The following is a 57,671-nucleotide window of genomic DNA, read 5'->3' on the forward strand; positions in this document are numbered from 1 at the left end:
CAAAAATCCCCGCTATTTTAATCTCACGCGTCGGAGGCAATCCCTGATAAGTATTAATATCCGGACGACCAATAAGCAAAATTTCGTTATGCCATTGGTAATTGGTATTCTTGAGTATCTTTTCTGGGGGTTGAATTTGATTGTAACCACCGGGAGCAATAATCTCTTTCTTTTTAGATCTGCCCGCGAAGATATTGTCAGCCAGCGCAAAACGGTCATAAACCATATTGTTATTTACACCCGCATGATTAGGGAACCAGACATCACCACTGAATGTCCCCAGGATATTTTGCACCGGCACATCGAGAATAAAGCCTGCTTCGAAAAACAATCCTGACTGCGATCTGACAGTGAGTCCGGCTCCCAGCCGGAAACCTTTCAGCACTGCATCCACATCAATGAATGAACTTGAAATAATATCCCAGGTTTTAAATACCTCCCGGGCGGGTTGAGTCATCAAAGGCGAGGCTCCATAGGCAGCCGAAACGGTATGAATAAGAAGTTGTCTTTTCTTATTACGCGCATCCCATTTTTTTAATGCCTTAACTTTATCTGCATCAGGGGACTTTAAGTGTGTTTTTCCGAACATAATGTAACTCCATTACATGATTAATATTCAACAAGTGCTGGCGTGCAGTCAGAATCTCTCAATGCACTCAACTCGCAGCTCTGTTTGTTAAAGCTTTAGTAAAAGACCACAAGAAAAATTTTATAGCCCATAACGAAAGCCTCTCTTGATTACCTGATTAAATGATTACGTGCTCTGTCCTTTCAAAAAAACGGTATTATCGCTTCAACCGACAATGTCCCAATTTTTCATGATGTTATTCCTGAGATTCAAATAAATATTATTAATATTCCCTGACCAGTTTGCTCCCCGGAAATTTGCGTTCTGAAAGGACGACTGCGAAAAACGATTGAGCCACTGGGGATTTAATTTTCCATCACCAGATTTGAGCGAAGCCCCACCTTTATCCATTCGATTTACCGCGCCTACAACCGTCGGATGAAATCCCATTTTTAGATAAAATCCCTGACTGTCGTCCACCGGCACCAGTGAGGCTTGTTCAATCTTCAATTCGAGCCCATATTTTATCGCAGCGAATACTAAAATCTGTCCTAACCCAACAAATTGGTTAGGATTTTCCTTGGTGGGGGTATTGGTATTACCATCGACGTATATTGCTGATATATACAAAAAATCTTTTTTTCCTGATTCACATTGCACAGAACAACGACCCGCAGCAACATCCTGATATGTTTGCGTAAGCAACGAAAAATTCATGGCATTATGGTCATAATCCGGCGGTGATTCCACATCCTCTGACAACGTCATTATTAATGGTTTTTTACCTTGCGGATACTTTTCTATAAAATGCATATTTTTCCGTACCTCTCCTGAACGATTAGCCTGATGAATTACTTTCGAATATTTGACTACAGATGTACTATTAATGAAAAAAATTAATTGTTTTTTAGAGTCTTCATAGACAGCGATGATTAAGCAATAACCGAGACTTTAAATTTTTTACCTTTCGCTAATTCAACGTGATACTGGCAGCATTTAAGGCATCTATTCTCTGTGAGATTTGTTTTATCAGGGCGGGGTTAACCTGACGGTTATTCTCCCTGTCCTGTTGAATCGTCCACAATAATGTTTCCGCGCTGGTTCCGTTACGTTGCAGATCCTGGCGTATCTGATATACCGCTGTTTTCAATTCCGACACAGTCATATATTGGCTGTGTTTTTTTTCGGCATTCAGTAAGCGTGCTTCAAGCTCATCAAGATGTTTATTAGCAAGAACGAAACCATCCAGCGCCGGGATATCTCCCGCCTTCTCATCCATTGTGCGCTGCCATTGCGCACTGTATTCATTGCCCGGATAAGCTTTTTCCAGATGGTCAGATAATATTTTTCCTTGCCGCAGCAGCACATCGGAAGGTTGTGCGCTCAGCCAGCCCAGCAAGGGCGCAGCATGGGTTAACACCGCCGTTTTCTGTGCTCGCAATTCGGGTTCCTGCGCCATACGCCAGACCTCATCCAGCTGACCTTCACTGTGTTGCAGTGCCAGTAACGGAGCACTCAGTTTTTCACCGAAACTCAGCGACTGCGCAGAAAACCAGATACCGGCCGCGACAGCACATATCGCGATACCCGCCGCCATCCCGCCCAACGCCCACAAAAGCGGATGCCGACATGGCGCAGACTCCAGACAGATTTCTGCAGGTTCTGCATCCGGCAGTATTTCGGTCACCAGCGTTTTTTTCTCGCTGATGACTTCAGGCGCTGGCTCCGGAACAGGCTGCAAGGCTTTCACTGGTTTTGGCTGCAACGGATAGGGTACCGACCGGCAGCGAACCTGAAGAAAATAATGCAGATTGTTCAGAGAATCATGGCTTCGTGATTGCAGGTTTTTAGACTGTCCGCACAGCACGCCAATACTTTTTTCAACCAGACGCATTTCGCCACTGTTTTCCGGGCCATATTCCAGCGTATAGATATGCGTCGCCACATTTGCATTGAACCAGTCCATCAGTTGCTGACGTTGCTGAACCGCCGCGACAGGTGGCCAGCAACGCTGGCTATTGTGAGCAAATGCTGTGGACAGCAGATCAAGTGCCAGCGCCAGCCCTTTCCAGCTTTTAAGCCGCAGGTTGATCAGGCAAAACCACATGCCACTTTGCAGGTCATAGCCATATTCATGGAACAGCTGAAAACACTTTTCCTCCAGCGCATTCCAGTCCAGCCTCGCAGGAATGGTGCCGGTCAGCGGACTGAGCTCGCTGCTCAGCAGCAAAAACGACTTGCTGAGGCGCGGATCATGCCCGTTGATTTTTAGCGCCCGAAGATTCACCCGGTTTTTCATGGTCATTCTTTCCCTGTCGTTCAGGCGGGTTGTTTCGCCGCAGAGCGTTTCACTGCTGGCTGTTTGGTCAGTGTGAGCTGATCTTTACTGACACTAATTTGCAGGCGGATATCAGCTTTACTTTCAACTGCCAGCAGACGGTCAGTCAGCAATGGCAGCAATTCCCGGTTCAGTACGGCATCAATTTCGCGCGCCCCGCTTTGTTCCACCTGACAACGGCTGGCCATAAACTCCACCACTTTCTCGCTGTAAGTCAGCGCTGAGTTGCCTTCACCCGCGGCGATAAAGCGTTTGCAGACTTTATCGAGTTTGAGGCGGATGATTTTTGCCAGCGTTTCGCCCGCAACCGGCAGATACGGGATCAGTTGCAAACGGCCCATCAGCGCAGGACGGAAGAATTTGTCGAATTCAGGGCGCAATAACCGGGTCAGCGCATTTTGATCGGTACTTCCGGCTGCGCAGGCGGTCATCACCAGATCGCTTGCCAGGTTGCTGGTCAGAATAATGAGCGTATTACGGAAGTTAATCAGCTGACCTTCGGCGTCTTCCATCACGCCTTTGTCGAACACCTGGTAGAACATTTCCATCACATCAGGGTGCGCTTTCTCGACTTCATCAAGCAGCACTACGCTGTAAGGGCGACGGCGCACCGCCTCCGTCAGCACGCCACCCTGTCCATAGCCAACATACCCCGGCGGCGATCCTTTCAGTCCGGACACCGAATGCGCTTCCTGATATTCAGACATATTGATGGTAATCAGACTTTGTTCACCGCCGAAAAGCAGTTCGGACAAGGCCAGCGCCGTTTCTGTTTTACCGACGCCAGAAGGCCCGGCCAGCATAAAGACGCCGGTTGGCTTAACCGGATCAGCAAGATTGGCGCGGCCGATGCGGATTTGTTGTGCAATTGTCGCTAATGCATGGGATTGCCCGATCACCCGGCTTTCCAGCCGCGCGACCAGATCACTGAGTTGTTGCTGCTCTTTTTCCATCATTCTGCCCAGCGGAATACCTGTCCACCCGGCGATCACATCTGCGACACAGACCGCATCGACACAGTCATAAACCAAAGCATGATCTTTATGCATCTCCGCCAGCTGGGTACGCAGTGCAGCGGTCTGCGCCACGTCCTCACACGCGGTGATCTGCACCACCAAATCTTGCTGTTGCCGCCAGACGGGCAGCAGCTTCTCTAAGCTCAGGGTAAGTTCGCTTTCACGCTGATCCAGCCATTTCAACCTTGTGGCGTTATCTCCTTCTTCGAGCAAGCTTTCCCGTTCGGTATGAATGTTGCTGAGCAGCGCGTTGAGATCTTCGATTTCCTTAGGCTCATGGCATTGCGAGATCGCCACACGGGCGCAGGCGGTATCCAGCAGGCTGATCGATTTGTCCGGCAGCTGACGGCCTGATATATAGCGGCTGGACAAGCGAACGGCGGCCACCAGCGCACTTTCGAGGATCTGCACACCGTGATGCTGGCTCAGCGCCGGTTTCAGCGAGCGCAGCATGGCGGTGGCAGTTTCTTCATCCGGTTCCGCCACTTTAATGACCTGAAAACGACGTGCCAGTGCGGCGTCTTTTTCAAAATACTTTTTGTATTCCGCCCAGGTAGTGGCTGCCACCACGCGCATTTCTCTCCGCGCCAGAGCAGGTTTAAGCAGGTTTGCGGCATCGTTTTGCCCTGCCTGACCACCTGCACCAATCAGCGTGTGAGCTTCATCAATAAACAGGATCACCGGAGACGGATATTCTTTGATTTCACGTAACAGCGTTTGCAGACGATTTTCAAATTCGCCTTTGACGCTGGCACCGGCCTGTAACAGCCCCATATCCAGCGATAAAATTTCCATATTCTTCAAGGCTTCCGGCACGCTGCCTTGCGTAATACGCTGAGCCAGTCCTTCGACCAGCGCCGTTTTCCCTACTCCCGGCTCACCGGTCAGCACCGGATTGTTCTGACGGCGACGCAACAGCACATCAATCAGCTGACGAATTTCCTGTTCGCGTCCGAGTGCCGGATCAAGCGTCGCGTTGCGCGCCTGTTCGGTCAGATTACGGGTGAATTTCATCACCGCAGAATCCGCGTTATGATCCACCGGCGCGGCTGCGCTGACACTGGCATTGTGCACACAAGCGTCACGCAGTAACTGATCGGCGCGATCCGCCTGACACACCAATGCCTGCTGTAGCGCGGGGCAAAGGTGCGTCTGAATGTCTTTTTCATTGGCAATCAGACTGCCGAGAAACGCCTGTACCGGAAGCTGCATTTGTTGCCAGCAGGTGCTGGCATGAAGCCAGGATTTTTCAAGATGCTCCACCAGTAATTCCGATAACACCGGACTGCGCGTATTGCCGCTGCGCTGCTGATTCAGGCTGGTTTTCAGTGCATCGACCAGCGCATCGCCGCGCAACCCAGCATTCAGGCAGAGTTGCTCAATCATAGCTGGCTGGCGAGTCACCACCGCCAGCAGTAAGTGCTCGATTTCCACTTCATGGTGTGTCCGGCTGACCGCCAGACTTATCGCCGCATCGAGGCATTCACGAGCCCCGACATTCATTTTTTCTACAATTTTCTTCAGGTAGCTACCCATAAGTCATCCTGTTTAGTTTTCTCAACCGGGTCTTAAGCAGACACTCAGTGACAATCGGTGATACGAACCGGTAACTGCGAGAACCCACTGTTCAGCGCCGCTGGTCGTTGTTTTTCCGCTTTTTTGCTACGGGCATCCTGTTGCGCATCCGCATTGTCATTCAGTGCCTGACGCAACTCCTGCCACTGCTGCCAGGTTTCCTGGATCCGGTTTTGCGCGCCAGCCTGATAGCGCACCATCACTTCTTTAATGCCCAGTGAAGCCAGCTGCGCGGCGTCATCCGGGAAGTCATCGGCTTTAAAGCTGTGCTGACCATTGGCAAAATCTTCCAGGAAATCCGGCCAGGCGGCATCGCCAAAATATTCATAAGTCAGGTCAAAGCCCGGGAAATTAATCACCAGAGATGCGCGGCTACAGTGCCCTGCCCGCCAGCGGAATGGCGCCTGTTCGCTGAAGTTCATGCTGTTAAGTTTCCACTGCTGTTCATCGCAAAACAGCGTCAGCCGGGTGCCGGTTGGCATCAGACGCGCGCCGCCCGGAATGGTGGCAGGCTGACTTTTCAACGTCAGCTCCAGCGTTTTTGTCTCCAGTGCGGCCATTTGTGCTTCGAGCTGAGTTTGTTCTTCTTTCAGAGCGGCCAGTGCATCGTCGCTGCGGGTATTCTCACGCTCCGGCATCGCCAGTACGTCATCGGGGCGCAGCACGTGATTGACCATCCGCAGGAACTCCGGTGTCAGACCCGGCGTTTGTCCGCTGAATTCACCCGCTTTCGGCCCGCTGTCATCAACCACCAGCACGCTTTTAGCTGGTCCGCGAATAAAGTCAGACAGATATTGCCAGGCCAGATCTTGCTGATCCTGATACTCAAGACGACTGGCGTTATTTTCCATCGGCCACAGCACACGGCTCTGCCATTGCTGTTGCAGCCAGCAGCCGGAACGTTGCATGGCATGCGCCACCAGCCAGCGGGAGTCGTTTTGATACAGTGCCCACACCGCGTCAGTTGCGAAATCAGGGCGTTCCGTCGAGAGGCTTTTACGCAACACGTTAAAGCGGCTTTCAAGCAGTTGCAGAGGATTACTGTCGCCCTTCTCACCGGTCTGGAACAATCCACGGGTCAGCCGGTCACTATTTTTCGGCGTGGCAAAAACATCCGCGACTGCCGCGTGCAGACCGGCCTCCCAGGCATTCCAGTTCTTCACGTTGAGTTCGGAAATTGCAGGCGTCTGCGTTTTGCTATCGAGTTTCAACAGTGCCACTATTTTCTGTTGCATGGATTGCTGCAGTCTGCTGAAGCGAGGCATCAGCGCGCCGGGTAACGGCATAGTTTGCAACTGATGCAGGCGGCGCAACTCGCGCAGCCAAAACTGCGCTTGCGTTACGCTGATATCTTCCAGTTGCTCATTCGCATACGCGGCAAATTTCATCGACGGACTGTGCCCCTGATCAAGAGCGATCAGCGTGGCTTGCCACTGCTCATCAGCCAGCACGGGGGCAGGTTGCTGGTTCATGGCCAGCATCATCTTCATCCATTGTGTCTGGCGCAGGATTGGCCAGCGTTGCTCAAATGCGGCCAGTTCCGGCATCGGGGTATTGCTGCCCGCCAGGCGAATTTCATCCAGCCAGTGCTGAATTTCAGCGGTGCCCTGCAACGTCCACAGACCGCTGAGGTAAGTTTTATCAGCAGAAGCAGGCAGGAAATCGGTCAGATTTACCGGCGTCAGATCTTCAGACGGTGCCACTAACCACTCAGTTTGCGGATCACTGTTCACCAGACAGCCCAGCAATTCACGCAGCACGGTGAGTTGTTCTTCGCCACCGGGCTGTTGCAACAAGGCTCGCTGCAACACCGCATCTTGCGACTGTGGCAAGGCAAGCGTCGCCCCGGTCAGGCTGAGTTCAGCGGGAACAGGCTCCTGCTTCATCAGTTCACTTAACGGCTGCTTTTCCCACATGGCCTGTTTAGTGATCAGCGTACGTGCCAGCGTCAGGATCATGGTTCTTTTTTGCGGCGCATCGGCCTGTTCAAATTGTTCCCGATACTGGTTAGCAATCTGGCGGATGTTAATGTTATCGCGTGGCGTTGCCGCCATGATACTGGCCTCAAGTTGCGCATGACGCTGGTTGAGCACCGGCACAAAAGGCAGGTAACGCACAGGTGTCTTGCTCCAGCCTTCGATGCTTTCCAGTTGCTGAACCTGTGCCGTTACATCGGCTTTTTCGGGTAAGACACCTGTCAGATTGTGGACAAAATAGCCGCTCACCAGCACATATAAGACCGCAAGTGCGCTGAAAGTCAGCATCCCCCATTGCTGCAGATAACGCCGGCCAAACCCGACGGGCACGACTTCACGCTGACGGCTTAATATCGGTAAAATCCGCGTCATCAGATCATGGACAAAGACAGCCTGACGCGTGGCACTGTTTTTACTGACCGGCTCCGTAGCGGTAAACCAGATCCCGCCTAACTCTGCCGGTTGAAAGTACGCATCCGGTTCGCACAAAGCCGCCAGATAGCGTTGCAGCGCGGGTTGTAACTGCGGCAACTGTTCCGGAAAGTTCATCAGCGGCAGCGTCTCGCCGTCAGGTTCGCCACCGGAAAGCTGGCTGACCCGTACTTTATCCAGTCCGTCTTTCACGCAGGTAAAAAGGGGATCCAGCAGCGCCGGATCTTTACCATCTACGACCGGAGAATGGCGCCAGTAATAACCTAAAGGCTGCTGACGCTGGGCTGGCGAGAGTTTGTTAGCCCAGTGACTGAACCCGGCTACGCGGTCGCAGCAGGTAATGAACAGGTACACCGGCAGACGGCGTCTGACTTTATTGACCAGCGGTTCGATTTGCGTGCGGATATGTCGCGCATGCAGATGCAATGCAGCTTCATCTTTTTCGAGCAGTTCGGTGACAGAAACGTACACCACTATTCCTGCCGGGGCAGGCAAACGACCGCACCAGTTCACCAGCCGCAGCCAGCCACGTTCAAAGGCGGGCGTTTTACTCAGAAAATGGCTGGAAAGATCAAGAAAGCCTGCTGAACGGAAAAACCACCAGCGCAGGGTGCGCGTCGGCACCACCAGCGAACTTTCCGGTTCATTAGAAAACAGAGGTAATCCGGCGCCCGCCATCAGGGTTGTTTTACCGCTTCGTCCGCCCGTCAGAATAAACCAGGGAATAGGCTGTTTACGTCTTCTGATGCGTTTAATTACCGCCGCACCCGTTTTCCAGTGCTCGGATAATACATATTCCAGCCGGGTCAGTTTAAATTTTGCTTTAAGGGCTGCAATATATTTCGCTTGTGTAATCCCTGAAGAAAACCCCCAAATGAAGCGGGCAATTAAAATTGTCAGGATCACAACAAACCACATCATAAATGCATAAATAATTTCTTGCCCTAGAACTGATGAGATCACCAGACAGACAATAAATAACACGCACAGAAACAAAGCCCACGCGACAAAGGAAGTTAATTTTTTTAACATAATATTATCCGATAAACATCCCTAAGCCAGCGAACATAACCAACACATAAATAACCAGGGGCAATGAGAGTAATAACCACTTTCGTTGACGGAATTTTTTTATCACAGCACTGTTTTTTTCAATACCTCCGCTGTCCTGCTCTACCAGCAAGGCATCATTTGGCCACTGACGCCAGGCTTCGGGCAGGCACTGACGTTCATCATCGATACGTTGCTGCAACAATGAAGCGTCCTGATGAGTATATTTACCGTGAAAACCCATCAGCAGACAGAATAAATACACCATTCTCAACGGGACATTGTCTTTATCAATTGCATCAAGTCTGACAAAAAACTCCTCACCGCCGACAGAAATATCAAAATAATATTTTTGCAGCAACTGACTACGCCAGTCTTTTACCCAGGCCGCCTGTGAACGTAATACCCGCTCATCAATCCAAAGCACGACAGCGAAATAGGCCTCTTCACATTCCTGAGGTTCATGATGGCGTTCAGACTCATTTAATGCCTGCTGTAATAACGTCATGCATTTTTCGCGAAACCCGGCGTAATCCGCATAAACCTGTGGATTAATAAAGAACGCGGTGACATGCCGGAAAAGCGGCAAATAACAATTCAGTAAAGTCATCATGACGGCACCACAAAAATAATCTGTACCTGAAGATCGTCAGGCATATCCGGCCAGTAAAAAGCAATGCTGTTGTGCTGACTGGCTTTACGCCACAAATCGCTGTCTTGCTCAACCATGAAATAATGCGAGTCGCTGCGGTTAGGCACACCACGTGGCGGTTGAGGACAACGCGTCACAGGGATCCCCGGCAAGGCATGCTGGATCAGCGGTTCAATTACTTTTGGCGACGCCAGTTTGATGCCACCCGGATTTTTGACCTGACGATTTTCCATCGGCATGCTGGCTGAACGTAAAAGCAACAACACCATTTCGGCATCTTTACTTTGTGTAGTGTCGAAATCGCCGATGAACACACCCTGCTGATCGTTCTCTAGAGTGATGTAAGTATTGTCTTCGAGAACCAGACTGTTAAGCAGAGTAATCAATGTCTTACGCGCACTGTCAAAACAGCTCAGCAGATCATTATGGTTATAGGCCTGTAGCGGATTTTCACCATCACGCCATTCACCCAGGAAAGAACAACTGTCGTTGAAGGAGGAGAGTTCACCGATCAGCTGGCACAATACGTTATATACCTGCCACGGATGGATCTGACGGGCCTGACAAAAGCTTTTCAGCTGGGGTAGCACGCGGTTCAGCGAACGCATAGCCAACAGTTGAGTCACCTGATCACCACGGTCTGCGTCACTGACCAGACGTTCAGAGCGCTTATATTCTTCAAGTTTTCGGGCACGGGCACTCAGTTCAAAATAGAGTGTTTCGATCAGTTTACCGAGGCTGCCCGATCCAAAGAGCGTCACCGCAGGCGCCGAAAATGCCGGATCAATAATCACGCTTTCGTTTTCATAACGCAGCCGGGTGAGCGGAATACACTCACAGTCAACGGCATCGGCTTTTTCGACATCGGTCAGCAATCTTACGTTGTAACAAAGGCGCGCCACCGTCGCGTCGGGGGCGTGGTCATAGACATCTTTCATCACCCGCTCTTCGCTGGTATTTATCCAGCGGGTGACCGCACGGTCATGCTCTTTTTCCAGCGTCGTGACATTACTGTGTAAAGGATCGAACCGGCGCAGCGCCAGCCAGAGTGTCAGTGGCTGATCACGCTGTTTCCACATATCGCGGAAATTGCGCTTTTCTACCAGGCTGTTACCCGGTTGCGACAGCAACGTGCCGCCGGGTAAAATACAACGGATCTGCTCGACGCTGATGACGTAATCGCTTAGCGCTGCCTCATTTATTGTCAGCTCAATCAGCCCGTAATTATAGGGTTGGGCAAGACGCAGATGTTCAGCCAGACTCCATTCGTAATGCAGGTCAAGTGACTGAAAATGCTGAGGCTGAAGATAAAGCCCTGAGTGCCAGTAAATTTGTTGTTGTTCCGGATACATTAACGTTTTTCTCCGTCAGTGGCGGGAACATCTGCGCTGACGATACTTTCACTGCCCAGCGTGACAGACAGGGTAAGCGGTGTTAAATGCGCCTGCCAGACCGGTTCCCACCAGCCGGTGCTGGTGGCTTCAACCGGCACCGCTGTGCTGACCATGTGTTTTTTTACCGGGAAGGGGTAATAACCCGCCACCAGCGCCACATTACGGGTATCCCTTGCACGATCGACATGCACGATATTTGTCTGGCCTGGCATCATGACGTAACGGTCTACCTGCAGAACTTCACCTTCACTGCCCGCACCGGCGAACAAACTTTTCAGCGTGGCAGGATTACCCAGCACTTTCTCCAGCGCCGGTTTGTCTTTCGCCTGCAACAGCAACACCGTGCAACTGTTAGGCATCTCATTGACAGTGTTCAGTCCCGGTTCAGCCCGCAGTTGCAGGGTAATTGCACCGTTTGCAAAAGGCGCAGGTGCCTCATCCATGGCTTGCTCACGTCCCTGGTCATTGTCTGAAACGCAACCTGCAAGAAGCATTGCGGCCAGCATCAGCCCCGCCCGTTTTTTACCCGTCATTCTCTTCCGTGCCCTTTCAGTACATTGTTGATATCGCGCATGCTGCTGTCATCCTGCAACATTTCCTCCAGCCACTCGGTCAGGGTCATTCCTGCCCAGCGCGCGGCCCGTTCCATCAAGAAAGGCACCGGGCTGGACGGCTCGGTCTGGCGAAAGAAATGGGCAATGGTCAGCATTTGGCTGATCGCCAGATCGCGCGACATGGTCTGTTTATGGGGCGTGTTCATCAGTGAATTAACGTCGCTTTCCTGTTCATCGTCATAAGGCGTTAATACGTTAAGTGTCATCACGTCGTCATAGGCGGGTGCCGCACGATCAAACAGGCGCTTCACGAATTCCTGCATTTCAACCGTCGCACTGCGCGTCTGCCCCATTGCCACCGAATCTGCCTGTAGATTGAGCTGACCGTAGGCCGTTTCCAGCGCGTCCAGTGTGGCGACCATCTGATTCAACATGTCGCTTTTCGCAGCGACTTTCTGCGGATCCAGTGCAGCGGCCCAGCGGTTAAAGGTTTCCATCGAGAAGTCGTCATCACTGCCCGGCACTGCGGCGCTGTCAGGCTTCATGGTGACGCGATGTTCATACGCGAGAACTTTCCGCCAGTGATCGAGCGTGCTTTCCGCCTGACCAAATAAAGGATGGCATTGCAGCAATTGCGCAAGCTGACGATCCAAACGATTGATCATGCCGTGGCGGATAATCGCACCATCGTCATCCAGTGCCGGCCACCCGTTCTGCCAGTAGCGTTGAATAAAGGGTGTAAGAAAACCGATCCCGGCGAGCAAACCATTGAGCCCATGCACCTGGCTCAGGCCTTCCGTCAGCCAGCATGCGACCTGGAAATCCTTACTGTTCTCCTGCAATACCTTTGTGCTCAACCGGACGACTTTGCCCCAGTCAGCCTTGCGCAATTCAGTCGCCCATTCGCCCTGTGGCAAATAGTCAGGATCGCTTTCCCTCGCCTGGCGGATATCGTCAAAGATCTGCTCATATTCCATATCACGGCCGGCAGGCTGGTCGGCATCGAGAGGCGCCAGCAGGGGCTCAAAGTTCATTATCATGTCTATACGCTCTAAGAAATCAGGACGGTCGGACAACCCGCAACGATGGTTCCGCCATGCGCGGTGCTGTCGCCCATACGCGCTGCAGGTTTTCCGCCGATAAGCACTTTGCTGCTGCCCATCACCACCGAATCTGGTGGCCCGACGCAGACTGCCATCGATCCCATTGTGGCGGCAGGCATCCCGCCGATCAGAACAGTTGGCGTCCCCGGCGTTGTTACCGGCCCGCCAACGTGCGGAATGGGCGGCAAACCCGGCGTAACCATCGGGCACACATGCATATCGCCGACTCGGGCAGCGGGTTGGGCCATCAGTTAACGCTCCGTAAAGCCAGCCATTCAGCCAGCAAGATTTGCGCGCCGGTGTGCGGCGGGGTATCTGTTGCTATCGCCACACTGAGTAATTTCAACGCGCAGAGCAGCATCAGCCGTGACAAATGGGGTTCGGGATAGACTGCTTCGAACTCTGCGGCCGTCATACTGCCCTGCATCCAGAACAGTGATAAACCGAGGGCACCGGGCGGAGTATCAAACCCCAGCACTTCAGCCTGCTGGAAAATGCTAAAACGCAGTGCGTCATCGGGTGCGCTTAGCCACTGGCTGATGTCGCTGGTGCAGTGTTTTACCGCTGTGTCCTGCGACCCGGCGCGCTTTAGCACCTGCTGCAATGTCCAGGCCATCAGTTTTTCTTGTGGCTCTTCCGCCGCCAGGCAGGCCAATGCATCTTCCCATTGCCCTGCCTGCATCAGACGCACGGCATTTTCAGCGGTACTTTGCAGCGGGTTGTGCGTTGCGAGTGCCTCTGGCGAGAGTAATTTTTCTTTCATGTGATGTTTTTCCTCAGCCAATCATCGTCACGCCGCCCTTGATCTGGGTCATACCACTACCCTGAACAGTGACCATTGCGCCTTTAAGTTCTGCCGTCCCCTTGCCCTCGATTTTGATCGTGGTTCCGCTGAGCGTAATACCGGAAGGAGAAATAGAGATTTTGCTGCTGCCAACTTTGAATTCGATCGTCTGGGTGGATTCAATGACGCAGGCTTTATCCGCTTTAACGGAACTCCCACCCCCACTGATTTTTAACTGATGATCGCCACCGCTCAGGCTTTCCTGCAGGTTGCCTTTTATGTCCAGGCTGTAATCGCCCTGTTTAAGCGTCAGGGATTGGTTGCCCTTTGTTATTTCGGTGGTGCGGTTTTCACCGATGGTTTCCGTGACATTTTTAGAAATGTCGGAAATCACATCGTTTTTTACCGTCAGCAACAGATCGCGTTGCGAGGTGATGATCAGCCGTTCTGCGCCTTTTTTATCGTCAAATCGCAACGCATGCCCTTCTTCAACACTTGCGTTAAGCGAGCTGCGTGACACGAATCCGGCGTGATTTTTTTCCTCCGGCAAGCTCAGCGGTGGTTTGTTTTGACCGTTAAACACCGTACCGGTCACCAGTGGATAATCCGGGTTGCCCTGCACGAAACTGACCGTGACTTCGCTGTTGACGCGAGGCAGGAATACGGCACCAAAGCGCCCGCCAGCCCAGGGTTGTGAAACCCTTACCCAGCAGGAACTGCCGTCGTCGTGTTTGTTTTCCCCGTCCCACGGAAACTGAATTTTGATGCGACCGTATTCGTCTGTATGGATTTCTTCTGATTTGGGACCGACGACGACTGCCGTGAGGATACCTGCGATTTCAGGCTGTTTCGTAAGACACGCGGGACGCCAGGCGAGGCTGTCTTTCAGCACGGTGAGTTCGCAACTGAAATCAGGACCACTCTGGTCAATGCTGCTGGAAGCCCGCATGTGTACAGACTTAATACGGTAATCGCCCGGGCATGAAGGGTGAGCGCTCAGATGGAATTTATCGCCACAGCCTAGCCACCAGATACTGGCTTCTGCGTAGAACTGCTGGTTGTCTGACTCAAGCTGTTCCATTTTCAGCCGGGCACCTGATTGCAGTAATTCACGTTTTTCATGGCCATCAGTGTCAACATAGCTGACACCCGGCACTGCATATTCAGCCACCACAGCCTGAGATCCACCTTCAACACTGGCCGCCTGGACCATGTTAAAACCCTTCAGCAATACGGACGATGCCGCCAGAGAAGAGCACGCCACCCAACTCAGGATCCCGACGCCATCACCCCGCCCTGCCTGAGGCATAAAGGATAATTCTGCCGTTTTGCCGGTCTGGTGGCTGGAAGGATGATCGGCCAGCACCAATGTGTGTTGTCCGGCGTCGTGCTGGAAGTAGTAATAAATACCTTCCTGCTCAAGTAAGCGACTGATGAAATCAAAATCGGATTCACGATACTGGATGCAATATTCACGGGGCGTATATGTTCCGCGCAAGCGTAAATCAATGTGGTTGATATTCTGCTGACGAAGCAGCTTGCACACTAAATCCGGCACGGTAATATTTTGAAAAACCGCCAGATTACGCCCCAGACGCAACAGCGCCATACGCGGCTCCAGCGTGCCAGTGAAAGTGCTGAGGCCATCGGCATTGTTGTCTTCTTTGATGTTCGTCAGCACGCCGTGAACGTAGCGTTTTTGATTGCCACGACCCATCTCGCAGGCAATTTCATGCCCCAGAAAACGGCCCATCTGCCCGGTAATTAACGATGTACGAAACTGAATCTGATAGCGGAAGGTGTCAGAAAACTGCTCATCACCTTCGATATGCATCAACGTTAGTTGATCCGCAGCGTTCCCAACAAAGCGGATAAACCGGTTGTCTTGCCCCAGTAAGTTTGACATGTTCTATTTTCCTTCCCGGCAGACGGGTAAACGAATTTTATGCAGCTCAGCCGCCGGAGAAGCACCAAGGCAAATATCCAGCCCGAGTTGCCCGTTCCCCAATGGCGTAACGACGTTTGATTTATTCTCAATAAGCAGGTCGATGTCGAAATCCAGTCCCTCACCGACATATTCGCGAATATGCGACCATAACTTTTGGTAATGCTTTCCCTTTGGTAAATACTGACCCGCGTTATGCATCGGCACGGGTCCCAGAGTGACCGTAAAATGTGCCTGCCGGTCCCAGTAGACACCGCCCAACATCGGGGCGACCGCCAGCGGTTGAGCCGGATTCCCCAGACAGCAACAAAGCGCAGGTTCCATCGCTTGCCATCCGCCGGTAAAAGGCGTGACTTTCACGCCGACCGAGAACCGGTGCTTAAGCCAGGTTTCAAAATTGAGCATGGAGCGGACTGAATGCGAAAAAAGGTCGGCAAATTGCTCCTGCTGTAATGAAGGCGAGCTGTTTGTCACGCCAGATAACGCACGCAGCGCCGAACTTAGCGGCCGTGTTACGCAGAATTCTGCCATCGCGTAGTAGTGATATTTCTGCCACGCGAGATAGCGCAGGCTATGTAACCGGTGATTAAAAATATCGAGGAAAGCCTTGGCGGTCACATCCCCGTGCCGGTAGTAACGCTCAATCATCCATTCGGTATACACCGTCGGCAATGCGCCCAGTGTTCCCGTCAGCCCGTGTCCTGACACTTCAACCTGCCAGCGCTGCTCTTCGAGCGGTATCACTGCGGTAATTTCACCTCTCGGCGCATCCAGCGAGAGCGGCGAAACGAAATAAAGCTGTTCTTCGAGCACCTGCTTGCTGTCAGTCCCCTGCCCACGTGTCAGCCTGCGCAACATGGTGCGCACCTGCTGGAAAAAGTTATGTGGGCTGAGAATTTTATTCAGATCCATAACAGTCGTCCCGCGCGAACGGGCCAGGTGCATGCTGTTTCATCGCGGCCATCGATGCAGGTCACTACGCGGGTAAAGCTGTTGACTGGGGAATACAGCGCCAGGAAGCAGTCGATAAAACGGCACAACAAAAAATACTCAACCTCTTCGGCAGCCTCACCGGCAAAAGTCATACGAATTTCAATGCCGCGCGCCATTGAACGGGGATCCTGTGGATTCAGGCGGGCGACAACGGGGCTGGCACTGACGCTTTTAATCAGATTAATCAGACGGCTAATGCCCGGGTTATCCGTAAAGTTGTACAACGCCAGCGACTCTTTAAGAACGCGTGCGCCTTCCGGCCCACTGATCAGCATATGATTGAGCGAAAGCTGAGAAATAAGACGCCAGCGAGTAGCCTGTTTCACTGGCGGTCTGACCGGCAACGTCGGGCGTGTCAGCGCGATAATTTTCATGCCCGCAATCGGCAGTTCTGATTCAAAATCGCCGTCAGGATCGCCATTACGCATAGCGGCGGGCACATCCCGGTTGGTACAGGACAGACTCAGACTGACAATATCGCAGCCCGGCACCAGCGGTTTTTCTCCCCGGTCAGAAAAAGCGATAAACAACGTGGACGCCACGCCCTCATTGAGCAGGGTTTCACGACGCATACATTGCCAGAAAAGCCCGGACTCACCGTCGCTGGCCGAATGATCCAGCCCAAACAGCGGATAGATGGGACGGGAGCGTGTTTCATTGCCCTGCTTACGCATCGCACTGACGCTGTCCACAGACCAGACTTCCATCGCATCCTGATAACGGATGTCCGGGATCACCGGATATTCAGCGGTTTCATGGTCAGGCGAAATCGGCTCAGCACGGTGCGCGAACAGGTTAATGGCAGGGGTGCAATTGAGCAGGAACAGATTTTCATCCACCGTACCGGCTATCTTTTCTAGCTGGCGCGCCATCGCGCAGCGATTAAATTTCACCACCAGTGACAATTCTGTCTGTCCGCCAGCGACCATTGCCGCGGGCAGCGGCATATCAATAAAATGAAACTTTTGCGGGAAGAAAAAATAGTCCTGCAACAAACTGTGCGTCGGCGAAACCCGTGAATCCCCGGACAACAACCCTTCATCCTCGCCAAAGCCCACGGCATGTATCGCCTGCGGCGACAAGGTATGACAGTGGTCTTGCGCAAAAAGAGACAGACTCTCCACTTCACTGCACAGCAAGGTATATAAGATGTTAACGATGGTGCTGGTACCACGCAGATGGATCCTCAGCGTCTCCGCCGTCAGCGTAGCGCCAGGCCAGACTGACAGCTGCATTTTCAGACTCCAGCTCATGTCATCATCATCAAGATGCAGACTGGCTTTGTGAAGACTGACCGGCTGAAGTGTCACCGGATAGGTGGTGCGAAAACGACAAATCTGCCCGTTGACCGGACGGGAATATAACGCGGTACCGGCGTCGATAGGGTTACTGGCCGTCAGCGCACTCACCTTACTATCCGGCAACATTTGCACGATGCACACCGAAGGAAAAGGACGCAGAAACTGCGGTGCCAGAACCGTCAGTAATGCATCAGTGACTTCCGGCATATCCTCATCAAGTCGCTGCTGAATTTGGGCAGTCACCAGGGCAAAAGACTCGATCATTCGCTCAATATGCGGATCTTCTGATGTTCCTTCTGACATGCCTAAACGTCTGGCGACCTTGGGAAAATGGCGTGCGAAGGCCTTTCCCTGCGTTTTCAGGTAAGCGAGTTCATTCTGATAATAAGAAATTAATTTTTTCGCTAACATAATTAATACCTGTCATTCACGCAGAGAAAATTGACTGATAACATCGTCCCATATAAGCCGGTAGCGAACTTCACCAGCAGAAGTCTCAGCGTCAATGATGAATGAACACAAACTTCCTTGCTCATTTCCTGGCGTAACGCGGATATTTTTCAACCTCGGTTCAAATCGTTGCAATGCAATTTCAATACGGGACTGCATAATGGCATTACGTTCAAGGCGAGGTGTATCGCTGGCAAATACATCACTCACACCATAATTAAGAATGGATTCATTAATTAATGGCGTTTTATCAATTCGATAACTTCTGGGGCGTGAAGACAAAAGCAGCAATATCTCTTCAATTAACATGCTGCTTTTGTCTTCGGCCACATCAGGACAATTTTGGTCTTTCGGATTATCATCAGATAATTGCTGTAATAAACTTTTCATTAAAACACCGTGAAACAGTGCATGTCGAAACATGCACTGATGATTTGAAAAATTACAGCTTGGTATTCTCAACCAAATTCCAGCCCACAGGACCTTGTTTGCTGGTTTTACCGTCTGGCTCAACCATATTGGTTTCGAATGTCATCTGACCAAAGACGAAGCTCAGATTTTCACTCGGCACTTCACCTTCAGAGTAAGCAGCAAAGTTGTAGCTGGTCAGCACACAGTTTTTGTAGGTCAGTTTCAACGCCTGAACCATTTTTTCGCCCTGGAACAATGCTTTAACAATGGAGATTTGTTTAAGATTGGTGCCCTGAGCAACCATGTTAGCCAGTTGCGTTGAAGTGGTGTCCATTACTTTTGAGAATGAAATCGCATCAAAATTCACGCCATCGCTGTTTACCTGACCGCTGGCATTATCGATTTTTGCAGAGCAATACACACCGAAGTTCATATTCTCAACAGCAATCCAACCCTCAAAACCTTTATTACTTACGGTGCCTTTAACGCCTTCAATTTGCATAAAAAGGGATTCAGTAGCCATGGTATTTCCTTATAGTGTTGATTAAATATTTATGCACCGGTTGATGCAGGGAGTTCCGCTACCAGACGCAGCGACATGCTGAGACCTTCAAGCTGGAAATGCGGTTTCAAATACGCAACGGCGCGATAACTGCCTGGTGAACCTGGGACATCAACAACTTCCACAACTGCCTCACGCAATGGATGACTGGCTTTAATTGTTGGCCCTACATTGTCGGAACCCACCACATATTGGTTGATCCAATTCTGCAGGAAATGCTGGCATTCAGATTTGGACATAAAACTGCCCACTTTATCGCGCACGATGGATTTTAAATAATGAGCAAAGCGCGACGTTGTCATAATATATTGCAACTGACTGGACAATTTAGCATTCGCATTAGCCAGTTCAGAATCATATTTGCGCGGTTTATTTGTTGATTGCACAGCGAAGAACGCCGCATAATCCGTGCCTTTGCAATAAACCAACGGAATAAAGCCCAGATCGGCTAATTCTTTTTCGCGACGATCGGAAATCGCTACTTCAGTCGGGCATTGCATGACTTTTTCGCCAGTTTGCGAAATATAGTTATAGGTCGGCAAGGATTTGACCAGACCACCGCCTTCGACACCGCGGATCGCAGCGCACCAGCCATGTTCTTCGAAAGCTTCGACCATACGGCCCGCTAATTCATACGCGGCATTCACCCATAGGTAGCTTGCACCATCATTGTTTTCTGCAATTTTTTCTTCGAAATTGAAGGCCTCTACAGACACGGTTTTAGCGCCATAAGGCAGGCGCCCGATAACACGCGGCAGTGTTAAGCCAACATAACGGGAGTCGTCGCTCTGGCGGAATGATTTCCAGCGGGCATAATCAGAGGTATCAAATAACTTGCCCAGATCACGCGGACGCGGCATCTCAGAATACGAGCCCATACCGAACATGCCTGGATTCGCGGCACTCAGGAAAGGTGCATGTGCTGCGGCAGCGACATGAGAAATCTGTTCCAGCAATTGCAGGTCTTCCGGCATGGAATCAAATTCGAAATCACCGACAAAAGCAGAATAAGGATCGCCCCCAAAGGTGCCGTATTCGCTTTCATAAATGCTTTTAAATAAGGAAGACTGATCAAAATCAGAGGCTGATTTAAAATCACGCAGCAGTTCTTTCTTCGTGCAGTTAAAAACGCGCACTTTGGTATTTTCTGTCACGCTGCTTTGCACAAGCTTGTGCAGACCGCGCCAGGAGGATTCCATACGCTGAAATTCCGGCGCCTGGATAATTTTGCTGACCTGGGAAGATAACAATTCATCAATGGCGGCAATGCGGGCTTCAATGCTTCCCACCAGATCATTAGACACAATGACCGCACCGGATGCCACTTCAGACAGGAAGTTATCCAGCTGCGTTTTTACTTTATGCCGATCAGATTCCCGGCGAATAGCCTGAGTATTATCGATGATCTGATCAAGATAATCATTTGATTGCTCAGCCGGCGCTGAGGTATTCATGACCTGAATATCACTCATTCAGCATCTCCTTTTGCAGGTTCTGCGTCTTTATTCAGGCTCTCAAGCAATTCAACCAACTGTTCTTTCAGGCGATCATTGCTGGCTGTGCGGTTACGCAAATCGCTCAATTGTTCACGTAATTCAAGCAGTTTGCGCAGAGGCTCAACTTGCATAGCCACATTCTCAGGCGAGAAATCATCCATACAGTTAAATTCCAGCGAAACGGCCATCTGACCTTCTTTTTCCGGTAATGTGCTTTCGATCAACATGTCAATTGCCGGGCTCATGCCTTCCATCACATTGTTAAAGTTGTCTTTATCAATATGTGTGAAACGACGATCGCGCAGAGACATTTCATCTTTGGCAAAATCACCAATAACGCCCATGACTAAAGGCAATTCTTTTTTGGATTCAGCGCCGCCAACTTCTACGTCATAGGTTATTTGAACGCGAGGAGGGCGAGCTTTGCTAAGTTTATGTTGTGTATTGCTCACAGATAAATCACCATAATAGAGGGGAGGTAATTAAAATACAGTGGCAAGGATAGACAATTGCTTTTTCTTTTTAAATATCTTTCTGCTTACTAATATATTAACTTTATTTAATTAAAATTAAATCAATTAAATCATGACATTATAAATACATTACATTTATTTACTTATGAAAAGCACACATTTATAGAAACTTCTCTACCTCTATTAAATAATTAAAAATTTCATGTGACACCATAATACGTAGAAATTTTAATTTTCTAAAAATAATATCTTTTAACACTTTATTTTGTGTGCAGTTTGCACAGGGCAATTGTTTACTGTCTAAAAATAGCTCGAATAAATTACAAACCTCATAATTTTATTGTCTCCCGGTCTGAACGCCGTTGTACGTCGTGAAACAGGATATAGGCGGAACACTAAATTTTCTGTCCGCACAGGCAGATAGGATTTTCTTCATCTGACAGGCTTGATCCGTGCCCCTTCAGCGTGAATACTGTATATAAAACCAGTGTCTCGAGAAATGAGTATGATGTTGTACACACCCGCAGAACATCTGCAAAAAATCACCCTGCCGTTATTCCTGGATCGCGTGCCTTGCGGCTTTCCGTCTCCGGCGCAGGATTACGTGGAGTCGCGTATCGATCTGAACAAGCTGCTGATTGCCCATCCCAGCGCGACCTATTTTATCCGTGTTTCCGGCCACTCGATGAGCGATGCCAACGTCAACGAAGGCGATTTGCTGGTGGTGGACAGCGCCCTGACAGCGGTTGATGGCGATATCGTAGTGGCGGCGGTGGACGGGGAATTCACAGTAAAAAAATTGCGGACTCATCCGGTGCTGCAACTGGTACCGATGAATCCGAATTATCAGCCGATCACTTTCCAGGATGAAGAGTCGCTGGAGATATTTGGCGTAGTGACGTTTATTGTTTACGCCGCACGATGAGGAAGCGCGAGCCTTCGCAGGTGAGATTCCGTGAATAAAACCGGCTCGCGATAAATCGTTATGATGATTGATGTTTTTCATTCCTGCCGATGCCATTTTCAGCAATTTGCGGGCATTTCAACCAAATATAGCCTGTGCTAACATTCTTAACCAATACTATAACACATTGAAAGTTATGGTTTTTTTATTTTAAGTTCTGTGGCAAACTGCGCGCATCTTTTAATAAACAGCCTTTTTTCTTCATGAAGGCCTGACTGGTCTGTTTTATGCAACTTTACACAATCCTCATTCTGGCGTTCGGCATGTCCATGGATGCGTTCGCAGCAGCAATCGGTAAAGGCGCAGCACTGCACCGTCCGCCCTTTAAAGAGGCATTACGTACCGGGCTCATTTTTGGTGTGATCGAAGCGATTACGCCGGTCATCGGCTGGGGTATTGGTCTGGCGGCCAGCCAGTTTATTATGAGCTGGGATCACTGGGTGGCGTTCACCCTGCTGCTGATCCTCGGTATCCGTATGATTGTGGAAGCCTTTAAAAAAGATACCGCAGAAGAGACAGAAGCACCGCGTCGCCACGGCTTCTGGCTGCTGGTCACCACCGCCGTCGCGACCAGTCTGGATGCAATGGCCGTCGGCGTCGGGCTGGCGTTCCTTCAGGTGAATATTCTGGTGATGGCGCTGACTATTGGCGCGGCCACCACCATCATGGCAACGTCCGGTATGTTGCTGGGCCGTTTTCTCGGTGCGGCGATCGGTAAATGGGCGGAAATCCTCGGTGGCGTGGTACTGATTGGCATCGGCACATCGATTCTGGTCGAACATCTGGGATTGCTGGGTTGAGCGTGGGGCGTTATCTAAAACTCCATTGCACGGTGATCACAAAAACTGAAGGGATAATAATCCCGCTTTCAACGCCGAAATAATCAGTGAAGTTGTATTGAATGGCGTGATAAATATACGGTGAAAAGCCAATGCCGGTGACTTTCTTGAAATCGGCATAAGATCCATCATCGCCGCAGTGTTTGAAGGCATCAAAAAAGAACTCACCGGTGTAACCGTACACGCCTTTGAACACCCAACCCGTGTTGCTCTCCGCCCAGTCGCGCCGCATCCCTATGGCGATACAGCGGTCATCAAAGCTGTTTTTCATCGTCCCGACTAACACACTATACTTTGAATCTTCAGAGAATTTTCTCTCAACCGAATAGAAATCGTTATCAAATTTCTCGGTATATTGCCCGTGGTTACCGGTCAGGTGATAAACGAAGGATCCGGTGTTAATCGAATATAAGTTTAATTGATCTGCCTGGCTCGCAGGCAGGGCTACTAATAACGGAAGGCATGAAAGCCCGAAAGTTTTCTTAAGCACGTCAGCCACCGCCTTAATGAAAAAACAGTATTGAAAATCGAACAGCATCAGCCTGAATTTGAGTATAGACGCAGTGAATAAAAAGAATATCAGGAGGAGAACCGAAAGGTATTTTCGGTATATAGGGAGGCGTTATCGCATTGAAAAAAACTATTTATGTCAGAACCTTATCGGAAGCTCCACTGGATACTGGTTGCAAAAATGTCAGGCGCAATAATCCCCGCTTCAACGCCGAAGAAAGTGGTCGGATTGTACTGGAGAGCGTGGTAGATGTAAGGCGAAAAACCGATGCCGGTGACTTTTTTAAAATCATGATATGACCCGTGATTGCCGCAGTCACTGAACGCTTTTGCAAAGAACTCACCGGTGTAGGCATAGACCCCTTTTATCATCCACCTGGAATTGATTTCGTGTAAATCCCTTCTCATACCCATCGACAAACAGCGATCGTTAAAACTGTTTTTCATCGTGCCCACGAGCATACTGTTCTTCGACTCCTGAGAGAATTTACGCTCAACGGAAAAGAACTTATTCTTGAAAATTTCGTTGTAATCCCCGACATTACCCGTCATATGGTAAACAAATGAACCGGTATTGATTGAGTACAAACTCAGTTCGCTGGCATCATTTTTAGCCGCCCCTGGCCCCGTAAAGGCCAGAAGCCATAAAATATTTACCCGGTTAACTCTACGCATAAGATGATTATTCCAGCCTCAGATAATGTATTGAACCACCGGAAAAATTCGTACCTGTTACCGATGAACTGAATTTATTTAATATCTCTTCAGTGTGTATAAAGGATATTTTTAATACTATTATTCTGAGGTGGGAAAACTAAATAAGAGTTAAACAAGTCCGGTCTATACCTTTATTAAGGTAAATGTTATTTATGAACTTTGGATAAATATATCCTTCATGGGTAATAGTCGTGGATTATATTATGGTTGTGTTAATTATTCGTATTTTCAAATAGCCATCGCCATCAGCACCGCCAGCAGCAAGATGACATAAATCCGGGCACGCAGAACGTCGGGCACGGCTGGAATACACCGGCGGGTAAAGAGCATGCCAGAAGAACCTGACGCCGTGATACGACAACGGCTCGTCTTTTTCCACCATGTTCCGGCGCGTGACCGGGCAGCCGCCCTCTTCATATCATCCGGCGGCGACCACACAGGCAGCGCCAGGCTCAGAGTGAGTTTTCCCGGCGCAAATTGTCTTCGCGCACAAAATCAATGAATGCCTGTAAAGGCGCGGGGATCAGACGGCGATCGTTGTAATAAAGCCACGGACCGGAAAAAGACAGCCACCATGGCTGCAACAGGGGCTCGAGTTTTCCGCTGGTGATGGCGGGTCGCAGCCACTCTTCAAACAGATAAATGATCCCCGTTCCTGCAATCGCTGCTTCCACCGCCAGATCGACCGCGCCACCCACGCTGACCACCAGCGGACCGCTCACCTGCACGCTGACGGTTTCGCCTTCACGCTCGAATTCCCAGTCGGGCATGATGCCGCTGGCATAGCGTCCGCGCAGACAGCGATGCGGGATCAGATCCCGCGGATGCGACGGCCTGCCATGGACATCAAGATATGCCGGTGATGCGGCAGCGGCGTAGCGCTGAATACGCGGACCAATGGGGATCGCCACCATGTCCTGCTCCAGACGTTCGTCATAGCGGATACCGGCGTCGCAGCCGTCACGAAACACATCCTGCACATTACTTTCGGCGATGATTTCCAGCTGGATATCGGGATAGCGCTGTAAAAACTCCGGCACTAAGGCAGGTAAAACCAGCCGCGTGGCGCTGACCGGCACATTCAGACGCAATATTCCGCCGGGCGTGTGGCGGTAACGGTTGAGCGCATCCAGCGCGGCATTCACTTCATTCATAGCGGGCAGCAGTCGTTCAATCAGCGCCCTGCCAGCTTCGGTCAGAACCACCGTGCGTGTGGTGCGGTGAAATAACCGGATGCCCAGTTGTTGTTCGGCGCGGCGTACCGCATCGCTGAGCCGTGATGCATTACTGCCGGTGACCCGTGCCGCCTCGCGAAATCCTCCGGCTTTTGCCACCTCAACCACTGCGTGCAGCAGGGCGATATCCATCGACATTGTGCGTAGCCTCGTACAGTTTGTCCTGATTTCACCGGATAGTTGCACAGCCAGCGCAGCGCTACAATCATTGAACACACATAAAGGAGAGTCCCATGTCACAACCCTCAATGACTTATCGTCTCGGCGACCGCGAAGTGGCACGTTTAGGTTACGGTGCCATGCAGCTGGCAGGTCCGGGTGTTTTTGGTCCGGTAAAAGATGAAGCCCGCGCCATTCAGGTATTGCGCGATGCGGTGGCGAGCGGTGTGAATCATATCGATACCAGTGATTTCTACGGTCCGCATGAAACCAATAAGCTGATCAAAAAAGCCCTGCATCCTTACGCTGACAATCTGTGTATCGTCACCAAAGTCGGTGCGCGCCGGGATGAGAAAGGCGGCTGGTTAACGGCATTTACGCCACAGGAACTGGTCAGTGCGGTGGAAGATAACCTGCGCAATCTGGGGCTTGAGGCAATGGAAGTGGTGAATCTGCGCAGTATGCTGGATACCCATCAGCCGAAAGAAGGATCGCTCGAACCGCAGCTGGAGGCGATGATTAAGCTGAAAGAACGCGGACTGGTTCGTCATATTGGCCTGAGCAATGTCACGGCAAAACAGGTCGAGGACGCGCAGAAACTGACGCCGATTGTCTGCGTGCAGAATATGTATAACCTGGCCAACCGCCATGACGATGCGCTGGTGGACCGGCTGGCGGATCAGGGCATCGCCTACGTGCCTTTCTTCCCGCTCGGCGGATTTTCCCCGCTGCAGTCAACGCAACTCGATGAAGTCGCCGCTGACTTACAGGCCACACCGATGCAGGTCGCGCTGGCCTGGTTGCTCAGACGTTCACCGAATATTTTGCTGATCCCCGGCACGTCATCACCGGAACATTTGCAGGAAAACCTGGCCAGCGCACGGCTGAATTTATCTGATGAGGTGATGGAAAAACTGAACGGAATGAACTGAGGATCTTGTGAACTGAGTCCTCAGCATCGGGGACTCAGAATTTAAAATATCAGCGTTACGGTGACTGCCTGCGCTTCCACTCATCGGCCACATCGCCCAGCGTTTTTGGCACTCCATTGCGTATCCAGGCCATAAAATCACGATCGAAGCGAAAATCCTCCCCGCACTGTTCAGTCAGGAAACGACGAACATTCTGGGTGTTTCTGTAATGCTTATCCACAAGCGTGGTTCGTGTCAGTAAGGCGCTGTGCCAGTCGACTTTCATCTTTCCAGTTCCTGTAAATGCAAAAAGGGCAAAGCTCATACAGCGTAGATGAGACGCCCGCCCTTTTCTATATATCTCCAGGCAGCCTGTTGAATGACTCAGTGACCGTGAACCGTTAATCCCACCAGCCGGATAACCACCGGACGGACAACGAGTATGCAGACAAAGGCCGCGGGCATAGCAACCTGATAAGCATTCATCACATTTTCCATGTAATGAGGCCCCATGCCAAATTCAGCCAGAGTGATCACCAGACTCATCAGAAACGCCATAATGGTCGCCATGTACAGCGCAAAAATGTAGGGGGAAGTACGTTTAGGAAAGCGAATACGTGGGATATTTTTAGTCACTGCGTCAGTCATCGGGTTATCCTGTTTAACGGAGGTTTGCGAAACAGCGGATAAACTAACAAGCTAGCCATGACGGTAGTAGAGCGGTTGTGCTTTAATCATTATTAATAAAAAGTGACGAATCGGGCACGGGAGAGACTATGGATGTGTTAGGGCTGATCAGCAATTTTATCCGCGTAGTGGAACACGGCAGTATCGCCGCGGCAGCACGCGGTAAAGGGATGAGTCCGGCGGCGGTGAGCCAGAGCCTGTCGCGACTTGAGACACATCTGGGCGTACGCCTGATATCGCGCACCACCCGGAGCATGACATTAACCGAAAGTGGTAAACGCTATTTCGAGAAAGTCCGTCATATTCCCCATGATATTGATCTCGCTTCGCAGGCTGCTGCGCTTGAAACCAAACCACAAGGGACGCTGTGCATCGCCACGACTGCCGCCTTTGGCCGGTATGTCATCGCACCACTGATGCCAGCGTTCAAAGCGTCATTTCCCGATATTGATGTCGAACTGATCAGCACCGATCGCAACGTTGACCACCGGCTGGAAGGCATAGACGTCAGTATCCGCATCGAGGCACAACTAAACGATCAACTGATTGCCAGAAAAATCGCCTCTTTGCCGTTTATATTCTGCGCCGCCCCCGCTTATCTGGCGCGCGCAGGCATCCCGCAGACTCCCGAGGAACTGAGCCGGCATGCCTGCCTGGTTTTTCGTTATCCCACCGACGGACGTTTTCTGCCCTGGACATTTAAGATTAACGGGCAACCTGTTAACGCGAAACTCAATCCGCAATTCATCAGCGATGATATTGATATTATTGCCAAAATAGCAGAAAACGGCGGCGGCATTGCGCGCCTTGCAAGCTTTATCGCCCAGCCGTTGATTGATAGCGGACGGCTCACGCCTTTGTTCTGCGACAGCGATGCAGAGTCCCTGCCGATGAATATCTATGCCTGCGTCAACGAACGCTCGGCACTGAATTCAAAAGTCAGAGCCTTTATTGAGTTTTTAGAAGCGGGGATGTAAGAGGCCGGACACCCTGTAGATCTCTGAAATGACCTGCATCGTTGCGTCTTCGATCGTTCCTTCATTGCGGCATAAAACCCAGTCATGATGTGCAACTTCTCGCTCGAACGCCGTGGTACAAGCGACATGATCTTCCAGCTTAGAAATCACCGTACTGCCCAGCCCGCGCGACCGCGACGCGGCCCTTGCCCAGGAAATTTCAGGCGCAGTCACCACCCCGACATGCAGGTCTGGCGTTCTCACCTTTCGTTCAATGTTAAGCTGTAAAATCTCTGCAAAAGGGATCATCCGGCGAAATGCGGCATCCGACGGATACCAGCGATCCATCAGGATAATGCAGTCCGCTGGCTGCTTAGTCAGCACATGTTCAGAAATCCAGGCACGGCTATCAGCAAGGCGCTTACAAACCTCTAATTCCAAATCCAGAGTGGGATTTCGGGCGAACTTGTTAACAAGAGCCATTGTTTCGCCCCTGTATGGATCGCTTTTTTTCTCGCAAAGGCGGACCACCTTCTTGTTGTCTGCCCTTAATACTTTCGTAATGGCCTCCAGCAATGTGGTTTTACCGGCACCCTTGGGCCCATCCAGAGAAACAAACAATTGATGACTCATTCTTCAGATGACGATTGATACACGTTTTTTATAAAGCTTGTCGCTGGCAAAAGCATCTTACTTTCCCTATGTTCCGTCCTGTGTGGGGCAGTTTAAGTGATCGGCCAGAAAAACGGAAAACATCACAGGTGGAGCTGTAGAAATCCGGCATTTAACATCATCAAATAAAACATGAGGAATTTACCTTAAACATCTTCTATTCTGACTAAGAACTTTATGAGGGTATCGAATGATAACAGTAGAGAAATCAGACCCATTTTCGCCAGATTCTTGTTCTTTAATAGAAAAATTGTCAGCGGAACTTGCAGCGATAACGGGTGATAGTGGAAAAAGTAATTTCACAATAGATTCAATGGATGGTGACAGATCGCTTTGGGTGCTGGCACGAAACGAAAAAGGCGATGCAACAGGATGCGGAGCTATCCGACCGTTAACAGAAAATATCGCCGAACTTAAAAGAATGTTCTCAGATGGAAGCGCCCCTGGGGTAGGAAAAGCCTTACTCAATTTTCTCGAAACATCCGCGAAAAACATGGGATATACAGAGATATGGCTTGAAACCCGACACGTTAACCATAAGGCGGTAAATTTTTATAAGAATAATGGATACGTACTCATAGAGAATTACGGACCCTATATCGGCCGGAATGAGGCTGTATGTTTCTCGAAAGTATTGCGGGACTGAACCATAACCTGTGAAGGATAAAATTCGTGCCGCTGACGTATTATCCGTTGTAGCGCAGCATATCAATCATCAGCGCAAAAGCTGGCGGATGTTGTTTTCTGCTCGGGTAGTAAAGGTAATAGCCCGGAAACGACGGACACCACGCATCCAGCACCTGAATCAGTTCACCAGATTTCACCCGGTCCTCAACCATGTCCTCCGGCACACAGGCAAGTCCAAATCCTGACAGCACCGCATCGATTCGTTCTGACAGCAAATTAAACGTCAGTTGCCCTTCCACGCGCACCCGCAGCGGCTTTCCTTCTTTCTCGAATTCCCAGTGGTACAAACCGCCGGCGGTTGGCAGACGCATATTGATGCACTTGTGGTATTGCAGCTCATGCGGAGTTTGCGGAATACCCTTTTCAGCAAAATAGTCCGGCGAACCGACGACCACCATACGGAAATCCGGACCGATGCGGACGGCAATCATATCTTTATCTACGCTCTCGCCCAGACGCACTCCGGCATCGTAGCGACCATCGACGATATCGACGAAACCGTTATCCACATGCAGTTCGACATTGATTTCAGGATATTCTTGTAAAAACGGCTTCAGCTTTGGCCACAACAATTTTCTTGCGGAGTGTTCCCCCGCCGATATGCGGATATTCCCGGAGGTCGGGCCGTTAAGCTGAACAAGTGTTTCCAGCTCCTGCTCGAGATCCGCAAGTCGTGGTTCCAGGCAGGCAATAATCTTCTCGCCGATTTCAGTGGGTGCCACACTTCGGGTGGTGCGGGTCAAAAGGCGGATGTTTAAACGTTCTTCCAGCGCCTTAACGGCATGACTGAGTGCCGACTGCGAAACCCCCAGCTTTCCTGCTGCTTTGGTAAAACTTCGTTCTCTCGCAACGACCAGAAAAATCTGCAGTTCGTTGAAGTTTTCTTTCAGCATGGGTTCTTTCCTATAGTCACGGGCTCCCGCAAAGGGATTTTTTATCCTGATACAAGAGATCTTATATTCTGAAACACGTTGGTTTTTACCAAAAGAACTTACTGTTGTATATATGATGCCCTGTTTAAAAAAATGGACTGGTTACGGAGCAGCAAATGTTTAGTAAGCATTATGAAGTAGATGAAAAACATATCGATTTTCAGGGTGTCGTGGATGGTTTGTATTATCCCTTCTATATGGAATGGACGCGCCATGCCTACATGCGCGAAGCGCTGGGTATTGATATCGAGGCAGAGTTTGCTCAGGGCAACATGTACATGGTGCTGGAGTATTCACTGCGCTTTCGTAAAAGCCTGCAAAAAGGCGATCAGGTTGAAGTAACCTGTGAACTGGCGAGAAATGAGAAACGTAACCGCGTCAACTTCGTTCAGCAGATCAAAGTGGATGGCGTGGTGTTTGCCGAAGCCACTTTTGTGGCAACCTGTCTGACTAACGGGCGCCCTTCGATGCCTGATGCAGTGAAAAACGCGTTAGCACAACTGCCGGAATAATCATTTTCGCAAGCGAATGCCAGTCATTTAATATGGCTGGCATTATTTTCAGATGATGTGAATAATCTTTTGCGTCGTCGCCATCGCGGAATCAAACGGGCTCATGTTGCGGACAATCTTGACCATCACGCTGGCACCCAGCCAGAGCTGATACAAACTTTCCGCCACAGTGCGTGGTGTGTCATCAATCGTCAGAGATCCCTCAGCCACACCCGTTTCTAATGCTTCCGCCAGACGCGAGATAATTCCCGCCGTGCCGGAAAGCAGCGTTAAACGCATGGTATCCGACAGATCTGCAACTTCCGCGCCCAGTTTCACGGCGAGGCATTTGCCCTGACAGTCGGAGAATGACTGAGATTCCCGCCATAGCTGCCAGTAATTCATCAGTCGCTGCGCCATATTAAGGCCGGGCTGGCTCAGCGTTCTGTCGAGGTCGGCCAGATAGTCTTCAAAATAGCGCTCAAGCATTCCCACACCAAAAGCCTCTTTCGAGCCAAAATAGTGATAGAAAGACCCTTTGGGCACGCCCGCGTCTTTGAGGATTTCATTCAGTCCGACAGCAGAAAAACCCTTGCCGGCCATAATACGCTGGCCTGTCGCAAGGATATGCTCGCGGACGTCATTGTTATGGTGTTGAGTTGCAGTAGTCATAGGGCAAATTTACCAGAAACTAGACCAGTCGTCTATGAGCGAATGAAAGGACAACATATTCACGCACGACAATACACCCGCCCACCCCGCAATAACAACAGGTCGACACCTGCTAAGCGGGGCGACATTCATGCCTGCCACCCCGCGTGAGGAACGACTATGCGGCCAGTTGCTTAATCAGCAGTTCAGCCGCTTCAGCAGAAGAGCCCGGGTTTTGACCGGTGATCAGCAGACCGTCGATAACCACATAGGAACCCCAGTCTGGTCCTTTGGAATAGATACCGCCTTTGGCTATCAGTTCGTCTTCCACCAGGAAAGGCACCACGTCAGTCAGCCCTACCGCTTCTTCTTCGGTGTTGGTAAAACCGGTCACTTTTTTACCTTCAACCAGTGGTTTTCCTTCAGAAGTTTTAACATGACGCAGTACACCCGGTGCATGACAGACCAGCGCCACGTGCTTACCGGCCGCCAGAAACGCTTCGATCAGGGCGACAGAATTTTTATCTTCTGCCAGATCCCACAACGGACCGTGACCGCCAGGATAGAAAACGGCGTCGAAATCAGCTTGCGATACGCTGTCGAGACGAACCGTTGAAGCCAGCTGAGCGGTTGCCTGCTCGTCGGCCTCGAAGCGGTGAGTCTGTTCAGTCTGGAAATCAGGCTCATTGCTTTTTGGATCTAACGGCGGGTTGCCACCTTCTGGAGAAGCCAGCGTAATTTCCGCTCCGGCATCTTTAAATGCATAGTAAGGTGCGGCCAGCTCTTCCAGCCAGAAACCTGTTTTACGGCCTGTGTTACCCAGTTTATCGTGTGAGGTGAGAACCATAAGAATCTTCATAATAAATCTCCGGCGTAGTGAATTGTGATTTAAGTAGACCAGTCGTCTAGATATCAGATAAAAAAAACCTGTGAACCCATTACGAAAAGCCTTTGGATCCGGTCTGAACAAAGCAGTGTGATATCGCCCGTTCGCCTTAACCTTGTCGCTACACTAACAACAATTAGACCGGTCGTCTACAGGTAATTTAAAAAACTTTTCATTCAGGCTGCCGGCTCCCCTTTCCGATCCGGCACTCTCCTGACGGGCAAACGTTCTTCTGCCCGCCTGGGAGTGGCAAAAACTTTTAGCGTTTCGCTATCTTTTCTACAGCCTGACGAACCGGCACATCTCCCGCAGTCAGTTCAATGATGACGCGGCTGACATCAGGCTGCTCAATGATTTCAGCAAGCGTGGCTGCCACGTCATCACGGGGGATATCGCCGTAAGGAATGGCGGGTCCGGCCTGAATCAGTCCGGTACCGCTGTCATCCACTAATGTTCCCGGTCTTAAGATCACCCAGTCCAGTTCGCTTTGCGCCAGCGCCACATCGGCTTCTTTTTTGACGCGCATGTAGTTTTCAAACGTATCAGAAATCGTTTTACCGCGCCCTGCTTCCGGGAATGCAGACACCAGCAAAAAGCGCGAAACGCCAGCCTGAGTCGCCGCCGCGACCGCGGTTTTCAGCCCTTCGCCATCGACCGCATTGGTCATTTCCGGTCCGCCTTTGCCACCGGCCCCGGCGGTGAAAACCACCACGTCGCTGCCTTTCATGTACGCTGCCAAAGTAGTGGCATCCAGCTCTGCCAGGTTCCCGCTGACCGGTTCGGCCCCTGCCTGACGTAACGTCTGTTCCTGTTCAGGTTTACGGTAAAGCGCACGAACAGCATGTCCTTTATCTGCAAGCGTCTTTGACAGACGGCGCCCTATATTACCCGCCGCGCCGATAATGAAAATCGTGGTCATTAATGCCTCCTTCTCAAAATATGTGTCGCCATTATTCTTTGCAGCGACACCCGGTAAAAATGGATCGCACAAAATGCAACCACAAAACTAGCCTACCGGTCAACCATTAAGAAATCAGTATGGCAGACAACCCAAACGTCTGCGTTATGGTGCTGAGTTGACCATCGCCGCAAAAGAAACCTGTTACGGCGGTGACGCGAAAGGTTATTCCGACTGGTCTGAAGGAATTCACTGCTGATTTTCAGGCCAGACTTTGCACAGGGTTATCCCCAGATTTTGTGGATAACCCTGTGCGGTTGGGGTAAATACGGGAACACATCTTCACTTCTCACCTTCTTAAATGCCGCGTCGGCAAGGCGGTGGTGTATTTCACCTGACTGAGAGCAAAACTTGAGCGAATGCTGGCGACACCTTCAATCTGGGTAAGACACTCAATGATCAGCAACTGATTTGTATTTCCCGGCTGATTGACGACTCACCCCTTAAGCGTTTTCCATTTCCCGCACTTATGATTATACTGTATACATAACCAGTATTTTATAGGTATGAAGAATGAAACCTTATAAGCGACAACCGAACCATGTTTGCCCTCGTTGATGTGAACTCCTTTTACGCGAGCTGCGAAACCGTGTTCCGGCCAGACCTTCGCGGGCGGCCGGTGATTGTGTTGTCCAACAATGACGGCTGCGTGATTGCCCGCAATGCGCTGGCCAAAAAGGCGCAGATCCCGATGGGCGCGCCTTTTTTTAAGGCACGCGACGCGATCCGCCAGCACAACGTGGCAGTGTTTTCATCCAACTACGCGCTGTATGCCGACATGTCGAACCGCGTGATGGAAACACTCGAACGGCTGGCGCCTGCGGTGGATATCTACTCCATTGATGAGGCCTTTCTGGATATCACTAATATCGAAAACTGCATCTCGTTGCATGATTTCGGTAAACAGGTGCAGAAGACCCTCTGGAAGGAGACGCATCTGGCCGTTGGTGTGGGGATTGCCCCCACCAAAACGCTGGCCAAACTGGCGAACTTTGCGGCGAAAACCTGGAAAGGCACCGGTGGCGTGCTGGATTTATCGCAGACCGTGCGTCAGCGGAAACTGATGGCTCTGGTGCCGGTGGAAGAAGTCTGGGGCGTGGGGCGGCGCATCAGTAAAAAGCTCAATATGCTGGGGATCACCACGGCGTTGCAACTTGCCGACTGCCCTTCGGCGCTGATCCGCAAACATTTCAGTGTGGTGCTGGAGCGTACCGTGCGCGAACTGCGCGGCGAGTCCTGTCTGGCGCTTGAAGAATCGGTGCCGACCAAGCAGCAGATTATCTGTTCGCGCTCTTTCGGCGAACGCATTACGGAGTATCAGGATATGCGCGAAGCCATCTGCAATTATGCCGTACGCGCGGCGGAAAAACTGCGCGGAGAACATCAGTATTGCCGCTACGTGTCAGCGTTTGTGAAAACCAGTCCGCACGACCCGAAAGTCCCCTATTACGGCAATCATGCCGGCATCAAACTGATGACGCCGACACACGACAGCCGCGATATTCTCGCCGCCGCCGTGCGTTGTCTCGATCAGATCTGGAAACCCGGATATCGCTATCAGAAAGGCGGTGTGATGCTGGGTGACTTTTTCAGTCAGGGCATCGCCCAGCTCAATTTGTTTGATGAATATCAGCCGAAGAAAAACAGCGATCAGCTGATGGCTACGCTGGACAAGATCCACAAGGACGGGGTCGGCAAAGTCTGGTTTGCCGGTCAGGGGATCCAGCGCGGCTGGGCGATGAAACGCGAAATGCTGTCACCGGCGTACACGACGCGGTTTAATGAGCTGGTGCGGGCAAAAGTGTAGTCCGGGCAAAGGCCCGGACTGTTAATAATCCGCGGGTTATTTCAGGTTTTCTTTAAAGAACGCGGTCAGTTTCGCAAAAGGGATCAGATCGGTTCGGTCGTAAAGATCAACGTGACCGGCACCCGGAACGATGTACAACTCTTTCGGCTGACCTGCACGTTTATAGGCATCCTCGCTGAATTCTTTTGAATGCGCCTGATCGCCGGTGATAAACAGCATCGGACGCGGTGAAATGGTTTCAATATCGTTGAACGGATAGAAGTTCATGAATTTCACATTGCTGGTCAGCGTCGGGTGCGTGGTCAGCGCCGGTGATGAACCTTTTGGCGTAAACTCGCCGCGCGGAGTGCGATAAAAGTCGTAGAACTCTTTGGCAACAGGGGGAGAGTTCTCGTCAATTTTATGCGGTGTGCCGCTGGTGTATTTCGTTTCGCCACCGGTGAACTCGCTGTAACGTTGCTCTGCTGCCTCGGCAATGATCTGTTTACGCTGCGCAAGGGTTAACGAATTATTGAGCGCGTGACGATTTGCCGACCCCATGTCATACATGCTGACCGTCGCAATCGCTTTCATACGCGGATCAATTTTTGCCGCACTGATAACGAAACTGCCGCTGCCGCAAATCCCCAGTACCCCGATGCGGTTTCTGTCGATGTACGGGCGCGTGCCGAGGTAATCCACAGCAGCGCTGAAATCCTCTGCGTAGATATCCGGCGCGACAGCATTGCGCGGTTTACCTTCGCTTTCGCCCCAGAAAGAGATGTCTATCGCCAGCGTCACAAATCCCTGCTCTGCAAGCTTTTGCGCATACAGATTGGAACTCTGTTCTTTCACCGCCCCCATAGGATGACCAATAACAATGGCCGGATTTTTCGCGCTTTCATTCATGCCTTTTGGCATGAAAAGATTGCCGGTCACATTCATCTGATACTGGTTTTTAAACGTCACCTTTTGCTGAGTCACTTTATCGCTTTTATAAAAGTTATCTGCGCCGTTGGACATATCGGCGGCTGTTGCAGCAAATGAGCTGACAAACAGCCCTAACAACATCGTTAACACTCTCATGGAATTATCCTTAATCAGGTATTGCGGTGAATGGACATCAGTTCGTCCGGTTAAAAATACTTGTGTGATCAATGGTCATTGCGGGAAGTGATAAACGTCAGGCCGGACGCCAGAACCAGCAACGCGGCGCTGACAATAAACGTGCTCTGCCAGCCGATATGGTCAAAGGCAACGCCGCCTAAGGTCGAGCCCAGCGCAATCGACAGTTGCACCACAGCGACCATCAGCCCGCCCCCGGCTTCGGCATTATCAGGGAAAGTGCTTGCCACCCAGGACCACCAGCCGACCGGTGCTGCCGTTGCCACCAGCCCCCATAAAGCCAGCAGAATCATCACGATCCCGGACGAATGGCCAAGAACCATCAGCATGACGGCAATGAAGGCCATCAGCAGCGGGATCACCATGAGCGTGAGATAGAAACGCTTTTTCAGAAACGTGCCGATCAGTAATGTCCCTGCAAAACCCGCGACGCCAATCGCCAGCAAAATGAGGGACAGCATCTCTGCACTGACCCGTGTGACGGTTTCCAGGAACGGGCGGATATAGGTAAACAGGGCGAACTGCCCCATAAAGAAAATCCCGCACGCAGCCATACCCGCCAGCACTAAAGGATTTTTGAATAAACGGAAGACGTTCCCTGCAGAATTTTTCCTGCTTTCCGGTGCCATAGACGGCAGGCTGATCCACTGCCAGACAAAGGCGATCAGCGCGACAGGCACGAGGCACAAAAAGGCACCGCGCCAGCCAATGACGCCCCCCAGATAACTGCCCAGCGGTGCGGCGACCACAGTTGCCAGCGCATTACCGCCGTTGAAAATAGCCAGTGCGCGGGGAACCTGATCCTGCGGAACCAGCCGCATTGCGACAGCGGCCGACATGGACCAGAATCCGCCAATGGCTACGCCGATCAGGGCTCGTCCGATCATGTAAGTCGTATAGCCGGGCGCTAAAGCAATCAGCCCGCCGGAAAAGGCCATCAGAAGCGTCAGCCCTAAAAGCAGCGCCTTGCGGTTGACGTTACCGGCCAGCCGGGAGATCGACAGACTGGTTATCACCGCCAGCCCACCGGAGATGGCAATCCCCTGCCCGGCCAGCCCTTCGCTGACGCCCAAATCGCGGGCAACCGGTGACAGTAAACTCACCGGCATAAACTCGGATGCCACCAGCGCAAATACGCACATCGTTATCGCCCAGACCCCGTTCCAGTGCGCGGCCGGAGTCTGGTTCACAAAATCTTTCTCTGCTGCTGTCGTCACTTGTGATCCTTTTTTCGTTCTGCAGGATGAATTTTTGGCAAGCCGGTGCCGCGTCTTATTCGTGAGAATAAAAACAGTAATTTCATGTGGTTAATCGAATCAGACGAAGGGGTTTTTATCCCGGTTCTTTCGTATTCCGGCTTGCTAAAAATTCTACACGACGGGTATAGTCTTACCAGCTAATAAATTCTTAATGGGGCTATAAGCTCTGCTTATAAATCGAAAGTGAAGAAGGTGCGATGAAACGTAATTTCAATGACCTTATTGCGTTTGTGACTGTAGCCCGCGAAGGCAGTTTCACCCGCGCCGCAGCGCAGCTGGGGGTGACACAACCCGCACTTAGTCAGACCATCACCGCGCTTGAAAATCGCATGGATATCCGGTTACTGACGCGGACCACGCGCAATGTGTCGCCGACGGCAGCAGGCGAGCGTTTATTGCAGGCTATCGGCACCCGTTTTGATGAGATTGAAGCGGAACTGGACATGCTGACAGAGATGCGTGACAAGCCTGCGGGTACGGTGCGTATCACCTGCGGCCCGCACGTTCTCAAAACCATTCTGTTACCGAAATTATCCGCATTGCTGCGCGAATATCCCGAGATAAAACTGGAATTCGATGCCAACCACGGTTTTCGCAACATTGTCGCTGACAGGTTTGACGCGGGTGTGCGGCTGGGTGACACCATAGATAAAGATATGATTGCCATGCCGCTAACCCCTCAGCTGCGCATGGCCGCGGTAGCCTCGCCTGAGTATTTGCGCTCACACCCCATCCCCCTGACTCCGCAAGATTTGCTGCAACATAGCTGCATGAATATGCGGATGGCGACGTCGGGCGGGCTGTATATCTGGGAGTTCGATAATGATGAGGGACCGGTCAACGTGCGTGTTGACGGGCAACTGACGTTTAACACGTCGGCCCACATGGTCGACGCAGCCTTAGCCGGGTTGGGTGTGGCTTTTTTACCCGAGGAGGAGTTTGCTCCCCATATTGAGGAAGGACGTCTGATACGCTTTCTGGAACCTTACTGTCTGCCGTTCCCGGGTTATTACCTCTATTATCCCAGCAGGAAACAACATTCGCCGGCATTTTCACTCGTTATGGAAGCGCTGAAAATCGAGCGTTAATTCATAATCGCCCGTCAATGAACAGACATTAAGAACAGTCCGGGCATCACCCGGACTGTTTCAGGCCTGACGGGAGAATATCAGCTGATATCTTCCCCGTTCGTTCCGATCACTTTCTGATACCAGTGGAACGATTTCTTGCGATACCGGTTACCGGTGCCGGAGATCTTATCGTCGAGGTCGACATAAATCAGACCGTAACGCTTGCTCATCTCACCGGTGGACATACTCACCAGATCGATACAACCCCAAGGGGTGTAGCCCATCAGTTCCACGCCGTCTTCAATCGCTTCCGCCATGGCTTCAATATGCTGACGCAGATAGTTGATACGGTAATCATCGGCAATGTAGTGGTTCTCATCCGGCTTATCGACGGCGCCCAGTCCGTTCTCAACAATGAACAACGGTTTTTCATAGCGATCGTACAGCTGATTAAGGGCAATCCGCAGACCGACCGGGTCGATTTCCCAGCCCCAGTCACTGGCTTCGAGGAACGGATTACGCGCGCCGCCGAGCAGGTTACCTTGTGCTGTAACCGCGTCAGGATTGGTTTTGTTGATGGTCGAAGACATGTAGTAGCTGAAACCAATGTAATCCACCGTATGTTCTTTAATCAGCTCTACATCACCCGGCTGAATATCCAGTTCGACGCCCTGCGATTGCCACAGGCTTTTGGCGTAATACGGATATTTACCGCCCGCCTGCACGTCGGCGCAGTAGAAATTAAACGCCTGAGTCTCTTTCAGGGTTTCCAGCTGATTGACCGGATTACAGTCATAAGCGTAATTGGTGGCAAACAGGATCATGCAACCGATCTGGATTTGCGCGTTGGTTTCGTGGGCAATTTTGACAGCCAGACTGCTGGCGACAAACTGGTTATGCCACGCCTGGAACTTCGCCTGCGCCTCAAGCGCGCCGGTTTGCACCATCAGCCCCTGACTCATGATCGGGAAATGTGCCGCACTGTTGATCTCGTTGAAGGTCATCCAGTACTTCACTTTATGCCCGTAGCGGGTCAGCACCGTGCGGGCAAAACGCTCGAAGTGACCAATCAGTTCGCGGTTTTTCCAGCCGCCAAACGCGGTCGCCAGATGCAGCGGCATCTCATAGTGTGAAATGGTGATCACCGGTTCAATGCCGTGCGCGATACAGGCGTCAATCACCTGATCGTAATGCTTCAGCCCGGCTTCCTCAGGCTCCTGCTCAACGCCGTTCGGGTAGATGCGTGTCCAGGCGATAGAAAAACGGTAACATTTGAATCCCATTTCCGCGAACAGCGCGATATCTTCCTGAAAACGATGATAGTGATCGATGCCTTTATGATTCGGATACGTATGGTTTGCGGGATCAAGGGTAAAATCAAATTCCGGTGAGGAAACGATCTTCAGACGGTCTTTGCCGCCCGGAATGGCATCGACGATGGACAGCCCTTTGCCATCCTGATCGTATGCCCCTTCCACCTGATTGGCCGCCGTTGCCCCGCCCCACATAAAACCTTGCGGAAACTTACCTTTCATAAAAACTCCCTGAATGTGTTGATTGATCCCTCGGATCATTTAGCAAATGAATAATTTACCTGTCAAAACACGACGGTGCCACAAAAGTTACTCTGCTGTCCTGACCTTCTGACAGGATTGCTACGTGACCTAACTCACAGATTTCACGTCCTTAATCGCCCCCCTCAACCGCTCATCCCGCCTGACAACCGCTTATCTCTCTCTGTGACCGCTGACCAACTTTCCCGCCTGTACAACTGCGATTTTGGCACCCTATACGGGCAATAAAAGTGCGCAAGAAAAATACGCAATAAACAGGCCCAGCCTCTCTGAAAGCAGTGCTTAATAAAGAAAACAGAGACGGGCATTTCGTGAGTTTTTTTAAATAACCGGGTTATTTATGAACAAAAAAACCTTCTTCAAACACTTACCGTGGATGCTTGTTGCCCTCCTCGGTGCCTGCTGTCTGGGCGTCGTCGCCCTGCGGCGGGGTGAACACATCAGCGCATTATGGATAGTCGTCGCCTCGGTGTCGGTCTATCTGGTGGCCTATCGCTATTACAGTCTGTATATCGCGCAAAAGGTCATGAAGCTGGATCCTTCCCGTTCCACGCCTGCGGTGATCAACAACGACGGCCTGAACTATGTGCCGACCAACCGCAACGTGCTGTTCGGTCACCACTTTGCCGCCATCGCCGGTGCCGGTCCGTTAGTCGGTCCGGTGCTCGCCGCGCAAATGGGTTATCTGCCGGGCGTGCTGTGGTTGCTGGCCGGTGTGGTTCTGGCCGGTGCGGTGCAGGACTTCATGGTGCTCTTCATCTCTTCACGCCGTAACGGCGCGTCTCTGGGTGAGATGATCAAAGAAGAAATGGGGCCGGTGCCGGGCACTATTGCGCTGTTCGGTTGCTTCCTGATCATGATTATTATTCTGGCGGTGCTGGCGTTAATCGTGGTGAAAGCGCTGGCGGAAAGTCCGTGGGGCGTGTTTACGGTGTGTTCAACGGTGCCGATTGCGCTGTTTATGGGCATCTACATGCGCTTTATCCGGCCAGGACGCGTGGGTGAAATCTCGGTCATTGGCGTTGTCCTGCTGGTCGCGTCAATCTATTTCGGCGGCGTTATCGCCAGCGACCCGTTCTGGGGTCCGGCGCTGACGTTCAAAGACACCACCATCACCTTCACGCTGATTGGTTATGCGTTCGTCTCCGCCCTGCTGCCGGTGTGGCTTATTCTTGCGCCGCGTGATTATCTGGCAACCTTCCTGAAAATCGGCGTTATCGTCGGGCTGGCGATCGGTATCGTGATCCTCAATCCGGAACTGAAAATGCCTGCGCTGACCCAGTACATCGACGGTACAGGTCCGTTGTGGAAAGGCGCATTGTTCCCGTTCCTGTTTATCACCATTGCCTGCGGTGCAGTGTCCGGTTTCCATGCGCTGATTGCCTCCGGCACCACGCCTAAGTTGCTGGCCTGCGAAACCGATGCACGGTTTATCGGTTACGGCGCGATGCTGATGGAATCCTTCGTGGCGGTGATGGCGCTGGTCGCGGCATCCATCATTGAACCGGGTCTGTATTTCGCGATGAATACCCCGCCAGCCGGGCTTGGCATCACCATGCCAAACCTGCACGAACTGGGCGGCGATAATGCACCGATGATTCTGGCGCAGCTGAAAGATGTTACAGCGCACGCGGCAGCAACCGTCAGTTCATGGGGATTTGTGATCTCGCCTGAGCAGATTATGCAAACGGCGAAAGACATCGGTGAGCCGTCAGTGCTGAACCGTGCGGGTGGCGCACCTACGCTTGCCGTAGGTATTGCGCATGTGTTCCACAAGATCATGCCACTGGCGGATATGGGCTTCTGGTATCACTTCGGCATTCTGTTTGAAGCGCTGTTTATCCTGACCGCACTGGATGCGGGTACGCGCTCCGGCCGCTTTATGTTGCAGGATCTGCTGGGTAACTTTGTGCCGTTCCTGAAAAAAACTGACTCCCTGGTCGCCGGGATTATTGGTACCGCAGGCTGCGTCGGGCTGTGGGGTTACCTGCTGTATCAGGGCGTGGTCGATCCGCTGGGCGGCGTGAAAAGTCTGTGGCCGCTGTTTGGGATTTCGAACCAGATGCTGGCTGCCGTTGCGCTGATCCTCGCCACCGTAGTACTGGTGAAAATGAAACGCACGAAGTACATCTGGGTCACCATGGTGCCTGCCATCTGGTTACTGATTTGTACTACCTGGGCGCTGGGTCTGAAACTGTTCAGCACCAATGCGCAGATGGAAGGCTTCTTCTACATGGCCGGTCAGTACAAAGAACGCATTTCTGCTGGCGGCGAGAACCTGACACCGGAACAAATCAGCAATATGCATCATATTGTGATCAACAACTATACCAACGCCGGGCTCAGTATTCTGTTCCTGATTGTGGTGTACAGCATCATTTTCTACGGTATCCGCGCCTGCCTTCAGGCACGTAAAACCGACAAGCGGACCGATAAGGAAACACCTTATGTGCCGGTTCCTGCGGAAGGGATTAAAATCTCCTCCGGGCACTAACCGTTTACCAGAAAGCCCCGCACACGCGGGGCTTTTCCAAATAATTCAGAGGATTACGTATGTTTGACAACTTAGGTGCGGCAAAGAAATACCTCGGTCAGGCCGCGCGTATGCTGGTGGGCATACCGGATTACGACACTTACGTTCTGCATATGCAGACCAACCACCCGGATACCACGCCGATGACCTACGAGGAGTTTTTCCGCGAGCGCCAGCAGGCGCGTTATGGCGGCGACGGGAAAGGCGGAATGCGCTGTTGTTAAGAGGGCGCTTTAGTTGAGAAGTAGCTGAAGTTAAAAAGAGCACCGTAGTTAAGAGGAAAGCGAACATGATACCGATTGCAGTCACAGTATTAACCGGTTTTTTAGGTGCCGGAAAAACCACGCTTTTACGCCAGATTCTGCATACGCAGCAAGAGATAAAAATTGCGGTGATCGAGAATGAATTTGGCGAAATGCCCATCGACAACCAGCTGATTGGCGATCGCGCCACGCGCATCACCACCTTATCCAACGGCTGTATTTGCTGCACCCGTTCGGGCGAGCTGGAAGCGGCGCTGCTGGATTTGCTCGACAGCGTGGATAAAGGCGAAGTGCAGTTTGACCGGCTAATGATTGAATGCACTGGCATGGCCGATCCCGGCCCGATCCTGCAGGCGTTTTTCGCCCATGAAGTCATCTGTGAACGTTATGTCTTAGACGGCGTTATCACGCTGGTGGATGCCGTACATGCCATGTCGCAGCTGGATCAGTTCCCGCTGGCGCAGTCGCAGATTGGTTATGCCGACCGCATCCTGCTGACCAAAACGGATGTATCCGGTGAATGCCCGGAACTGGCAGAACGGCTGCAACGTATTAATGCCCGTGCGCCGGTATATAAAATGGTTCAGGGCGATATCGATCCGGCACTGCTGTTTGATACCCGCGGATTTATGCTCGAAGAAAACGTGGTCGCCGCAAAACCGCTGTTCCATCGCGTCGCGCCACAGCAAAACACGGTTTCCTCCATTGTGGTGGAGCTGGATTATCCGGTGGCGCTGACCGCCATTTCCGCGGTGATGGAAGAACTGCTGGCCAGTTTTGCCGACAACCTGATGCGGTACAAAGGGATGTTGTGGATAGAAGATCAGCCGTGCCGCCTGCTGTTTCAGGGCGTTCAGCGCCTGTACAGCGCCGACTGGGATCGCCCGTGGCAGCCGGATGAAACCCCGCGCAGTGCGTTAGTGTTTATCGGTATGCAATTGCCTGAAACCGAAATCCGCGAAGCTTTTGCCCGGCTGCGACCGGCTTGATTGATCTGATCAAAAGAAAAACCGGCGGGGTTTACAGCCCCACCGTCTCTTTCAGCGATTTGAGATAGCGACGGCTGACCGGCACGACCTGACCATCACGCAGTAACAGCTCCGCCTGATTTTTATCTTCCAGGCGGATTTCCTTCAGATAATCCATATTCACCAGATACTGCCGGTGACAACGTAACAACGGCGTACGGACTTCCAGCGTGCGTAAGGTCAGTTCCGTAAATGTCTCTTTGCCATCCTGTCCGGTGACGTACACCCCGCCGATGCGGCTGCTGACGAATGCCACATCTTCCAGTTGCAACAACCAGATCCGGTTGCTGCTCAGACAGGGGATAAACTTCAGCGGCTGCTGGTATTGCGGTAACTGCGAGACATCCTGCTCCTGAAAACCCAGCCGCAAACGCGCCAGCGTTTTTTGTAAACGCGGCGTCTGGATGGGTTTGAGCAGATAATCAAAGGCGCACTGTTCAAACGCCTGCACCGCATATTCCTCAAAGGCGGTCAGAAAAACGATGTGCGGGCGATGCTGCTGATCGAGCATACCGACCATTTCCAGCCCGCTGATGCGCGGCATCTGAATGTCCAGAAACACCACGTCAGGACGGATTTTGTGGATCATGCCAATCGCTTCAATGGCATTGGTACACTCGCCGACAATTTCAATATCGCTTTCATCCTGAAGCTGTAAGCGCAGATTCTCCAGCGCCAGCGGCTCATCATCGACAATCAGCACTCTTAACATGGCGCGCCCTCCGCTGGCAGACGTAACGTAATACGGGTGAAATCATCCGGTTTACAATTGACGGTAATGCCGAAATCATCGCCAAAACGCGCCCGCAGGCGCTTGTCCACCAGACTCATGCCTAATCCGTCACCGCTTTCTTCCGGCTGATACAAACCGGCGTTATCTTCCACTTCGACGATCACTGTCTGCCCCTCACTGTAAGCACGAATGATGATATTGCCATTGCTCAGCAACTGGGATGTGCCGTGTTTTATGGCGTTTTCCACCAGCGGTTGCAGAGTAAAGGCCGGAAGATGCTGAAAAGACAATGCATCCGGCACCTGTAAATCCACGTTCAGACGCGACGAAAAACGTGCCAGCTCGATTTGCAGATAGGCATTCACATGCTCCAGCTCATCCGCCAGCGTGACAATCTCGGAAGAGCGTTTGAGATTTTTGCGAAAGAACGTTGAGAGATACTGCACCAGTTGCCCGGCTTTATCGCTGTCGTGGCGGATCACCGCCATCAGCGTATTGAGGGCGTTAAACAGGAAGTGCGGATTCACCTGCGCGTGCAGCAGCTTAATTTCAGACTGCGCCAGCAGCGCTTTTTGTTGTTCGAATTTACCGGCAAGGATCTGTGCCGACAGCAGCTGGGCAATGCCTTCGCCCAATGTACGGTTGATGGAACTGAACAGCCGGTTTCGCACTTCGTACAATTTGATGGTGCCGATCACCCGCTGATTCTCGCCGCGCAGCGGGATCACCAGCGTCGAGCCCAGTTTGCAGCTGGGATGCAGCGAACAGCGGTAAGGCATCTCGTTGCCATCGGCGTACACCACTTCGTCGTTCTCGATGGCGCGCCAGGTATAGTCAGAAGCAATAGGTTTGCCGACCAGATGATGGTCGTCGCCGATGCCGGTAAAGGCCAGCAATCGCTCGCGATCGGTTATCGCCACCGCGCCAATATCCAGCTCTTTCAGCAGCACCTGCGCCACTTTCATGCTGTTCTCTTCGTTAAATCCGCGCCGCAAAATACCTTCCGTCGAGGCCGCGACTTTCAGCGCTGTTGCCGAAAACGCCGAGGTGTATTTTTCGAACATCGCCCGCTTATCCAGCAGAATACGCATAAACATGGCGGCACCGAGCGTATTGGTCACCATCATCGGCGCGGCAATACTGCTGACCAGATGGAGTGCATCGGTGAACGGACGGGCAATCAGCAGGATGATCAGCATTTGCACAATTTCGGCCACAAAGGTGACGCCAGCGGCCACCAGCGGATTAAATAACTTATCGATGCGTCCGCGTTTGATTAAAACACTGTGGATCAGGCCGCCTAGTAATCCCTCGGCGATGGTGGAGATCATGCAGCTCAGCGCCGTCATGCCCCCCATCGAATAACGGTGGATGCCGCCGGTCAGGCCGACTAATCCGCCGACCACCGGTCCGCCCAGTAATCCGCCCATCACCGCGCCGATCGCACGGGTATTGGCAATAGAATCCTCGATATGCAGCCCGAAATAGGTGCCCATAATGCAAAAAATCGAAAACGTGATATAGCACAACAGCTTGTGCGGCAGGCGCACCGTGACCTGAACCAGCGGAATAAATAACCGCGTTTTACTCATCAGCCAGGCGATCACCAAAAACACGCACATCTGCTGTAACAGCAGCAACACCAGATTAAACTCGTACATTCCCAAAGTGTCCAAAATCCAACAAGCGGGCAATATATCGTGTTGCGTTAAAATTTACCTTGAAGCAGCCCGAAGAACGGGAAAGCGGTGGTTGACGGATTACATTTTCTCTCCCGGGATTTTCTCGCGTTGCATCACCAGACTCAGGGCAGCCGGTAATACGGTAAGCGTCACGAAAGTGGCGACCAGCAATCCGCCGATGATGGCGTATGCCATCGGTCCCCAGAAAACCTGCTCAGCAATCGGCACCATCCCGAGTATTGCCGCACAGGCTGTCAGCAGGATCGGGCGTGACCGGTGAACGGCGGCGGCTTTGATTGCCTCATCGCCACGCATACCGGCGAGAACATTGTTATCGGCCTCGCTGATGAGGATCACCGCGTTACGGATGATCATTCCTGCTAAAGCAATAATGCCCAGCAAAGCCACAAATCCCATCGGAGTACCCGTCGGCAGCATCGCCAGCACGATGCCAGGCAGACCGAAAGGCGCCATCAATAACGCCAGCAACAGGCGGGAAAAACGCTGCAACTGAATCATCAGCAACGTCATCATAATCAGTAAGGTGACCGGTAACACCGCGAACACCGAACTGTTGCCTTTATCTGATTCCGCCACCGCTCCGCCCTCCTCAATCTGATATCCGGCAGGCAGCGAAGCACGGAGGCTGGAAACCAAAGGGGCAAGCTGCTGTGAAACCGCTTCTGCCCGCAGCCCCGCGGCTAAATCCGTCTGTACGGTGATAAACGGCAGGCGCTGACGCCGCCAGACCACCGGATCGTCAATTCCCCAGACCGGCGTGGCAACCTGACTCAGCGGTATTTTTTGTCCCGTTGCGCTGGTGATCATCAGCCCCGACAGCGTGCCCACCTCCAGCCGCTCACGATCATTAGCCCGCAGAACCACATCGGTCAGCCGGTTTTTATCCCTGACCGTGGTAACGACGCTGCCTGACCATACGGTATTGAGCAATGCCGCCAGACTTTCTGAGGAGACGCCCGCCGCCCGCGCCGCAGTCTGATTCACCTGCAACGTGATGAGCCGCTCCGGTTCTCCGGCGGTCAGATTCACTTCGCGGGTCAGCGGACTGCTTCCCAGTACGCTGGCGAGATGCTGCGCGATCTGCCTGACGTTGTCATAAGCGGGGCCGCTGACCCGATACTTTACCGGCCAGCCCACCGGCGGCCCCAGTTCCAGCGGCGAAACGCGGGTAATGATATCGCTGAAATCCCGGACCAGGAGCGCGTCCAGCTGCGCACTCAGCTTATCCCTGTCATCCAGACTTTTCGCGACCACCACCAGTTGCGCGGTGTTCTCGTCATTCAGTAACACATCCATCGGCAGATAAAACCGCACCGCGCCGGATCCGACGTAGCTGGAAAAGTGATCGACATAAGGATTGCCCTGCAACGCCTGCTCCAGCCGCGCGGTTTGCCGGGCGGTTTCCGCTTGCGACGCGTTAGCTGGCAAACTCAGACTTACCAGCAGTTCCGGGCGATCAGATGCCGGAAAAAACTCGCCCTGCATAAACGTCGTTGCATACACCGCCAGCCCCAGCAGCAGACAGGCAACACCGATCGTCATTCCGCGGTGCGCCAGTACCTGATTCAGCAGGCGCTGATACAACCCCATCAGCCGGCTGCGTTTTTCCCCCTGTGAAGCCTGTTTTACAGGCAAGATCCACAAACCCATCAGCGGAGAAAAAAGAATCGCAACCAGCCAGGAGCACAGCAGCGCGATACACACCACCGCAAACAACGAGTAGCAATATTCACCGGCGCTGGAGGCGGCGAAACCGACTGGAATAAAACCAGCGATCATCACCAGCGTGCCGGTCAGCATCGGGAACGCTGTGGTTTCAAAAGCATACGTTGCCGCACGCCATTTGGACTCACCGGCCTCAATGCGCGATACCATCGCCTCGACGGTGATCATGGCATCATCGACCAGCAACCCCAGCGCGATAATCAGCGCTCCCAGTGAAATCCGCTGTAAGCCAATTCCCGCCAGCAACATACCGGTAAATGTCATCGCCAGCACAACCGGAATGGCGGCAGCAACGACCAGCCCGGCGCGGGTGCCGAGCGAAACAAAAGAGACAGCCAGAACAATCACTACCGCTTCGATCAGTACCCGGATAAAGCCGCTGACGGCTTGCGAAACGACTGCCGACTGATCGGCGACTTTACTCATTTCAATGCCGTGCGGCAGTCTGGCGCTGATGTCGTTCATCCGCGCATTCAGCGCCTTGCCGAAAGAAAGCATATTGCCGTTGGCCGCCATGGAAATAGCCAGCCCGATAGCCGGTTTACCGTTGACACGAAAGACCGGTGACGGCGGTTCGGCATCCTGGCGGCTGATGGTCGCGACGTCCGTCAGCGGAATGTAGCGCCCGGCGATATGCAGCGTCACCGCGCGCAGACTCTGCTCCGTCGTCAGCGCACCGCTCACCCGTAAGGCGATATTGTCACGGTCGCTGCGCAAAACACCCGAAGGTTCGACGGCGTTTTGCGCTTTCAGCGCATCGGTAATTTGCTGTAAATCCAGCCCCATTCCCGCCAGTTGTGCGGGCGAAAACGCAATCACGATATTCTGCTCCTGCACACCCAGCAGACTGGTTTTACCCATGTCCGGCAAAGACATCAGACTGCGGCTGATATCGTCTACCCGGTCGCGCAGTTCACGCGGCGTATAGCCCTCGGCGGTAAAACCATAAATCGTGCCAAACGTATCATCGAACTCATCGTTCACGCTGGTTTGCACACCTGCGGGTAACGACGGGGCAATGTCCTGCATCTTTTTACGCACCTGATACCAGATCCCCGCCACGGCGGCAGGCGGTGTGTCATCGCGCAAATTAACAAAAATAACCGACTGCCCGGCGCGGGTTTCACTCTGGACGTAATCCAGATAGGGCGTTTCCTGTAATTTTTTCTCCAGCGGATCCGTCATCAGGCTGACCGAATCCGCCACGTCAGCCCCCGGCCAGCGGGCGGTCACCACGGCAGTTTTGATAGTGAATGCCGGATCCTCATTACGCGGTAAATGCTCATAACTGATGACCCCTGCGGTCATTAATAGCAGCATGAAAAAGGCCATCAGGGACTGATGATCCAGCGCCCAGGCGGAAAGATTAAAGGTACGTAAGGAGGGGCGCTGATTCATCCGGCACTCTCACCGGGCAGCACTTTCTCGCCTTCACGCAACTGACTCACTCCGGCGATCACCACCTTTTCACCGGGGCTGAGACCAGAAGAGATAAAGATGTCTGAAGCGCTGTAACCCTCTAAAACAACGGGGCGCAGATGCAGCGTCTGTGTTTGGGTATTGACGATAAAAAGGGCCGGATTGCCACCGGCGCGGGTCAGCGCAGAAGCAGGTAACGCGATCACCGGCTTACCGGCATGCACAAGTGAAAGCTGAACACTGGCGCCCAGCGCCATCGCGGGCGGCGGATTATCGAGTGTCAGGCGAACGCGCCACGTGCGGGTTTGCGGATCGGCCTGCGGGCTGATATCGCGTAAATGTCCCGTCGTCACAACCGACGGGTCAGAAAGCAGTGAGACATTGAAAGTGCCGCCGGTTTGCTGAGAAAGGGACTGCGGACTGGCAACGTCGAAAACCGCGTCACGTCCGCGGCCCGACGCAAGTGTCATCACGGTTTGTCCGGCGCTGACAACCTGTCCCGCCGCCACACTGACCTGTGTGATCACGCCCTCCGCTGGCGCCGTAAGCTGCGCCCAGGAAAGGTTTTCCTGCGCGGTTTTCAGTGAATCCTCACTGCTCAGACGTCGCGAGCGGGCGGCCTGCCAGTCAGACTGCGCGCTGTCGAGCTGAGTGCGGGCGATAGCGCCACCCGGCATCAGCAGCTGCATACGCCTGAGATCCAGCGCAGCCACCTGCTCTGCCGCCCGCGCGCTGTCCAGATCGGCCTGGGCACTGTTGAATTGATTACGGCTGGTGCCACTTTCCTGCGTTGCCAGCACCTGCCCGGCCACCACGGGATCGCCGACATCGACAGCGCGGCTCAGCACCCGGCCGTCCAGCCGGAACCCCAGCGTCACCTCTTCCTGAGCGCGGATTTCGCCGGTCAGGGGCTCGGTGGCGGATGCCGAGGGTAAAGGGGCGATCACCACACGGACGGGGCGTGCGGGGGCTGCGGGCTTACGGGATTTATCCCCGCAGCCCGTCAGTATCACGGTCAGGACCAGCAGACAGGCTGCGGGGATGAGAGGTGCCAGGCAAATACAGGGGTGTAGATGACGCACCGCGTGGCGCACATAATCAGTCAAAGTCACGGTCATAACAGTCGTCCTGAATTGAGATATCGCTATTCAATCCACTGACTGTCCAGATTCCCGTGATATTTCATCAAGGAACCGTCAAGACGCGGTCTTTTTTATTGTCCGTTTTCCGGCACAGGTAAACTGACGGTCACGGTCAGACCGCCCCCCGCATTTTTCGCAGCACTGATCCGCCCGCCGTGGGCTTCACAAATCGCGCGGGCAATGGATAAACCAAGGCCGCTGCCACCGGAATGTCGGGCGCGGGAAGATTCTGCCCGGCTGAAACGCTCGAACATAACGGGCAGAAAATGGTCATCGACTGCCGGACCCATGTCCCGAAACGCTATCTCATAACCGCCGGTTTCCGGCCTGACCGTGATGTCGAGACGCCGCCCTTCCAGTGCGTAACGCAGCGCATTTTCCATCAGAATGGTAAATACCTGCCCGAGACGGAACGGGTCGCCAACATAACGGCAAGGAGTCTCAGTTGTGAGGAGGATGTCAAAACCGGCCTCCGCAGACTGCGGTTTCAGCCACGCGACCCGTTCGCGCAACAGTTCAGTGAGATCCAGCGGCGTTTTGCTCAGATTCAGCTGACCGGCATCCGCCAGAGAAAGCAGATGCAGTTCGTCAATCAGACGGTTCAGGTGCAGAAGCTGTTTCATTACCATCTGCAACTGGCGTGGCTCCGGCGGAAATACGCCGTCGAGCATCCCCTGCAACCGCCCGACCGCTGCCGTCAGGGGTGAACGCAGCTCATGCGCCATCGCGACATGCGATGCCCGCAGCTCACGCTCGTAGCGCGAGAGTTGCAGCATCATGGCGTTAAAATCATCGGTGAACTGCACCAGTTCTGCGGGGGCATTTTTCACCGGTTCAGCCTGAGTATTGAAATCCCCTTTGGTTACCGCACGGGCCACCTGCGCCAGACGGCTAAACTGCGAGGAAAGCGGCCGCGCGGCTTTTAATCCCAAAATCGCGATAAACGGAATGACCACCAGCACCAGAATGGCGACCATGATCCAGTCAGCTGACGCGATAGAAGGATCCGAGTAACGCGCTCCCCAGCCCAGATCCACAATCTCATGAAAACGCGTAAGATTGAGTTCAGGGTTATTGCGCAATACCTCAAACTCCTGTCGCATCGCAGGAGACATATGATGCAAAACCCACAGGTTTTCGATCACAAACCGCAGCCACATACACAGCGCAATCACAACCACGCTGCCGATGGCGAGCGTCAGAATGCGCACGCAGATCCAGCGCCATAAAGACTGATAGTGTAAGCGGATCATGGCTGTCTGAACCTGTAGCCCACGCCGCGGACGTTGACTAGCACATTCAGGATGCCCGCTGATTCAAGCTTTTTACGCAAGTTATAGACATGCGTATCGACCACCCTTTCAAGCGCCTCACTTTCCGGCAGGCATTGCTCAAGCAAATACTGGCGCGAAAATGGCCGCGTCGGGGCGCGCATCAGCGTGCTCAGAATGCTGAATTCGGTCGGGGTTAAATCCAGATAGCGGTTTTCACCCGCCGGGGCGCTGACGGCGGCGGTAAGCGCATCAACATCCACCTCAAGCGCCTGCCAGCGCAGCGTTGCTGAATCTTTTTCACCGGATGCAGTGCGCCGGAGCACGGCGTGTACCCGCGCCACCACTTCGCCGGGATTATAAGGTTTAACCACGTAGTCATCGGCACCTTCCCGCAGCGCGCCAATTTTGTCCGGCATATCGCCCATCGCCGTCACCATAATCACCGGTGTACGGGTTTCCCTCCGCAGGGTCGCCAGCACGTCGGTGCCGCTCATGCCCGGCAGCATCACATCCAGCAGCACCAGATCGGGTTTCCAGCGCAATGCTTTGTCGAGCCCGGAAATGCCGTCGCCCGCAATCTGCACCTCATACCCTTCACGTTGTAAATAGGCATCGAGAACGTCTGCCGCATCGGCATCGTCTTCAATGATCAGGACTCGTGTTGTTTGCATGTTTGTCGCCTTGACGGTTTCTTCATAAATCCCCGACAGTTTGTTGACACTGCCTCTTCATACTTCGGTTTCAGGCGCGGCTGCAATCCGCTACGAACCATACGTTTGGGTGATGAGGAATTACATGATATCCAGAAAACTTATACTGCACATTACCTGTTTCGCCCTGTCCGCGACAGTGCTTAAAACACTGGCCGATGACACTCCGCCAGCGACCACCTTCACGGTGGGAATGGGCGCGCAGAACGCGCCGCGTTACAGTGGTTCCGGTGAGCGTAACTGGCTGGTTGCGCCGGTTATTCAGGCGCGGGACGGAGCGTTTTTCTTCGACTCGCTCAAAGGCATAGGCTATGACTTGCAGACGGATAACGGCCTGTATCTGGAACATACGCTGGGATACAGCCTCGGACGCACGGACAAAAATTCCACGTGGCGGGATGGTTCGACAAAACTCAAAGGTATGGGGCACATTGATGCGACCGCCAACACGGCCCTTGCCGTGGGCTGGTCAGCCACACCGTGGCTGTCTTTTGAAGGCAAAGCGACCCTGCCGCTGACCGACGGGCAAGGCGTGCATTATCAGACTTCCGTAACGTTACTCCCGCTTCAGAATGATACGGACACCGTCGCGCTCCAGTCGGCGGCGCTCTTTGGCGACCGGCGCTACATGAATACCTTTTATGGTGTAAGCCGCGAGCAAAGCAGTCGCAGTCATTTTTGGGCTTATCAGGCCGCCGGAGGATTCTATGGCGTGGACAGCAGCCTGACCTGGAGCCATCAGTTAACCCCGAACTGGAGCGGTCTGGTCAGTGCGGATTACACCTGGCTGAACGATAAAGCAGCCGACAGTCCGATAGTGGAAAAACGCGGCGGGACGACCTTTAATCTGGCAGTGCTTTATACCTTTTAATTCATCCCTTTTAATTCGCGGTCACTGAAAATGTACGCGGCGATATGGCGCATCCCACGAGATGACTGACTCATCGCCGCAACGTATCGCGGCGATGGATTAACAGCAACGATCGGTTATCAGAAACAATTATTGCTGCTCAGCACTGGCCGATAACGCAAAGGTTCCCACCGGCACAACAGGCAGATATTTCGTGTAATAATCGTGATAGTTTTTCACCGGATCAATATCCTTAAATAAATCCGGATAAAGAGATTTGGCAATAAACTGCACCATAGTGAAATCTACCAGCGTGCGCGATGCGCCCTGATAAACGCCGAAGAGTCTCTCATTCTGAATGGCCGGTAATGAACTCCAGCCGTCACGATGTGCGAACCCGTTCAGTTTTTTTCTCGCCGTGGCTTCATTGACGCCAATACCCATTTCTAATGCGGTATCGACCTTATTATTTTCCCGGCCGGAAATAAAAATGACATCCGGTTTAGCGACCAGCAACTGCTCAGGGTTAATTTCGCCCCACTGTTTAACAAACGGCGCCGCGATATTTTCACCACCCGCGAGACGCAGCATCACGCCCCACATATTTTCGCCATAGGTAAACGAATACTCTGCCGGACCTTTATTACCAAACTCAATGTAGACTTTTGGCTTCGGCAGATTTGCCTGTTTGATCCGGTCTTCAATCAGCGTGATGTTATTTTTATAAAGCTGAGCAAGCTCATGCGCGCGCTCAGTCTGACCGGTTAATATCCCGATGATTTCCGTGGATTTCACATGATTTTCCACCGTCTGGTCATTGTAGTCGAGCACCACAACCGGGATGTTCAGACTCTGAAGTTGCGTGACTTCATATTTCAGGGCGGCATACTGCCAGCTGGCTAAAATGACCACATCCGGTTTCAGGCTGATCACTTTTTCCAGTGATACGTTATGCAGATCGATTTCGCCTATATCCGGGATGTCGGCAATGGAGGGACGGTGTTTAATATACATATCCCAGTTCGCCGGGACTTTGCCATGCCAGGCTTCGCGGGAGATACCGACAATATGGTCAAATGCCTGTTCCCCGCCAACCGCCATATAGTCTTCAAAATAGAAACCTAATACCGCTCTTTTTACCGGGGTATTTAAGGTTATTTTATTTCCCAGTACATCGGTCAGGGTGGTTGTTGCCGCACTGGCCTGTCCGGTAATCACCACTGACAGCATGAAAAGCAGAGTTTGAAGAAACTTCATTTAATTCCCTTAGGTATTGTGTGATTATTATCTGAGGCTGAACGCCATTTTATAAAAACCCATTTATTAAACGCTTTATTTCACTTAAGTCACTGCAAAAACGGTAATTCCGCTATGTCATTATCGCGGCAGGATATTATACATTTGATCGGCGGCTTCAGTACAGTCTGAACCGGACGCTGCGGCAGGCCGGGCATGTCATATCGTCTGATGCCAGTATTGCCGATGAACGTTAATATTCGCTTCAAAAACGCTTCTCTGATGCTGAGCTATAATTAAATTTTACCGACGAGAAGGATACTTATATGGCTCCAGTCGCGAGTATATCAGGTGGCGTAATATTTATTATCATTGGCATCGTGATGCTGTGGTTATTACTCAAGGCTTATAAAGCCAATCAGAACAAGAAGTTCTTCACGCCGAGCAAATGTATGTTGCTCATCGGGACCGTCGTTTCTTTCGTTATTTCCATTGTATTTTTCACCTCATCGTCCTGATGCCAGCACCGGTTTCGTCACACTTACCGTTAACGCCCCGGCCTTAACCGGGGCCTGACGCCTGGCAGCCTCCCATCCGCGTCATCCTCGACTATCATTATTATTCGTTGGCTAACTGACCTTTTGATCGCCCATTTTTATGCGAGGTAACGCGATGCATTTCAACGCATTCACCACCAGCTGGGGGGCTAATTTCATTGCCGCCGGTACGGTTCACTTTCGGGTCTGGGCACCGGGTCAGGCAAAATTAACCTTGCGCCTTTCCGGCAAGGACACAGAAATGTCCGCTGCTGAAGACGGCTGGTTTGAACAGGTGGCAACCGGTGTTTCTGCCGGTGTGGCATACCAGTTTATTCTGCCCGATGGCATGGCGGTGCCTGATCCCGCTTCCCGTGCCCAGCAGGCAGGCGTCAACGGCCCTTCGCTGGTCACGTCTTCAGAAAGCTATCAGTGGCAGAACGCTGAATGGAAAGGACGTCCGTGGGAAGAGTCGGTGATTTATGAGCTTCATGTCGGCACATTTACCCCGCAGGGCACGTTCGCAGCGGCGATGGAGAAATTGCCTTATCTGGCTGAAACCGGCATTACCATGATTGAAGTGTTGCCACTGGCGCAGTTTGGCGGTCAACGCGGCTGGGGATATGACGGCGTGTTGCTGTACGCGCCGCATTCTGCTTACGGCACACCGGATGATTTCAAAGCTTTTGTCGATGCGGCGCACGGTCACGGCATCTCGGTGGTGCTCGATATTGTGCTCAACCATTTCGGCCCTGAGGGCAATTACCTGCCCTTGCTGGCGCCGCAGTTTTTCGATTCTGAACGCCAGACCGCCTGGGGCGCGGGCATTGCTTATGATCAGGAAGGTGCCCGTCAGTACATTACCGAAGCGCCGCTTTACTGGCTGAAAGAGTATCACCTTGACGGGCTGCGTTTTGACGCGGTCGATCAGATGAAAGACCCCTCAGACCCGCATATTCTGCCGGAGATCGCCCGGCGTATTCGCGCAGAAATCACCGGTCGCCACGTGCATCTGACCACCGAAGACAGCCGCAATATTACCTCTTTGCATCCGCGCACGCCCGCAGGTGATGTCCCGCTGTTTACCGCTGAATGGAATGATGATTTGCATAACGCGGTCCACGTGCTCAGTACCGGTGAAACGCACGCCTATTATCAGGATTTTGCCGCCGACCCCCTCGGGCTGGCCGCCCGCGCGTTCGCGGAAGGGTTTGCGTATCAGGGCGAAATTTCCCCGCAAAGTGGTAAGCCGCGCGGGGAAAAGAGCCGCGATCAGCCACCGGTCGCCTTTGTCGATTTCATCCAAAACCACGATCAGATTGGCAACCGCGCACAGGGTGACCGTCTGATCACGCTGGCAGGTGAACGTAAAACACGCGCCCTGCTGGCCGCATTACTGCTTTCACCTCATATTCCACTGTTATTTATGGGCGAAGAGTATGGCGAAACCCATCCGTTCCTGTTTTTCACCGATTTTGAAGGTGAGCTTGCGCAGGCGGTTCGTGAAGGACGCGCCAGAGAATTCGAAGGCCACAGCGGATATGGCAAGGAAAGCGTGCCCGATCCTAATGCCGTAGCGACGTTCGAAAGCTCTAAACTGGACTGGCAGAAACCCGCCAGCCCTGATGGCGTGGGCAGTCTGGCGCTGACCCGCACATTGCTTCAGCTGCGTCGTGAATATGTCGTGCCGTTACTCACGCCGGCGCAGGGTAACGTGGGCAAAATAGTGCAGGCGGCGGACGGTGTGCTCGCCGTCACCTGGACATTCTCCAAAGGCATCCTGTCTCTGACGCTCAATCTCGGGGAAACCACACAACCGCTGCCGGATCAACCGGGTGAAACGCTGTTTGCCTGGCCCGAATCGACAGAAGCGTCAGAACCCGGTTCCGTCATCGTCCGTCTTTTCAGGGGAGAATCAATGTGAACATACCCGCCGCGACCTACCGTATTCAGTTCCGCGATGGCATGGATTTTGATAAAGCAGTGGCACTGGTTCCTTATTTAAAGCGGCTTGGGATCAGCCATTTATATGCTTCACCGATTTTTACTGCGACTTCCGATTCCACGCATGGCTACGACATTACCGACGCCAACGAAATCGATCCGATAATTGGCGGACGTGCGGGATTTGACCGTTTGTCGCAGGCGCTGAAAGCCGCTGGTCTGGGACTGATCCTCGATATCGTGCCGAATCATATGGCCGCGTCGCTGGAAAACCCATGGTGGCGTGACGTGATTGAACACGGCGAAAAAAGCCGTTATGCACGGCATTTTGATATCGACTGGTCGCAGCGGCTGACCCTGCCTTTTCTCGGCGATACGTTTGAAGAGGTGCTGGAAAAAGGTGAAATCACCCTGAAGCCGGATCCCCGAACCG

The 57,671-nt window shown here is 52.3% G+C and carries 52 protein-coding genes and 2 pseudogenes (2 of these 54 cut by a window edge); 15 read left to right on the forward strand and 39 right to left on the reverse strand.

Annotated elements, in window-relative coordinates; all coding sequences use genetic code 11:
* The 18 genes from ACJY2G_RS03445 to tssB form a co-directional block, all read right to left on the reverse strand.
* Positions 1-589: the 5' portion of a hypothetical protein gene (locus ACJY2G_RS03445; protein ID WP_439291248.1), read on the reverse strand. 125 nt of this gene lie to the left of the window's left edge; the window shows 589 of its 714 coding nt (coding positions 1-589); it begins with the start codon at positions 587-589; its stop codon lies off the left edge, out of view.
* A gap of 204 nt (positions 590-793) precedes the next feature.
* Positions 794-1,381 carry a GNAT family N-acetyltransferase gene (locus ACJY2G_RS03450; protein ID WP_439291250.1) on the reverse strand — a complete coding sequence of 196 codons (588 nt, stop codon included), beginning with the start codon at positions 1,379-1,381 and terminating at the stop codon, positions 794-796.
* 157 nt (positions 1,382-1,538) lie between these two features.
* A complete protein-coding gene (locus ACJY2G_RS03455; protein WP_439291252.1) occupies positions 1,539-2,873 on the reverse strand; it encodes a VasL domain-containing protein in 1,335 nt (444 codons plus the stop codon).
* A gap of 14 nt (positions 2,874-2,887) precedes the next feature.
* Positions 2,888-5,458: a type VI secretion system ATPase TssH gene (gene tssH / locus ACJY2G_RS03460; protein WP_439291254.1), complete on the reverse strand. Its 2,571-nt coding sequence runs from the start codon at positions 5,456-5,458 to the stop codon at positions 2,888-2,890.
* A 44-nt stretch (positions 5,459-5,502) separates the two neighbouring features.
* Complete coding sequence (locus ACJY2G_RS03465; protein WP_439291256.1) at positions 5,503-8,826, reverse strand: type VI secretion protein IcmF/TssM N-terminal domain-containing protein; 3,324 nt, start codon at positions 8,824-8,826, stop codon at positions 5,503-5,505.
* A gap of 115 nt (positions 8,827-8,941) precedes the next feature.
* A complete protein-coding gene (locus ACJY2G_RS03470) occupies positions 8,942-9,568 on the reverse strand; it encodes a DotU family type IV/VI secretion system protein (protein ID WP_439291258.1) in 627 nt (208 codons plus the stop codon).
* Positions 9,565-10,959 carry a type VI secretion system baseplate subunit TssK gene (gene tssK, locus ACJY2G_RS03475; RefSeq protein ID WP_430319562.1) on the reverse strand — a complete coding sequence of 465 codons (1,395 nt, stop codon included), beginning with the start codon at positions 10,957-10,959 and terminating at the stop codon, positions 9,565-9,567. Before tssK ends, ACJY2G_RS03470 begins: the two co-directional genes overlap by 4 nt.
* A complete protein-coding gene (locus ACJY2G_RS03480; RefSeq protein ID WP_430319561.1) occupies positions 10,959-11,534 on the reverse strand; it encodes a type VI secretion lipoprotein TssJ in 576 nt (191 codons plus the stop codon). Before ACJY2G_RS03480 ends, tssK begins: the two co-directional genes overlap by 1 nt.
* Complete coding sequence (gene tssA, locus ACJY2G_RS03485) at positions 11,531-12,589, reverse strand: type VI secretion system protein TssA (RefSeq protein WP_430319560.1); 1,059 nt, start codon at positions 12,587-12,589, stop codon at positions 11,531-11,533. Before tssA ends, ACJY2G_RS03480 begins: the two co-directional genes overlap by 4 nt.
* 17 nt (positions 12,590-12,606) lie before the next feature.
* Positions 12,607-12,906: a PAAR domain-containing protein gene (locus ACJY2G_RS03490; protein ID WP_112286583.1), complete on the reverse strand. Its 300-nt coding sequence runs from the start codon at positions 12,904-12,906 to the stop codon at positions 12,607-12,609.
* Positions 12,906-13,421 carry a DUF6931 family protein gene (locus tag ACJY2G_RS03495; RefSeq protein WP_430319559.1) on the reverse strand — a complete coding sequence of 172 codons (516 nt, stop codon included), beginning with the start codon at positions 13,419-13,421 and terminating at the stop codon, positions 12,906-12,908. Before ACJY2G_RS03495 ends, ACJY2G_RS03490 begins: the two co-directional genes overlap by 1 nt.
* A gap of 13 nt (positions 13,422-13,434) precedes the next feature.
* Positions 13,435-15,348: a type VI secretion system Vgr family protein gene (locus ACJY2G_RS03500; protein WP_430319558.1), complete on the reverse strand. Its 1,914-nt coding sequence runs from the start codon at positions 15,346-15,348 to the stop codon at positions 13,435-13,437.
* 3 nt (positions 15,349-15,351) lie between these two features.
* Positions 15,352-16,299, reverse strand: coding sequence for a type VI secretion system baseplate subunit TssG (tssG, locus tag ACJY2G_RS03505; protein WP_430319557.1), 948 nt, complete (start codon positions 16,297-16,299; stop codon positions 15,352-15,354).
* Positions 16,290-18,092 (reverse strand): type VI secretion system baseplate subunit TssF, encoded by a 1,803-nt coding sequence (tssF, locus tag ACJY2G_RS03510; protein ID WP_430319556.1) that lies wholly within the window; start codon positions 18,090-18,092, stop codon positions 16,290-16,292. Before tssF ends, tssG begins: the two co-directional genes overlap by 10 nt.
* A 12-nt stretch (positions 18,093-18,104) precedes the next feature.
* A complete protein-coding gene (locus tag ACJY2G_RS03515; RefSeq protein ID WP_430319555.1) occupies positions 18,105-18,521 on the reverse strand; it encodes a GPW/gp25 family protein in 417 nt (138 codons plus the stop codon).
* 52 nt (positions 18,522-18,573) lie between these two features.
* Positions 18,574-19,065, reverse strand: coding sequence for an Hcp family type VI secretion system effector (locus tag ACJY2G_RS03520; protein ID WP_120162300.1), 492 nt, complete (start codon positions 19,063-19,065; stop codon positions 18,574-18,576).
* Between the two features lie 29 nt (positions 19,066-19,094).
* The gene (gene tssC / locus ACJY2G_RS03525; RefSeq protein ID WP_120162299.1) at positions 19,095-20,576 is read right to left on the reverse strand and encodes a type VI secretion system contractile sheath large subunit; all 1,482 of its coding nucleotides are present in this window, start codon (positions 20,574-20,576) and stop codon (positions 19,095-19,097) included.
* Positions 20,573-21,052, reverse strand: coding sequence for a type VI secretion system contractile sheath small subunit (tssB, locus tag ACJY2G_RS03530; RefSeq protein ID WP_120162298.1), 480 nt, complete (start codon positions 21,050-21,052; stop codon positions 20,573-20,575). The genes tssC and tssB overlap by 4 nt, the downstream gene beginning before the upstream one ends.
* Positions 21,053-21,578: 526 nt before the next feature.
* Here tssB and umuD point away from each other — a divergent pair.
* Positions 21,579-21,998 (forward strand): translesion error-prone DNA polymerase V autoproteolytic subunit, encoded by a 420-nt coding sequence (gene umuD, locus ACJY2G_RS03535; RefSeq protein WP_120162297.1) that lies wholly within the window; start codon positions 21,579-21,581, stop codon positions 21,996-21,998.
* A gap of 266 nt (positions 21,999-22,264) precedes the next feature.
* Positions 22,265-22,837: a manganese efflux pump MntP gene (gene mntP / locus ACJY2G_RS03540; protein WP_120162296.1), complete on the forward strand. Its 573-nt coding sequence runs from the start codon at positions 22,265-22,267 to the stop codon at positions 22,835-22,837.
* 10 nt (positions 22,838-22,847) lie between these two features.
* Here mntP and ACJY2G_RS03545 read toward each other — a convergent pair whose 3' ends face one another.
* The 3 genes and pseudogenes from ACJY2G_RS03545 to ACJY2G_RS03555 form a co-directional block, all read right to left on the reverse strand.
* The gene (locus ACJY2G_RS03545; protein ID WP_430319655.1) at positions 22,848-23,318 is read right to left on the reverse strand and encodes a hypothetical protein; all 471 of its coding nucleotides are present in this window, start codon (positions 23,316-23,318) and stop codon (positions 22,848-22,850) included.
* A gap of 215 nt (positions 23,319-23,533) precedes the next feature.
* Positions 23,534-24,061: a hypothetical protein gene (locus ACJY2G_RS03550; protein WP_430319554.1), complete on the reverse strand. Its 528-nt coding sequence runs from the start codon at positions 24,059-24,061 to the stop codon at positions 23,534-23,536.
* A gap of 270 nt (positions 24,062-24,331) precedes the next feature.
* Positions 24,332-24,430 (reverse strand): annotated as a pseudogene (locus ACJY2G_RS03555) (sulfite exporter TauE/SafE family protein); the annotation flags it as partial.
* Positions 24,431-24,456: 26 nt separating this feature from the next.
* Between ACJY2G_RS03555 and ACJY2G_RS03560 the strand changes: the two are divergent.
* A pseudogene (locus ACJY2G_RS03560) lies at positions 24,457-24,564 on the forward strand (hypothetical protein); the annotation flags it as partial.
* On the opposite strand, the gene ACJY2G_RS03565 reads toward ACJY2G_RS03560, so the two are convergent.
* On the reverse strand, positions 24,556-25,476 hold the full coding sequence (locus ACJY2G_RS03565) for a LysR family transcriptional regulator (protein ID WP_120162295.1): 921 nt from the start codon (positions 25,474-25,476) through the stop codon (positions 24,556-24,558). The pseudogene ACJY2G_RS03560 and the gene ACJY2G_RS03565 sit on opposite strands and share 9 nt — an antisense overlap.
* A 95-nt stretch (positions 25,477-25,571) precedes the next feature.
* Between ACJY2G_RS03565 and ACJY2G_RS03570 the strand changes: the two genes are divergently transcribed.
* Complete coding sequence (locus ACJY2G_RS03570; protein ID WP_430319553.1) at positions 25,572-26,429, forward strand: aldo/keto reductase family oxidoreductase; 858 nt, start codon at positions 25,572-25,574, stop codon at positions 26,427-26,429.
* A gap of 55 nt (positions 26,430-26,484) precedes the next feature.
* Here the strand turns inward: ACJY2G_RS03570 and ACJY2G_RS03575 are convergent, their stop codons facing one another.
* Both ACJY2G_RS03575 and ACJY2G_RS03580 read right to left on the reverse strand, forming a co-directional pair.
* Entirely contained in the window at positions 26,485-26,694 is a 210-nt protein-coding gene (locus ACJY2G_RS03575; protein ID WP_112286571.1) for a DUF6434 domain-containing protein, read from the reverse strand.
* Positions 26,695-26,792: 98 nt separating this feature from the next.
* Positions 26,793-27,056 carry a DUF2798 domain-containing protein gene (locus ACJY2G_RS03580; RefSeq protein ID WP_112286570.1) on the reverse strand — a complete coding sequence of 88 codons (264 nt, stop codon included), beginning with the start codon at positions 27,054-27,056 and terminating at the stop codon, positions 26,793-26,795.
* A 128-nt stretch (positions 27,057-27,184) separates the two neighbouring features.
* On the opposite strand from ACJY2G_RS03580, the gene ACJY2G_RS03585 reads away from it, so the two are divergent.
* Positions 27,185-28,072 (forward strand): LysR family transcriptional regulator, encoded by an 888-nt coding sequence (locus ACJY2G_RS03585; RefSeq protein WP_430319552.1) that lies wholly within the window; start codon positions 27,185-27,187, stop codon positions 28,070-28,072.
* On the opposite strand, the gene ACJY2G_RS03590 is transcribed toward ACJY2G_RS03585, so the two are convergent.
* A complete protein-coding gene (locus ACJY2G_RS03590; protein WP_430319551.1) occupies positions 28,055-28,684 on the reverse strand; it encodes a dTMP kinase in 630 nt (209 codons plus the stop codon). The genes ACJY2G_RS03585 and ACJY2G_RS03590 overlap by 18 nt on opposite strands.
* Positions 28,685-28,913: 229 nt before the next feature.
* On the opposite strand from ACJY2G_RS03590, the gene ACJY2G_RS03595 reads away from it, so the two are divergent.
* Complete coding sequence (locus ACJY2G_RS03595) at positions 28,914-29,369, forward strand: GNAT family N-acetyltransferase (RefSeq protein WP_439291267.1); 456 nt, start codon at positions 28,914-28,916, stop codon at positions 29,367-29,369.
* 40 nt (positions 29,370-29,409) lie between these two features.
* Here the strand turns inward: ACJY2G_RS03595 and ACJY2G_RS03600 are convergent, their stop codons facing one another.
* Entirely contained in the window at positions 29,410-30,303 is an 894-nt protein-coding gene (locus tag ACJY2G_RS03600; protein WP_439291269.1) for a LysR family transcriptional regulator, read from the reverse strand.
* A gap of 155 nt (positions 30,304-30,458) precedes the next feature.
* On the opposite strand from ACJY2G_RS03600, the gene ACJY2G_RS03605 reads away from it, so the two are divergent.
* Positions 30,459-30,854, forward strand: a complete 396-nt coding sequence (locus ACJY2G_RS03605) for an acyl-CoA thioesterase (RefSeq protein WP_112286565.1) — start codon at positions 30,459-30,461, stop codon at positions 30,852-30,854.
* A gap of 48 nt (positions 30,855-30,902) precedes the next feature.
* On the opposite strand, the gene ACJY2G_RS03610 is transcribed toward ACJY2G_RS03605, so the two are convergent.
* The 3 genes from ACJY2G_RS03610 to ACJY2G_RS03620 all read right to left on the reverse strand — a co-directional run bounded on the left by ACJY2G_RS03610 (position 30,903) and on the right by ACJY2G_RS03620 (position 33,289).
* The gene (locus ACJY2G_RS03610) at positions 30,903-31,505 is read right to left on the reverse strand and encodes a TetR/AcrR family transcriptional regulator (protein ID WP_112286564.1); all 603 of its coding nucleotides are present in this window, start codon (positions 31,503-31,505) and stop codon (positions 30,903-30,905) included.
* Positions 31,506-31,662: 157 nt separating this feature from the next.
* The gene (locus ACJY2G_RS03615) at positions 31,663-32,343 is read right to left on the reverse strand and encodes a type 1 glutamine amidotransferase domain-containing protein (protein ID WP_439291271.1); all 681 of its coding nucleotides are present in this window, start codon (positions 32,341-32,343) and stop codon (positions 31,663-31,665) included.
* A gap of 286 nt (positions 32,344-32,629) precedes the next feature.
* Positions 32,630-33,289, reverse strand: a complete 660-nt coding sequence (locus ACJY2G_RS03620; RefSeq protein WP_439291273.1) for an SDR family oxidoreductase — start codon at positions 33,287-33,289, stop codon at positions 32,630-32,632.
* Between the two features lie 580 nt (positions 33,290-33,869).
* On the opposite strand from ACJY2G_RS03620, the gene umuC reads away from it, so the two are divergent.
* A complete protein-coding gene (gene umuC, locus ACJY2G_RS03625) occupies positions 33,870-35,135 on the forward strand; it encodes a translesion error-prone DNA polymerase V subunit UmuC (protein WP_439291275.1) in 1,266 nt (421 codons plus the stop codon).
* A gap of 36 nt (positions 35,136-35,171) precedes the next feature.
* Here the strand turns inward: umuC and ACJY2G_RS03630 are convergent, their stop codons facing one another.
* Together ACJY2G_RS03630 and ACJY2G_RS03635 are read right to left on the reverse strand one after the other, a co-directional pair.
* Positions 35,172-36,200 (reverse strand): alpha/beta hydrolase, encoded by a 1,029-nt coding sequence (locus ACJY2G_RS03630; protein WP_217173866.1) that lies wholly within the window; start codon positions 36,198-36,200, stop codon positions 35,172-35,174.
* Between the two features lie 68 nt (positions 36,201-36,268).
* Positions 36,269-37,381, reverse strand: a complete 1,113-nt coding sequence (locus tag ACJY2G_RS03635) for an MFS transporter (protein WP_439291402.1) — start codon at positions 37,379-37,381, stop codon at positions 36,269-36,271.
* 314 nt (positions 37,382-37,695) lie between these two features.
* On the opposite strand from ACJY2G_RS03635, the gene ACJY2G_RS03640 reads away from it, so the two are divergent.
* The gene (locus ACJY2G_RS03640; protein ID WP_120162277.1) at positions 37,696-38,586 is read left to right on the forward strand and encodes a LysR family transcriptional regulator; all 891 of its coding nucleotides are present in this window, start codon (positions 37,696-37,698) and stop codon (positions 38,584-38,586) included.
* 80 nt (positions 38,587-38,666) lie between these two features.
* On the opposite strand, the gene ACJY2G_RS03645 is transcribed toward ACJY2G_RS03640, so the two are convergent.
* Entirely contained in the window at positions 38,667-40,103 is a 1,437-nt protein-coding gene (locus tag ACJY2G_RS03645; protein ID WP_439291277.1) for a glycoside hydrolase family 1 protein, read from the reverse strand.
* A gap of 379 nt (positions 40,104-40,482) precedes the next feature.
* Here ACJY2G_RS03645 and ACJY2G_RS03650 point away from each other — a divergent pair, with 379 nt between their 5' ends.
* From ACJY2G_RS03650 to yjiA, 3 genes are all read left to right on the forward strand, one after another.
* Positions 40,483-42,636: a carbon starvation CstA family protein gene (locus tag ACJY2G_RS03650; RefSeq protein ID WP_439291278.1), complete on the forward strand. Its 2,154-nt coding sequence runs from the start codon at positions 40,483-40,485 to the stop codon at positions 42,634-42,636.
* A gap of 59 nt (positions 42,637-42,695) precedes the next feature.
* On the forward strand, positions 42,696-42,899 hold the full coding sequence (locus ACJY2G_RS03655) for a YbdD/YjiX family protein (protein ID WP_014341854.1): 204 nt from the start codon (positions 42,696-42,698) through the stop codon (positions 42,897-42,899).
* 65 nt (positions 42,900-42,964) lie between these two features.
* Positions 42,965-43,927, forward strand: coding sequence for a GTPase (gene yjiA, locus ACJY2G_RS03660; protein WP_439291280.1), 963 nt, complete (start codon positions 42,965-42,967; stop codon positions 43,925-43,927).
* Positions 43,928-43,958: 31 nt separating this feature from the next.
* Here the strand turns inward: yjiA and btsR are convergent, their stop codons facing one another.
* The 6 genes from btsR to ACJY2G_RS03690 all read right to left on the reverse strand — a co-directional run bounded on the left by btsR (position 43,959) and on the right by ACJY2G_RS03690 (position 52,633).
* Complete coding sequence (gene btsR, locus ACJY2G_RS03665; protein ID WP_430319544.1) at positions 43,959-44,678, reverse strand: two-component system response regulator BtsR; 720 nt, start codon at positions 44,676-44,678, stop codon at positions 43,959-43,961.
* A complete protein-coding gene (locus tag ACJY2G_RS03670) occupies positions 44,672-46,360 on the reverse strand; it encodes a sensor histidine kinase (protein ID WP_112286554.1) in 1,689 nt (562 codons plus the stop codon). Before ACJY2G_RS03670 ends, btsR begins: the two co-directional genes overlap by 7 nt.
* Before the next feature lie 99 nt (positions 46,361-46,459).
* Complete coding sequence (locus ACJY2G_RS03675; protein ID WP_430319543.1) at positions 46,460-49,525, reverse strand: efflux RND transporter permease subunit; 3,066 nt, start codon at positions 49,523-49,525, stop codon at positions 46,460-46,462.
* Positions 49,522-50,664 (reverse strand): efflux RND transporter periplasmic adaptor subunit, encoded by a 1,143-nt coding sequence (locus tag ACJY2G_RS03680; protein WP_430319542.1) that lies wholly within the window; start codon positions 50,662-50,664, stop codon positions 49,522-49,524. Before ACJY2G_RS03680 ends, ACJY2G_RS03675 begins: the two co-directional genes overlap by 4 nt.
* Positions 50,665-50,759: 95 nt before the next feature.
* Positions 50,760-51,941, reverse strand: a complete 1,182-nt coding sequence (locus tag ACJY2G_RS03685) for a sensor histidine kinase (protein WP_430319541.1) — start codon at positions 51,939-51,941, stop codon at positions 50,760-50,762.
* Positions 51,938-52,633 (reverse strand): response regulator, encoded by a 696-nt coding sequence (locus tag ACJY2G_RS03690; RefSeq protein ID WP_430319540.1) that lies wholly within the window; start codon positions 52,631-52,633, stop codon positions 51,938-51,940. The genes ACJY2G_RS03685 and ACJY2G_RS03690 overlap by 4 nt, the downstream gene beginning before the upstream one ends.
* Positions 52,634-52,757: 124 nt before the next feature.
* Here ACJY2G_RS03690 and ACJY2G_RS03695 point away from each other — a divergent pair, with 124 nt between their 5' ends.
* The gene (locus ACJY2G_RS03695) at positions 52,758-53,543 is read left to right on the forward strand and encodes a MipA/OmpV family protein (RefSeq protein WP_439291284.1); all 786 of its coding nucleotides are present in this window, start codon (positions 52,758-52,760) and stop codon (positions 53,541-53,543) included.
* Between the two features lie 129 nt (positions 53,544-53,672).
* Here ACJY2G_RS03695 and ACJY2G_RS03700 read toward each other — a convergent pair whose 3' ends face one another.
* Positions 53,673-54,779 carry an ABC transporter substrate-binding protein gene (locus tag ACJY2G_RS03700; protein ID WP_431011974.1) on the reverse strand — a complete coding sequence of 369 codons (1,107 nt, stop codon included), beginning with the start codon at positions 54,777-54,779 and terminating at the stop codon, positions 53,673-53,675.
* Between the two features lie 651 nt (positions 54,780-55,430).
* On the opposite strand from ACJY2G_RS03700, the gene treZ reads away from it, so the two are divergent.
* A complete protein-coding gene (gene treZ, locus ACJY2G_RS03705; RefSeq protein WP_439291286.1) occupies positions 55,431-57,218 on the forward strand; it encodes a malto-oligosyltrehalose trehalohydrolase in 1,788 nt (595 codons plus the stop codon).
* Positions 57,215-57,671, forward strand: the beginning of a protein-coding gene (gene treY, locus ACJY2G_RS03710; RefSeq protein ID WP_439291287.1) for a malto-oligosyltrehalose synthase. 2,066 nt of this gene lie beyond the right edge of the window; 457 of the gene's 2,523 nt are visible here — the first part of the coding sequence; its start codon is at positions 57,215-57,217; its stop codon lies beyond the right edge, outside the window. Before treZ ends, treY begins: the two co-directional genes overlap by 4 nt.

The organism is Rahnella sp. ATs2, from assembly GCF_051851855.1.
GTDB lineage: Bacteria > Pseudomonadota > Gammaproteobacteria > Enterobacterales > Enterobacteriaceae > Rahnella > Rahnella variigena.

Bases quoted from the DNA above. Each gene is read 5' to 3' on its own strand.
- ACJY2G_RS03605 (WP_112286565.1), top strand. From the start codon at position 30,459: ATGTTTAGTAAGCATTATGAAGTAGATGAAAAACATATCGATTTTCAG.
- ACJY2G_RS03575 (WP_112286571.1), bottom strand. From the start codon at position 26,694: ATGAAAGTCGACTGGCACAGCGCCTTACTGACACGAACCACGCTTGTG.
- btsR (WP_430319544.1), bottom strand. From the start codon at position 44,678: ATGTTAAGAGTGCTGATTGTCGATGATGAGCCGCTGGCGCTGGAGAAT.
- treZ (WP_439291286.1), top strand. From the start codon at position 55,431: ATGCATTTCAACGCATTCACCACCAGCTGGGGGGCTAATTTCATTGCC.
- ACJY2G_RS03465 (WP_439291256.1), bottom strand. From the start codon at position 8,826: ATGATGTGGTTTGTTGTGATCCTGACAATTTTAATTGCCCGCTTCATT.
- ACJY2G_RS03635 (WP_439291402.1), bottom strand. From the start codon at position 37,381: ATGTGCGTATTTGCGCTGGTGGCATCCGAGTTTATGCCGGTGAGTTTA.
- ACJY2G_RS03620 (WP_439291273.1), bottom strand. From the start codon at position 33,289: ATGACCACGATTTTCATTATCGGCGCGGCGGGTAATATAGGGCGCCGT.
- ACJY2G_RS03470 (WP_439291258.1), bottom strand. From the start codon at position 9,568: ATGATGACTTTACTGAATTGTTATTTGCCGCTTTTCCGGCATGTCACC.
- ACJY2G_RS03520 (WP_120162300.1), bottom strand. From the start codon at position 19,065: ATGGCTACTGAATCCCTTTTTATGCAAATTGAAGGCGTTAAAGGCACC.
- ACJY2G_RS03495 (WP_430319559.1), bottom strand. From the start codon at position 13,421: ATGAAAGAAAAATTACTCTCGCCAGAGGCACTCGCAACGCACAACCCG.
- ACJY2G_RS03640 (WP_120162277.1), top strand. From the start codon at position 37,696: ATGAAACGTAATTTCAATGACCTTATTGCGTTTGTGACTGTAGCCCGC.
- ACJY2G_RS03655 (WP_014341854.1), top strand. From the start codon at position 42,696: ATGTTTGACAACTTAGGTGCGGCAAAGAAATACCTCGGTCAGGCCGCG.
- umuC (WP_439291275.1), top strand. From the start codon at position 33,870: ATGTTTGCCCTCGTTGATGTGAACTCCTTTTACGCGAGCTGCGAAACC.
- tssC (WP_120162299.1), bottom strand. From the start codon at position 20,576: ATGAGTGATATTCAGGTCATGAATACCTCAGCGCCGGCTGAGCAATCA.
- ACJY2G_RS03455 (WP_439291252.1), bottom strand. From the start codon at position 2,873: ATGACCATGAAAAACCGGGTGAATCTTCGGGCGCTAAAAATCAACGGG.
- ACJY2G_RS03670 (WP_112286554.1), bottom strand. From the start codon at position 46,360: ATGTACGAGTTTAATCTGGTGTTGCTGCTGTTACAGCAGATGTGCGTG.
- ACJY2G_RS03630 (WP_217173866.1), bottom strand. From the start codon at position 36,200: ATGAGAGTGTTAACGATGTTGTTAGGGCTGTTTGTCAGCTCATTTGCT.
- ACJY2G_RS03680 (WP_430319542.1), bottom strand. From the start codon at position 50,664: ATGACCGTGACTTTGACTGATTATGTGCGCCACGCGGTGCGTCATCTA.
- ACJY2G_RS03590 (WP_430319551.1), bottom strand. From the start codon at position 28,684: ATGAGTCATCAATTGTTTGTTTCTCTGGATGGGCCCAAGGGTGCCGGT.
- ACJY2G_RS03570 (WP_430319553.1), top strand. From the start codon at position 25,572: ATGTCACAACCCTCAATGACTTATCGTCTCGGCGACCGCGAAGTGGCA.
- tssH (WP_439291254.1), bottom strand. From the start codon at position 5,458: ATGGGTAGCTACCTGAAGAAAATTGTAGAAAAAATGAATGTCGGGGCT.
- tssF (WP_430319556.1), bottom strand. From the start codon at position 18,092: ATGTTAGCGAAAAAATTAATTTCTTATTATCAGAATGAACTCGCTTAC.
- mntP (WP_120162296.1), top strand. From the start codon at position 22,265: ATGCAACTTTACACAATCCTCATTCTGGCGTTCGGCATGTCCATGGAT.
- ACJY2G_RS03500 (WP_430319558.1), bottom strand. From the start codon at position 15,348: ATGTCAAACTTACTGGGGCAAGACAACCGGTTTATCCGCTTTGTTGGG.
- ACJY2G_RS03700 (WP_431011974.1), bottom strand. From the start codon at position 54,779: ATGAAGTTTCTTCAAACTCTGCTTTTCATGCTGTCAGTGGTGATTACC.
- ACJY2G_RS03690 (WP_430319540.1), bottom strand. From the start codon at position 52,633: ATGCAAACAACACGAGTCCTGATCATTGAAGACGATGCCGATGCGGCA.
- ACJY2G_RS03595 (WP_439291267.1), top strand. From the start codon at position 28,914: ATGATAACAGTAGAGAAATCAGACCCATTTTCGCCAGATTCTTGTTCT.
- tssK (WP_430319562.1), bottom strand. From the start codon at position 10,959: ATGTATCCGGAACAACAACAAATTTACTGGCACTCAGGGCTTTATCTT.
- tssG (WP_430319557.1), bottom strand. From the start codon at position 16,299: ATGGATCTGAATAAAATTCTCAGCCCACATAACTTTTTCCAGCAGGTG.
- ACJY2G_RS03650 (WP_439291278.1), top strand. From the start codon at position 40,483: ATGAACAAAAAAACCTTCTTCAAACACTTACCGTGGATGCTTGTTGCC.
- ACJY2G_RS03450 (WP_439291250.1), bottom strand. From the start codon at position 1,381: ATGCATTTTATAGAAAAGTATCCGCAAGGTAAAAAACCATTAATAATG.
- ACJY2G_RS03600 (WP_439291269.1), bottom strand. From the start codon at position 30,303: ATGCTGAAAGAAAACTTCAACGAACTGCAGATTTTTCTGGTCGTTGCG.
- ACJY2G_RS03585 (WP_430319552.1), top strand. From the start codon at position 27,185: ATGGATGTGTTAGGGCTGATCAGCAATTTTATCCGCGTAGTGGAACAC.
- ACJY2G_RS03580 (WP_112286570.1), bottom strand. From the start codon at position 27,056: ATGACTGACGCAGTGACTAAAAATATCCCACGTATTCGCTTTCCTAAA.
- ACJY2G_RS03515 (WP_430319555.1), bottom strand. From the start codon at position 18,521: ATGAAAAGTTTATTACAGCAATTATCTGATGATAATCCGAAAGACCAA.
- ACJY2G_RS03695 (WP_439291284.1), top strand. From the start codon at position 52,758: ATGATATCCAGAAAACTTATACTGCACATTACCTGTTTCGCCCTGTCC.
- ACJY2G_RS03685 (WP_430319541.1), bottom strand. From the start codon at position 51,941: ATGATCCGCTTACACTATCAGTCTTTATGGCGCTGGATCTGCGTGCGC.
- ACJY2G_RS03480 (WP_430319561.1), bottom strand. From the start codon at position 11,534: ATGACGGGTAAAAAACGGGCGGGGCTGATGCTGGCCGCAATGCTTCTT.
- ACJY2G_RS03550 (WP_430319554.1), bottom strand. From the start codon at position 24,061: ATGCGTAGAGTTAACCGGGTAAATATTTTATGGCTTCTGGCCTTTACG.
- ACJY2G_RS03490 (WP_112286583.1), bottom strand. From the start codon at position 12,906: ATGGCCCAACCCGCTGCCCGAGTCGGCGATATGCATGTGTGCCCGATG.
- ACJY2G_RS03675 (WP_430319543.1), bottom strand. From the start codon at position 49,525: ATGAATCAGCGCCCCTCCTTACGTACCTTTAATCTTTCCGCCTGGGCG.
- ACJY2G_RS03645 (WP_439291277.1), bottom strand. From the start codon at position 40,103: ATGAAAGGTAAGTTTCCGCAAGGTTTTATGTGGGGCGGGGCAACGGCG.
- ACJY2G_RS03565 (WP_120162295.1), bottom strand. From the start codon at position 25,476: ATGTCGATGGATATCGCCCTGCTGCACGCAGTGGTTGAGGTGGCAAAA.
- ACJY2G_RS03610 (WP_112286564.1), bottom strand. From the start codon at position 31,505: ATGACTACTGCAACTCAACACCATAACAATGACGTCCGCGAGCATATC.
- tssA (WP_430319560.1), bottom strand. From the start codon at position 12,589: ATGAACTTTGAGCCCCTGCTGGCGCCTCTCGATGCCGACCAGCCTGCC.
- yjiA (WP_439291280.1), top strand. From the start codon at position 42,965: ATGATACCGATTGCAGTCACAGTATTAACCGGTTTTTTAGGTGCCGGA.
- ACJY2G_RS03615 (WP_439291271.1), bottom strand. From the start codon at position 32,343: ATGAAGATTCTTATGGTTCTCACCTCACACGATAAACTGGGTAACACA.
- umuD (WP_120162297.1), top strand. From the start codon at position 21,579: ATGATGTTGTACACACCCGCAGAACATCTGCAAAAAATCACCCTGCCG.